The sequence below is a fragment of the Pseudomonas sp. M2 genome, assembly GCF_015751845.1.
GTDB lineage: Bacteria > Pseudomonadota > Gammaproteobacteria > Pseudomonadales > Pseudomonadaceae > Aquipseudomonas > Aquipseudomonas putida_E.
Map to the genome: position 1 here is coordinate 220471 of NZ_JADOUD010000001.1, position 55712 is coordinate 276182.

The 55712-nt window shown below is 63.8% G+C and carries 55 protein-coding genes (1 of these 55 running past the window's edge); 32 read left to right on the forward strand and 23 right to left on the reverse strand.

The window, feature by feature from the left end; translation table 11 throughout:
- Positions 1 to 85: 85 nt before the first annotated feature.
- The gene (gene pbpG / locus IWW33_RS01155; protein ID WP_042111355.1) at positions 86 to 1012 is read left to right on the forward strand and encodes a D-alanyl-D-alanine endopeptidase; all 927 of its coding nucleotides are present in this window, start codon (positions 86 to 88) and stop codon (positions 1010 to 1012) included.
- 59 nt (positions 1013 to 1071) lie between these two features.
- Here pbpG and IWW33_RS01160 read toward each other — a convergent pair whose 3' ends face one another.
- Positions 1072 to 1503, reverse strand: coding sequence for a hypothetical protein (locus IWW33_RS01160; protein ID WP_046785610.1), 432 nt, complete (start codon positions 1501 to 1503; stop codon positions 1072 to 1074).
- A 200-nt stretch (positions 1504 to 1703) separates the two neighbouring features.
- Between IWW33_RS01160 and IWW33_RS01165 the strand changes: the two genes are divergently transcribed.
- From IWW33_RS01165 to IWW33_RS01205, 9 genes are all read left to right on the forward strand, one after another.
- A complete protein-coding gene (locus IWW33_RS01165; RefSeq protein WP_174141402.1) occupies positions 1704 to 3038 on the forward strand; it encodes a SidA/IucD/PvdA family monooxygenase in 1335 nt (444 codons plus the stop codon).
- Between the two features lie 169 nt (positions 3039 to 3207).
- Positions 3208 to 4401: a PepSY domain-containing protein gene (locus IWW33_RS01170; RefSeq protein ID WP_119688747.1), complete on the forward strand. Its 1194-nt coding sequence runs from the start codon at positions 3208 to 3210 to the stop codon at positions 4399 to 4401.
- On the forward strand, positions 4398 to 4937 hold the full coding sequence (locus IWW33_RS01175) for a hypothetical protein (RefSeq protein ID WP_046785613.1): 540 nt from the start codon (positions 4398 to 4400) through the stop codon (positions 4935 to 4937). Before IWW33_RS01170 ends, IWW33_RS01175 begins: the two co-directional genes overlap by 4 nt.
- Positions 4934 to 5254, forward strand: a complete 321-nt coding sequence (locus IWW33_RS01180) for a hypothetical protein (RefSeq protein ID WP_039601114.1) — start codon at positions 4934 to 4936, stop codon at positions 5252 to 5254. Before IWW33_RS01175 ends, IWW33_RS01180 begins: the two co-directional genes overlap by 4 nt.
- 11 nt (positions 5255 to 5265) lie before the next feature.
- Positions 5266 to 5835: a DUF6162 family protein gene (locus IWW33_RS01185; RefSeq protein WP_046785667.1), complete on the forward strand. Its 570-nt coding sequence runs from the start codon at positions 5266 to 5268 to the stop codon at positions 5833 to 5835.
- A gap of 16 nt (positions 5836 to 5851) precedes the next feature.
- Positions 5852 to 6754, forward strand: coding sequence for a metal ABC transporter substrate-binding protein (locus tag IWW33_RS01190; RefSeq protein ID WP_012313979.1), 903 nt, complete (start codon positions 5852 to 5854; stop codon positions 6752 to 6754).
- Positions 6751 to 7497 (forward strand): metal ABC transporter ATP-binding protein, encoded by a 747-nt coding sequence (locus tag IWW33_RS01195; RefSeq protein WP_046785615.1) that lies wholly within the window; start codon positions 6751 to 6753, stop codon positions 7495 to 7497. The genes IWW33_RS01190 and IWW33_RS01195 overlap by 4 nt, the downstream gene beginning before the upstream one ends.
- A complete protein-coding gene (locus IWW33_RS01200; RefSeq protein WP_046785616.1) occupies positions 7497 to 8396 on the forward strand; it encodes a metal ABC transporter permease in 900 nt (299 codons plus the stop codon). The genes IWW33_RS01195 and IWW33_RS01200 overlap by 1 nt, the downstream gene beginning before the upstream one ends.
- Positions 8393 to 9262: a zinc ABC transporter substrate-binding protein gene (locus tag IWW33_RS01205; protein ID WP_174141401.1), complete on the forward strand. Its 870-nt coding sequence runs from the start codon at positions 8393 to 8395 to the stop codon at positions 9260 to 9262. Before IWW33_RS01200 ends, IWW33_RS01205 begins: the two co-directional genes overlap by 4 nt.
- A gap of 58 nt (positions 9263 to 9320) precedes the next feature.
- On the opposite strand, the gene IWW33_RS01210 is transcribed toward IWW33_RS01205, so the two are convergent.
- The 8 genes from IWW33_RS01210 to IWW33_RS01245 all read right to left on the reverse strand — a co-directional run bounded on the left by IWW33_RS01210 (position 9321) and on the right by IWW33_RS01245 (position 15772).
- A complete protein-coding gene (locus IWW33_RS01210; RefSeq protein WP_115275181.1) occupies positions 9321 to 10373 on the reverse strand; it encodes a DUF1615 domain-containing protein in 1053 nt (350 codons plus the stop codon).
- Positions 10374 to 10399: 26 nt separating this feature from the next.
- Complete coding sequence (locus IWW33_RS01215; protein WP_174141400.1) at positions 10400 to 10951, reverse strand: hydrolase; 552 nt, start codon at positions 10949 to 10951, stop codon at positions 10400 to 10402.
- 57 nt (positions 10952 to 11008) lie between these two features.
- Positions 11009 to 11728 carry an alpha/beta fold hydrolase gene (locus IWW33_RS01220; RefSeq protein ID WP_119688744.1) on the reverse strand — a complete coding sequence of 240 codons (720 nt, stop codon included), beginning with the start codon at positions 11726 to 11728 and terminating at the stop codon, positions 11009 to 11011.
- Entirely contained in the window at positions 11725 to 11946 is a 222-nt protein-coding gene (locus IWW33_RS01225) for an MbtH family protein (RefSeq protein WP_012313972.1), read from the reverse strand. Before IWW33_RS01225 ends, IWW33_RS01220 begins: the two co-directional genes overlap by 4 nt.
- 112 nt (positions 11947 to 12058) lie before the next feature.
- The gene (locus IWW33_RS01230) at positions 12059 to 12460 is read right to left on the reverse strand and encodes a hypothetical protein (protein ID WP_046785622.1); all 402 of its coding nucleotides are present in this window, start codon (positions 12458 to 12460) and stop codon (positions 12059 to 12061) included.
- An 84-nt stretch (positions 12461 to 12544) separates the two neighbouring features.
- Positions 12545 to 14080: a DHA2 family efflux MFS transporter permease subunit gene (locus IWW33_RS01235; protein WP_046785623.1), complete on the reverse strand. Its 1536-nt coding sequence runs from the start codon at positions 14078 to 14080 to the stop codon at positions 12545 to 12547.
- Complete coding sequence (locus IWW33_RS01240) at positions 14077 to 15270, reverse strand: HlyD family efflux transporter periplasmic adaptor subunit (RefSeq protein WP_046785624.1); 1194 nt, start codon at positions 15268 to 15270, stop codon at positions 14077 to 14079. Before IWW33_RS01240 ends, IWW33_RS01235 begins: the two co-directional genes overlap by 4 nt.
- Before the next feature lie 28 nt (positions 15271 to 15298).
- Positions 15299 to 15772 (reverse strand): MarR family transcriptional regulator, encoded by a 474-nt coding sequence (locus tag IWW33_RS01245; protein ID WP_039603231.1) that lies wholly within the window; start codon positions 15770 to 15772, stop codon positions 15299 to 15301.
- A gap of 243 nt (positions 15773 to 16015) precedes the next feature.
- On the opposite strand from IWW33_RS01245, the gene IWW33_RS01250 reads away from it, so the two are divergent.
- Positions 16016 to 17026 carry a FecR family protein gene (locus tag IWW33_RS01250; protein ID WP_174141399.1) on the forward strand — a complete coding sequence of 337 codons (1011 nt, stop codon included), beginning with the start codon at positions 16016 to 16018 and terminating at the stop codon, positions 17024 to 17026.
- Positions 17027 to 17030: 4 nt separating this feature from the next.
- Here the strand turns inward: IWW33_RS01250 and IWW33_RS01255 are convergent, their stop codons facing one another.
- A complete protein-coding gene (locus IWW33_RS01255; protein WP_125922854.1) occupies positions 17031 to 18350 on the reverse strand; it encodes a Na+/H+ antiporter NhaC family protein in 1320 nt (439 codons plus the stop codon).
- Between the two features lie 216 nt (positions 18351 to 18566).
- Here IWW33_RS01255 and IWW33_RS01260 point away from each other — a divergent pair, with 216 nt between their 5' ends.
- The 6 genes from IWW33_RS01260 to IWW33_RS01285 all read left to right on the forward strand — a co-directional run bounded on the left by IWW33_RS01260 (position 18567) and on the right by IWW33_RS01285 (position 24199).
- Positions 18567 to 20711: a methyl-accepting chemotaxis protein gene (locus tag IWW33_RS01260; RefSeq protein WP_119688740.1), complete on the forward strand. Its 2145-nt coding sequence runs from the start codon at positions 18567 to 18569 to the stop codon at positions 20709 to 20711.
- Positions 20712 to 20838: 127 nt separating this feature from the next.
- On the forward strand, positions 20839 to 21006 hold the full coding sequence (locus IWW33_RS01265; protein ID WP_158621119.1) for a hypothetical protein: 168 nt from the start codon (positions 20839 to 20841) through the stop codon (positions 21004 to 21006).
- A 6-nt stretch (positions 21007 to 21012) separates the two neighbouring features.
- A complete protein-coding gene (locus tag IWW33_RS01270; RefSeq protein ID WP_196914177.1) occupies positions 21013 to 21402 on the forward strand; it encodes a hypothetical protein in 390 nt (129 codons plus the stop codon).
- A 277-nt stretch (positions 21403 to 21679) separates the two neighbouring features.
- Positions 21680 to 22303: a glutathione S-transferase gene (locus IWW33_RS01275; RefSeq protein ID WP_125924836.1), complete on the forward strand. Its 624-nt coding sequence runs from the start codon at positions 21680 to 21682 to the stop codon at positions 22301 to 22303.
- Between the two features lie 450 nt (positions 22304 to 22753).
- Positions 22754 to 23440, forward strand: coding sequence for a type 1 glutamine amidotransferase domain-containing protein (locus IWW33_RS01280; RefSeq protein ID WP_174141752.1), 687 nt, complete (start codon positions 22754 to 22756; stop codon positions 23438 to 23440).
- A gap of 12 nt (positions 23441 to 23452) precedes the next feature.
- A complete protein-coding gene (locus IWW33_RS01285; RefSeq protein ID WP_115275189.1) occupies positions 23453 to 24199 on the forward strand; it encodes an SDR family NAD(P)-dependent oxidoreductase in 747 nt (248 codons plus the stop codon).
- Positions 24200 to 24303: 104 nt separating this feature from the next.
- On the opposite strand, the gene adhP is transcribed toward IWW33_RS01285, so the two are convergent.
- Positions 24304 to 25314 carry an alcohol dehydrogenase AdhP gene (gene adhP, locus IWW33_RS01290; protein WP_174141750.1) on the reverse strand — a complete coding sequence of 337 codons (1011 nt, stop codon included), beginning with the start codon at positions 25312 to 25314 and terminating at the stop codon, positions 24304 to 24306.
- A 173-nt stretch (positions 25315 to 25487) separates the two neighbouring features.
- Here adhP and IWW33_RS01295 point away from each other — a divergent pair, with 173 nt between their 5' ends.
- Entirely contained in the window at positions 25488 to 26477 is a 990-nt protein-coding gene (locus tag IWW33_RS01295; RefSeq protein ID WP_174141748.1) for a 5'-nucleotidase, read from the forward strand.
- A 9-nt stretch (positions 26478 to 26486) separates the two neighbouring features.
- On the opposite strand, the gene IWW33_RS01300 is transcribed toward IWW33_RS01295, so the two are convergent.
- Positions 26487 to 26744: a hypothetical protein gene (locus IWW33_RS01300; RefSeq protein WP_012313953.1), complete on the reverse strand. Its 258-nt coding sequence runs from the start codon at positions 26742 to 26744 to the stop codon at positions 26487 to 26489.
- 119 nt (positions 26745 to 26863) lie between these two features.
- Here IWW33_RS01300 and IWW33_RS01305 point away from each other — a divergent pair, with 119 nt between their 5' ends.
- The 3 genes from IWW33_RS01305 (at position 26864) to IWW33_RS01320 (ending at position 30893) form a co-directional block, all read left to right on the forward strand.
- Entirely contained in the window at positions 26864 to 27736 is an 873-nt protein-coding gene (locus IWW33_RS01305; RefSeq protein WP_012313952.1) for a WYL domain-containing protein, read from the forward strand.
- Between the two features lie 212 nt (positions 27737 to 27948).
- The gene (locus tag IWW33_RS01310; RefSeq protein ID WP_174141746.1) at positions 27949 to 29613 is read left to right on the forward strand and encodes a cobalamin adenosyltransferase; all 1665 of its coding nucleotides are present in this window, start codon (positions 27949 to 27951) and stop codon (positions 29611 to 29613) included.
- A gap of 275 nt (positions 29614 to 29888) precedes the next feature.
- Positions 29889 to 30893 carry a hypothetical protein gene (locus IWW33_RS01320; protein ID WP_174141744.1) on the forward strand — a complete coding sequence of 335 codons (1005 nt, stop codon included), beginning with the start codon at positions 29889 to 29891 and terminating at the stop codon, positions 30891 to 30893.
- Between the two features lie 189 nt (positions 30894 to 31082).
- Here IWW33_RS01320 and IWW33_RS01325 read toward each other — a convergent pair whose 3' ends face one another.
- From IWW33_RS01325 to IWW33_RS01335, 3 genes are all read right to left on the reverse strand, one after another.
- Positions 31083 to 31244 carry a hypothetical protein gene (locus tag IWW33_RS01325; RefSeq protein WP_174141742.1) on the reverse strand — a complete coding sequence of 54 codons (162 nt, stop codon included), beginning with the start codon at positions 31242 to 31244 and terminating at the stop codon, positions 31083 to 31085.
- 141 nt (positions 31245 to 31385) lie between these two features.
- Complete coding sequence (locus IWW33_RS01330) at positions 31386 to 31871, reverse strand: anti-virulence regulator CigR family protein (RefSeq protein WP_174141740.1); 486 nt, start codon at positions 31869 to 31871, stop codon at positions 31386 to 31388.
- Positions 31872 to 31969: 98 nt separating this feature from the next.
- Positions 31970 to 32884 (reverse strand): LysR family transcriptional regulator, encoded by a 915-nt coding sequence (locus IWW33_RS01335; protein ID WP_125924833.1) that lies wholly within the window; start codon positions 32882 to 32884, stop codon positions 31970 to 31972.
- Positions 32885 to 33069: 185 nt separating this feature from the next.
- Between IWW33_RS01335 and IWW33_RS01340 the strand changes: the two genes are divergently transcribed.
- Both IWW33_RS01340 and IWW33_RS01345 read left to right on the forward strand, forming a co-directional pair.
- Positions 33070 to 34404, forward strand: a complete 1335-nt coding sequence (locus IWW33_RS01340) for a nucleobase:cation symporter-2 family protein (protein ID WP_174141738.1) — start codon at positions 33070 to 33072, stop codon at positions 34402 to 34404.
- 34 nt (positions 34405 to 34438) lie between these two features.
- The gene (locus IWW33_RS01345; RefSeq protein WP_115275193.1) at positions 34439 to 34948 is read left to right on the forward strand and encodes a nucleoside deaminase; all 510 of its coding nucleotides are present in this window, start codon (positions 34439 to 34441) and stop codon (positions 34946 to 34948) included.
- A gap of 79 nt (positions 34949 to 35027) precedes the next feature.
- Here IWW33_RS01345 and mhpT read toward each other — a convergent pair whose 3' ends face one another.
- Positions 35028 to 36233 carry a 3-(3-hydroxy-phenyl)propionate transporter MhpT gene (gene mhpT / locus IWW33_RS01350; protein ID WP_046785637.1) on the reverse strand — a complete coding sequence of 402 codons (1206 nt, stop codon included), beginning with the start codon at positions 36231 to 36233 and terminating at the stop codon, positions 35028 to 35030.
- Between the two features lie 36 nt (positions 36234 to 36269).
- A complete protein-coding gene (locus IWW33_RS01355; RefSeq protein ID WP_174141736.1) occupies positions 36270 to 37661 on the reverse strand; it encodes an alginate export family protein in 1392 nt (463 codons plus the stop codon).
- Between the two features lie 248 nt (positions 37662 to 37909).
- On the opposite strand from IWW33_RS01355, the gene IWW33_RS01360 reads away from it, so the two are divergent.
- Together IWW33_RS01360 and IWW33_RS01365 are read left to right on the forward strand one after the other, a co-directional pair.
- The gene (locus IWW33_RS01360) at positions 37910 to 39580 is read left to right on the forward strand and encodes an arylsulfatase (RefSeq protein WP_174141734.1); all 1671 of its coding nucleotides are present in this window, start codon (positions 37910 to 37912) and stop codon (positions 39578 to 39580) included.
- Positions 39577 to 40587 carry a formylglycine-generating enzyme family protein gene (locus IWW33_RS01365; RefSeq protein ID WP_161872452.1) on the forward strand — a complete coding sequence of 337 codons (1011 nt, stop codon included), beginning with the start codon at positions 39577 to 39579 and terminating at the stop codon, positions 40585 to 40587. Before IWW33_RS01360 ends, IWW33_RS01365 begins: the two co-directional genes overlap by 4 nt.
- Here the strand turns inward: IWW33_RS01365 and IWW33_RS01370 are convergent.
- The 5 genes from IWW33_RS01370 to IWW33_RS01390 all read right to left on the reverse strand — a co-directional run bounded on the left by IWW33_RS01370 (position 40568) and on the right by IWW33_RS01390 (position 47874).
- Complete coding sequence (locus tag IWW33_RS01370; protein ID WP_174141732.1) at positions 40568 to 42307, reverse strand: acyl-CoA dehydrogenase; 1740 nt, start codon at positions 42305 to 42307, stop codon at positions 40568 to 40570. The genes IWW33_RS01365 and IWW33_RS01370 overlap by 20 nt on opposite strands.
- Positions 42308 to 42321: 14 nt before the next feature.
- Positions 42322 to 43563 (reverse strand): thiolase family protein, encoded by a 1242-nt coding sequence (locus tag IWW33_RS01375; protein ID WP_174141730.1) that lies wholly within the window; start codon positions 43561 to 43563, stop codon positions 42322 to 42324.
- Positions 43560 to 45443, reverse strand: a complete 1884-nt coding sequence (locus IWW33_RS01380) for a feruloyl-CoA synthase (RefSeq protein ID WP_119688726.1) — start codon at positions 45441 to 45443, stop codon at positions 43560 to 43562. Before IWW33_RS01380 ends, IWW33_RS01375 begins: the two co-directional genes overlap by 4 nt.
- 76 nt (positions 45444 to 45519) lie before the next feature.
- On the reverse strand, positions 45520 to 46968 hold the full coding sequence (locus tag IWW33_RS01385) for an aldehyde dehydrogenase (protein ID WP_174141728.1): 1449 nt from the start codon (positions 46966 to 46968) through the stop codon (positions 45520 to 45522).
- Between the two features lie 75 nt (positions 46969 to 47043).
- Positions 47044 to 47874, reverse strand: a complete 831-nt coding sequence (locus tag IWW33_RS01390; protein ID WP_039604652.1) for a p-hydroxycinnamoyl CoA hydratase/lyase — start codon at positions 47872 to 47874, stop codon at positions 47044 to 47046.
- Between the two features lie 199 nt (positions 47875 to 48073).
- On the opposite strand from IWW33_RS01390, the gene IWW33_RS01395 reads away from it, so the two are divergent.
- The 3 genes from IWW33_RS01395 to IWW33_RS01405 all read left to right on the forward strand — a co-directional run bounded on the left by IWW33_RS01395 (position 48074) and on the right by IWW33_RS01405 (position 50723).
- Positions 48074 to 48544: a MarR family transcriptional regulator gene (locus tag IWW33_RS01395; RefSeq protein ID WP_046785644.1), complete on the forward strand. Its 471-nt coding sequence runs from the start codon at positions 48074 to 48076 to the stop codon at positions 48542 to 48544.
- 148 nt (positions 48545 to 48692) lie between these two features.
- Positions 48693 to 49760 carry an aromatic ring-hydroxylating dioxygenase subunit alpha gene (locus IWW33_RS01400; protein ID WP_174141726.1) on the forward strand — a complete coding sequence of 356 codons (1068 nt, stop codon included), beginning with the start codon at positions 48693 to 48695 and terminating at the stop codon, positions 49758 to 49760.
- Positions 49761 to 49772: 12 nt separating this feature from the next.
- Entirely contained in the window at positions 49773 to 50723 is a 951-nt protein-coding gene (locus IWW33_RS01405) for a PDR/VanB family oxidoreductase (protein WP_174141725.1), read from the forward strand.
- A gap of 6 nt (positions 50724 to 50729) precedes the next feature.
- On the opposite strand, the gene IWW33_RS01410 is transcribed toward IWW33_RS01405, so the two are convergent.
- The gene (locus IWW33_RS01410) at positions 50730 to 51443 is read right to left on the reverse strand and encodes a GntR family transcriptional regulator (RefSeq protein WP_174141723.1); all 714 of its coding nucleotides are present in this window, start codon (positions 51441 to 51443) and stop codon (positions 50730 to 50732) included.
- Positions 51444 to 51565: 122 nt separating this feature from the next.
- Here IWW33_RS01410 and IWW33_RS01415 point away from each other — a divergent pair, with 122 nt between their 5' ends.
- The 4 genes from IWW33_RS01415 to IWW33_RS01430 all read left to right on the forward strand — a co-directional run.
- A complete protein-coding gene (locus tag IWW33_RS01415; RefSeq protein ID WP_174141721.1) occupies positions 51566 to 52471 on the forward strand; it encodes an AraC family transcriptional regulator in 906 nt (301 codons plus the stop codon).
- 142 nt (positions 52472 to 52613) lie between these two features.
- Positions 52614 to 53924, forward strand: a complete 1311-nt coding sequence (locus tag IWW33_RS01420) for a sugar ABC transporter substrate-binding protein (RefSeq protein ID WP_115275206.1) — start codon at positions 52614 to 52616, stop codon at positions 53922 to 53924.
- Between the two features lie 80 nt (positions 53925 to 54004).
- A complete protein-coding gene (locus tag IWW33_RS01425; RefSeq protein ID WP_046785650.1) occupies positions 54005 to 54928 on the forward strand; it encodes a sugar ABC transporter permease in 924 nt (307 codons plus the stop codon).
- Between the two features lie 10 nt (positions 54929 to 54938).
- Positions 54939 to 55712, forward strand: the 5' portion of a protein-coding gene (locus IWW33_RS01430) for a carbohydrate ABC transporter permease (RefSeq protein WP_012313928.1). The gene runs 60 nt beyond the window's last position; 774 of the gene's 834 nt are visible here — the first part of the coding sequence; the start codon lies at positions 54939 to 54941; its stop codon lies off the right edge, out of view.

A 55712-nucleotide genomic window follows, 5' to 3' on the forward strand; every position in this document is an offset into this window, starting at 1 on the left:
GCTGAGCCATACTCCAGAATGCGAGCGGTTTTTGGGGGAAACCCTTGCACAGCCAACGACATACCAACTTTTAGTGAGCCTGAACGTGAAAACATCCCTGTCCATCCTCAGCCTGCTGCTGTTGCTCACAGGTACCGCGACCCTACCGTCGACCGCTGCTGCACAACCCCCAGCCCAGATTCAACGCGACCCTTCAAAGCTGCATCTGGCTTCCGGCAGCGCCCTGCTGATCGACCTCAATACCAACAAGGAACTGTATTCGAGCCACGCCGACCGCGTGGTACCGATTGCCTCGGTGACCAAACTGATGACCGCGATGGTGGTGCTGGACGCCAAGCTGCCCATGGATGAGATGCTCACCATGACCATCGCCAACAACCCGGACATGAAAGGGGTGTACTCGCGCGTGCGCCTGGGCAGCCAACTCAACCGCCGCGAAACCCTGCTCATTACCCTGATGTCGTCGGAAAACCGCGCCGCCACTTCCCTGGCCAACCACTATCCAGGGGGCTACCCGGCTTTCATCAAGGCAATGAACGCCAAAGCCCGCAGCCTGGGCATGGCGCACACCCGCTATGTCGAGCCGACCGGCCTGTCGACGCAGAACGTCTCCAGCGCCCGCGACCTGGCCAAGCTACTGATGGCGTCGCGCAAATACCCGATGCTCAGCGAGCTGTCGACCACCCGCGAAAAAACCGTGGCCTTCCGCAAACCCAACTACACACTGGGCTTTCGCAATACCGACCACCTGGTCAACAAGAGCAACTGGGACATCAAGCTGACCAAGACCGGCTTCACCAATGAGGCCGGGCATTGCCTGGTGCTGCTGACGCGCATGGACAACCGCCCGGTGGCCATGGTGATCCTCGATGCGTTCGGCAAGTACACCCACTTTGCCGATGCAAGCCGCATGCGCCAGTGGCTGGAGACCGGCACAGCCAAGCCGGCACCGGCAGTGGCGATGCAGTACAAGTCGGACCGGCAGAACAAGAGCCGCCTGGCCGCAGAGTAACGCCTCAAGGGGCTGGCCCGTTTGCGGCGTTATCCGCAGGCGGGCCGGTTCACACAGGCTCAGGCCTGAGTGCTGACGACCGTACCCGCAGTGCTGCCACCCGTCTCCTGCAACGCTTCGAGCAGTTGCGACGTGGCGGTCATGATCTGGCCATTGAGCGTGGTAATGCTCGCCTGCCTGGCACTCACGGCAGCGGTCTTGGCTGTCTCTTCCATTTTCTGCGCCATCAGGTTGGCCAACTGCTTCTGCTCTTCGGCCAACTGCTTTTGCAGCTGCTTGATCATCTCGCGCAATTGCTTGATGTGCGCAGGCTCCGAGCTCTCATCGCTTTGCTGCGCACCTTGCGCACCGCCGCCACCCTGAGCCTTGGGCGTTTCTGCCGACGCGGCCGACGCTCCACTTTTCTGTGCGTCTTCGCTTTTTACCGTTTCAGCACTGCCGGCGGCCTGCGCCGAAACGTTGTTGATGGTGATTGCCGCGATACCTGCCATGTTCCGGTCCCTGCCTTGAAATAGGTCCTTGCGTTGACCTGCCTATCGGCCACGCGGCGCACTTCTTTAGCCCGGCTGCACAAGCTGTGCGCAATGCCCCCAGTAAATTCCCCGGTACATGGCTCGTTCCAACCAATGTACTCACGCAGGCGCCGGAGCCCCGGCGGGCGCACACATTCGACCATTATGGGATCGCAGCCATGAGCCAGTCTTCAAACCCGGAAACCATCAAGGATCTGATCGGCGTGGGCTTTGGCCCTTCCAACCTGGCCTTGGCCATCGCCCTGGAGGAACTCGCCCACACCCAAGGCCGCGCCCTCGACGCGCTGTTCATCGACAAGCAGAAGCAATACCGCTGGCATGGTGAAACGCTGGCGACCCAGAGCGAGCTGCAGATATCCTTCCTCAAGGATCTGGTCTCGCTGCGCAACCCCACCAGCCCCTACAGTTTCGTCAACTACTTGCACCAGAAGCAGCGCCTGGCCGATTTCATCAACCTGGGCACCTTCTACCCCTGCCGCCTGGAGTACAACGATTACCTGCGCTGGGCCGCCGAGCATTTCGCCACTCAAGCCGTCTATGGCGAGCAAGTGCTGCGCATCGAGCCGGAAGTTAAGGCTGGCCGTGTCGAGCATTTGCGCCTGGTCTCTCAAGATGCGCAGGGCCGTGAATACACCCGGCGTACCCGTTCGGTCGTGGTCGGCACGGGCGGTACGCCGAAAATCCCGGAAAAATTCGGCGCCTTCAAGGACGACCCGCGCGTCTTCCACCACTCCCAGTACCTGAGCAGCCTGAGCAGGTTGCCATGCGCCGAGGGCAAACCGATGCGCATCGCGGTAATCGGCTCTGGCCAGAGCGCCGCAGAAGCATTCATCGACCTCAATGACAGCTACCCGTCGGTCAAGGTCGACATGATACTGCGCGGTTCAGCGCTCAAGCCTGCGGACGACAGCCCGTTCGTCAACGAAATCTTCTCGCCGGACTACACCGACCTGGTCTACAACGAGCCGGCCGAGCAGCGCGCCAAGCTGCTGGGTGAATACCACAACACCAACTACTCAGTGGTCGACCTCGACCTGATCGAGCGCATCTACGGCATCCTCTACCGCCAGAAGGTTTCGCATCAGGTGCGCCACAACGTGCTGTGCCGTCGCCAGGTGGAAGCGGTTGTCGCCACCCGCGACGGCATCGAACTCACCCTGCGCGACCTGGCCACCGACCAGCATCAGACCCACCGTTACGATGCTGTCATTCTGGCCACCGGCTACGAGCGCCGCTCGCATCGCGACCTGCTGGCACCGCTGGCCGGTTACCTCAAGGATTTCAACGTCGATCGCAACTACCGGGTACTGTCCAGCCCGGACCTCGAAGCGTCGGTTTACTTGCAAGGTTTCTGCGAGGGCAGCCATGGCCTGAGCGACACCCTGCTGTCGGTACTGCCGTCCCGTGCCGCCGAAATCGGCCAGGCGCTGTACCAGGACCTCGCCCGCCGACACGGCAAAGCGCAACCGCCGGTCGCCCTCACCAGCGCCTGACCCTCTGCGGCCTTCAAGCCGACACGGCGCCCCGCGCCCTGTCGGCTTTTGCTTTTCTGAAACATTTGCTTGCATTTAAATAGGCAGGATTTCCATTCTCATTCGTCTTTATAGATGCAGCCCCTGTGGTTGGGCATATGCTCGACCCTCATTTTCAGAAGACCGACCGATGGCCAAATCAACCAAAAAATCCAAGTCCAAGCTGTGGTTCCTGGTCCATAGCTGGCTCGCCCTGCCGATCTGGTTCTTCGTGCTGATCGTCTGCTTCACCGGCATGCTTGCCGTGGTCAGCCAGGAAATCGTCTGGCTGGCCAACGCCGATGTGCGCGCCAACAAGCCCGACGACAGCGCCGAACGCCTGAGTTTCCAGCAAGTGCTCGACGCCCTGCACAAGGCCGAACCGGATATGGTGGTGCGCACACTGAGGCAGCCGGACGGTTCGCACTTTGCGCTCAACGCCGGGGTTACCCTGCCCGACGGCAGCAGCCCGACGCTGTACGTCAACCCCTACACCGGGGCCATCCAGGGCAAGGTCCCGGACTTCAACTTCGAAGCGTTCACCCGTGCCCTGCACGGCTGGTGGCTGGTGCCCTTCACCAACGGTTTCAGTTGGGGCTGGTACCTGGTCTCGCTGCTGGGCCTGCCGATGCTCGCTTCGCTGGTGACTGGCCTGGTGGTGTACAAGAAGTTCTGGAAAGGCTTCTTCAAGCCCATTCGCACCGGCCACGGCTCGCGCATTTTCTGGGGCGACCTGCATCGCCTGGCCGGGGTCTGGTCGATCTGGTTCATCGCGGTCATTGCCATCACCGGCACCTGGTTCCTGATCCAGGCGATCCTGTTCGATAACCACATCACGATCTCCAGCCAACCGATCACACCTGTGATCGCCCGGGAAGATGTACCGCAAACCGCCGATGGCAGCCCTGCCCCGCGCATCGACCTGGACGAAGCGGCGCGCATCGCCGGCCTGGCCATTCCGGGCCTTGAAATCAACGCCATCTCGCTGCCCGCCACGGCCTACAGCCACATCACCCTGAACGGCCCGGGCTGGTACCCGCTGATGTTCCAGAGTGCCAACATCAACCCCTACACGCGTAACGTCGACAGCCAGTTCCTGATCAGCGACCGCTCCGCCCTGGAGTTCGTCACCGAATCCATGCGCCCACTGCACACCGGCGACTTTGGCGGCCTGCCGGTCAAACTGATCTGGTTCTTCTTCGGCCTGGTCCTGACGCTGATGGTGTTCAGCGGCCTGCTGATCTGGACCAAACGTACCGCCCAGGCGACCGCCGCCGCCCTCAAGCGCAGCGAGCGTGCACCCCGCGCCACCGCCAGCGACACCCCCGTGGAGATCCGCCCATGAGCCAGGCCCAGGCCCTGCCCACCCGCCCACTCAAGCAGTGGTGGCTGAAGTGGCGCTTTCACTTGAACATTCTGCTGATTCTCATCCCGCTGGGCTTCATGCCCAAGTATTTCGCCGACGCCAAGCTGTTTCGCGGTGATGCCGGCTTGGGCGTGAACCAGATCAGCGATATTCAGGTCGGCCCTTACAGCCTGGACTTGGCCGAACTGCGCAGCGAAGCGCCCCGCGCCGACGGCCCGGCGGGCTACTTCAAGCCCTTCAACGCCGCGCTTTGCAAAGCCTGCATCAACGACGTCAAAGCCGTGTACCTGCGCATCGGCAAACCCCGCAGCCTGCGCGCCGCCGGCACCATCTTCTTCGGCGCGCCCTACCGCATGGGTACCAACCTGCCGATCCCTGCGCGCACCAAGCCCGACGCGCAGATCTGGATCACCCTCGAAGGCTGGGACGGCAGCATGCATCAGGCATCGGTCCCGCTGAGCAAGGCTTCGCCAGCCACCGTGGCCTGGCTCGAAAAACAAGGAGGCAAGAAATGAAGCACATGATGCGCAGGCTCGCCCTGCCCCTGCTGGTGCTGGCCGCAGGCCCGGCCCTGGCCCACAACCCGATGTGCGAGTGCGAAGAGCTCGATGGCGGCCAGGTCAAATGCACCGGTGGCTTCTCGGACGGCAGCGGCGCCCCGGGCGTGACCCTGGACGTGATCGGCTATGACGAACAGGTACTGGTCGGCGGCAAGCTGGGCGATGACTCGACGCTTACCTTCAAGCGCCCCGACGGCGAGTTCTACGTGCTGTTCGATGCCGGCCCCGGCCACGTGGTGGAAGTCGACTACGCCGACATCACGCAACCATGAGCGGCCCTACCCTGAGCCGTACCCAGGTGGTGCGCCCCGCCGGCGCCGGGCACGAAACCCTCTACGTGCTGCTGGTCAGCCTGCTGATCGTCATCGTCGCCGCCTGCGTGGTGCTGCTGCGCGGTGAACGCGAAGACGAGCAGGCCATCGCCAGCCACCAGATCGACGCCCGCCGCGACCTGACGCCCGCCGAACAAGGCATCTATACCGACCTTCGCGTCGCATTCGACGAGGTTCAGTTGCTGCGCGAAGAAACCGCCGCCGTACCCAGTGTGGCGTCGTTGGCCGAGGAAGGCTTGCCACCGTTCGTGGTAGATGCCGGCAGCCAGAGCCGTGGCAGCCACCAATGGCAGTGGCTGGAGGCTGGCGCCTATCTGGGTCGCAGCCAGGCCCCGCAGGTCGCCGGCAGCTTTTTGCTGATCGTGCCGCACGAGCACAGCGCCCAGCCTGACGTCTGGCTGCGCCGCGACAGCGCCGCGGTGGTGCCGGACGACCTTGGCCAGGCAGCCCTGATCGCCGCTGGCTGGCAGCAAGTGGCTAGCCATTACGACGCCGGGGTCACCCGCGAACACCGTCACTGAACCCAAGGAATTCCCCATGTTGCGCTCCGCCCTCACCCTGCTCCTGGCCCTCGCGTTACCGGCCCTGGCCCTGGCCGACACCGGCAAGCCCTTGCGCATCGGCATTACCCTGCACCCGTACTACAGCTATGTGAGCAATATCGTCGGCGACAAGGCCGAAGTGGTACCGCTGATTCCCGCAGGCTTCAACCCGCACGCCTACGAGCCACGCGCCGAGGACATCAAGCGTATCGGCAGCCTGGACGTGGTGGTGCTCAACGGCGTCGGCCATGACGATTTCGCCGACCGCATGATCGCTGCCAGTGAAAAGCCCGACATCAAGACCATCGAAGCCAACCAGAACGTGCCGCTGCTGGCGGCCACCGGCATCGCCGCCCGCGGTGCCGGCAAAGTGGTCAACCCGCACACCTTCCTGTCGATCAGCACCACCATTGCCCAGGTCAACAACATCGCCCGTGAACTGGGCAAGCTCGACCCGGACAACGCCAGGTTCTACACCCAGAACGCCCGCGCCTATGCCAAGCGCCTGCGCGGCTTGCGCGCCGAGGCGCTGGCCAAGGTCACCGAGGCACCCGGCGCCAACTTCCGTGTGGCCACCATTCATGCAGCCTACGACTACCTGGTGCGCGATTTCGGCCTGGAGGTCACGGCAGTGGTGGAGCCGGCCCACGGCATCGAACCGAGCCCGGCACAGCTTAAGAAAACCATCGACCAGCTCAAGGCGCTGGACGTCAAGGTGATCTTCTCGGAGATGGACTTCCCGTCGGCCTATGTCGAGACCATCCAGCGTGAGTCCGGTGTGCGCCTGTATCCGCTGACGCACATTTCCTACGGCGAGTACACCAAGGACAAATACGAAGTAGAGATGAAGCGCAACCTCGACACCGTGGTCCGCGCCATTCAGGAGAACCGCGCATGACCGCGGCCGCCAACCTCATGGTGCGCGGCGGGCCCGGCATCGAATTCGCTGGCATAGACCTGACGCTTGGCCGCACGCGCATCCTGGAACAGGTCCAGTTCAGCGTCGCCGCCGGCAGCGTACATGCCATCGTCGGGCCCAACGGCGGCGGTAAAAGCTCGCTGATCAAGACCCTGCTCGGGCAGATGCCACACCAGGGCCAACTGACCCTGCACTGGCCGGGCGAGCAGCAGGTGATCGGTTACGTCCCCCAGGCGCTGGAGTTCGACCGTGGCCTGCCGATGACCGTGGACGACTTCATGGCCGCAATGTGCCAACGCCGCCCAGCCTTTCTCGGCCTTTCGCGCCGCGTGCAACCGGCCATCGACGCAGCGCTGGCGCAGGTCGGCATGCTCGACAAACGCAAGCGGCGCATGGGCGCTTTGTCGGGCGGCGAACGCCAGCGCGTGCTGCTGGCCCAGGGTTTGATCCCCGAGCCGCAGTTGCTGGTGCTCGACGAGCCCATGTCGGCGCTCGATGAAGCCGGCATCCGGGTGTTCGAGCACTTGCTGCAGGGCTGGCGCCAGGCCGGCACCACCGTGCTGTGGATCGAACACGACCTGCAAGCGGTGCTGCGCCTGGCCGACCGGGTCACCGGGCTGAGCCGCCAGGTACTGTTCGACGCCCCACCTGCCCAAGCCCTTACCCCGGAGCGCCTGCTGAGCCTGTTCTCCGTCCACCCGCGCAGCGAGGGCCGCACCTGATGAGCTACGAAGCATTCCGCCAACTGGTCCAGGAATGGGCCGGCGCTGGCTACCTGCCCGAGGCACTGGCCTACGGTTTCGTGATCAACGCACTGCTCGCCGGCCTGATGATCGGCCCGGTACTGGGCGGCCTGGGCACCCTGGTGGTGGTCAAGCGCTTTGCCTTCTTCTCCGAAGCCGTCGGGCATGCCGCCCTGACCGGGGTGGCCATCGGCATCCTGCTCGGCGAACCCTACACCGGGCCGTACGGCAGCCTGTTCGGCTACTGCCTGCTGTTCGGCATCCTGCTCAACTTCCTGCGCAACCGCACCGGGCTGTCGCCTGACACGCTGATCGGGGTGTTCCTTTCGGTGTCGCTGGCTTTGGGCGCGAGCCTACTGCTGATGCTGGCCGGCAAGATCAACGTGCACATCCTCGAGAACGTGCTGTTCGGCTCGGTGCTGACAGTCAGCGCCCAGGACCTGGTGGTGCTGGGCATCGTCGCTGCCCTGGTGCTGGCGCTGGCCCTGCCGCTGTACAACCGCATCATCCTGGCCAGCTTCAACCCGCAACTGGCCGCCGTACGCGGGGTGGCAGTGAAGACCCTGGACTACCTGTTCGTGGTGCTGGTGACGCTGGTAACGGTGGCGTCGGTGAAGGTGATCGGGGCAATCCTGGTCGGTGCGTTGCTGGTGATTCCGGCCGCTGCCGCACGCCTGGTCAGCCAGTCGCTCAAAGGCTTTTTCTTCATCTCGGTTCTGATCGCCACCCTGAGCACGCTGCTGGGCATCCTGATGCCGATCGTCTTTGACCTGCCGGTACCGTCGGGTGCCGCGATCATCCTGGTTGCCGGCATTTGCTTCGCCCTCGCGGCCCTGGCCCGCGCCCTCGTCCCACGCCTGCAAGGAAACCCGGCATGAACCTGAAACAGCTCACCCTGGCGCTGGCCCTCACCGGCCTGCCCTCGTTCGCCCTCGCCACCGAGGTGCTGACCACCCTGCCGGTGACCCACAGCCTGGCTGCGGCCTTGCTCGACGGCACCGCCGTGCAGCTCAAGCGCGCCGCGCCGGCCAACCTGCCGGCCAGCCGCCAGCCTTCGTACTTCAGCAGCCGTGGCGGCGCGAGCCTTGCCAAAGCGGCGCAACAGGCCGATGCGGTGATCGGCCTGCGCTCGATCTGGCGTGACGACCCGCTGTACCCCATGGCCCGGCGCAGCAATATCCGCATCGTCGAAATCGATGCAGCGCGGCCGGTGGACGGTGCCCTGCCGGGCATCGCGGTCAGTGGCGATGACGCCTACAACGCCTACCCCTGGCTGAACCCGACCAACCTTGGGCGCATGGCCGACGTGCTGGCCAACGACCTGGAACGCCTGGCGCCCGCCGACAAGGCGAAGATCCAGGGCAACCTGGCGGGGCTCAAGCGCCAGTTGCTGGAATTGACCGCCAGCAGCCAGACCAAGCTTGCCCAAATCGACAACCTCAGCGTGGTCAGCCTGTCCGAGCGCCTGGGCTACCTGGCCAGCGGCCTGAACCTGGATGTGGTGGAACAGGCACTGCCGGCCGAGGGCAAGTGGGACGACGCCGCGCTCAAGGCACTGGGCGAGAACCTCAAGAACCAGGATGTGGCGCTGGTGCTGGACCATCGGCAGCCGGATGCGGCAGTGGCCGAGGTGATCAAGGCCTCGGGGGCCACGTTGCTCGTGGTGGAAAGTGACCCGCAAGACGCCGTGGCCGGGCTCAAGGCCAGTGTCGATCAGGTGGTCGGGGCGCTGAGCAAAGGGTGATGCAGCCTGTACCTGCCCGATCGCCGGTTTGCCGGCGATCGGGCCAGGGCAGACAGCCCTAGCGTTTCATGCACCGCTGATACCGCTCATCCACCCTCCCCGCAAACCACGCCGTGGTCAGCTTGCGGGTGATTTTCGGGCTTTTCAGTTCGATCCCCGGCAACTTGGCGCGCGGCACCGGCTTGCCTGCGGCTGCGTCAGCCAGGGCGAACACCCCGCTGTACAGCTTGCTGTCCTCGAAGGCCAGGCTGTCACCCAGTTCCAGCTGGCTGCGGATCTGCGGGTTACGCAGCCCCAGCTTCACACCCAGCTTGCGCGCCGCCTGCTCGGTGCTGCCGGGCATGATCGCGCCGGGGGCGATCAGGTCACCATCCAGGGCCAAGGGCACGCCCGTCACCTTGCTCAGGGCCGCCTGAAACGCGGCATTACGGCTGGCGTACCAGCCCGCGTTGAAGTCGGCGAAGCGATAGAGCTGGCGCTCATAGTGCGCGGGGTAACCCAGCAAATGGCCGATACCGAAATACATGCCGCCACGACGGCTGAAGACCTCCTGGCGTATGGTGCCGTCGTAGGTGTAGGGGTAATCCTTGGCATGCTGCTCGGCAAACTCGACGCTAACCTGCATCGGCCCACCGGTGTGCACCGGGTTCAGCCCGCCCAGCAAGGTCCGGCCCAGCGGCAGGCCGGTAATGAATTCGTCGTACAGCGCACTCAGTTGCTTCTCACTGCGCACCGCAAGCAGCCGCTGCTGATACGTCTGGCCATTGCCAGAAGCCGTATTCAGCGCGCCGTCCACCAGCAACCGCGGGATATGCAGGCTCGCCGCGCGGCGGTCGACCTCGGCACGGGCAATGCGCCCAAGGTTGGGGACCTGCGGGTCGGCATTGAAGGTCGATTCCTGCTCGGTCACCGCCAGCACCGCACACAGGTTGCTCTTGCTCGGGGCTATGCGCTGGGCTTCGAACGCCACCTGGATATCCCTGGCCCAGCCCTCGCGGTCCCTGGCCTGGGCTGGCAACAAGCGCACCAGTTGGGCACGCACCTTGGCAGGGTCGGCCTCAGGCTCTTCCTCACGACGCCCGGCGCAGCCCTGCAGCAGCGCCAGGGCCATCAACCCGGCAGCCAGCAGCCGGCCGTTCAGGGCTGCTCCCCGACCAGATAGGTCTTGCTGATGTGGCGAAATTGCGGGTGGCTGGCGTTGCCCATGAGCTCGAACAGCACCATTTCGCGGGTAACTACCTGCGCCCCGGCCTGACGCATCCGCGCAAGCCCTGCAGCCTTGTTGGCCAAGGTACGGCTGTCGCAGGCATCCTCGACCAGGAACACCTGCTTGCCCAGGCCCAGCAGGCCGAGCACGGTCTGCAGCACGCAGACGTGGGTTTCCATGCCGCACACGATTACTTGCTCGCGCGCCAACAGGCTGGCTGGCAGGCACTGGGCCGCAACGCAGGAAAAATGGGTCTTTTCCACGATTTCAGCTGCAGGGGCGGCGGCGAGAAGCTCGGGCAGGGTGTGCCCCAGGCCTTTGGGATATTGCTCGCTGATGACGATCGGCAGTGCGAGATCGGCGCATGCTGCCAGCAGCCAGCGTGCCCGGGCGCGGGTGCCCTCGGCGTCGCTCATCGCGCCAATGAGCTTTTCCTGGATGTCGACGACCAGCAACGTGGCCTGGTTAGGATCGATCAGCATTGTCTGCCTCTTGCCTGGGAAAACGCCTAGCATCCCCAAGGCAAGCGGCAACGTCAATCAGGCGCAAAGCCGATGGGGCTCCAATGCTGCAGCCAGCGCCGTGAGCACACGGTCCTCCTGCTCATGGATGAAGAAGTGGCTGCCCGGAAACATCTGCAAGGTGAATGCACCCTGGGTTTCCTGGCCCCAGGCCCGCAGTTGCTCTTCACTGGCGCGGTCGTCTTGCCCGCCCAGCACATGCAGCGGGCACGCCAAGGCAGGCCTTATGCGGTAGCTGTAACGGCCACAGAGCAGGAAATCCGCCCGCAGGATCGGCAACGTCAGGCTCATCAGCTCGGCATTGGCCAGCACCTCCTCCGGCGTGCCATTGAGTTCCCGCAGTTCATTGCGCAGCTCGTCATCGGTCTTGGGCTCACGCCAGTTCTTGCCGTCATAGTCCTCACGCCGGGTGGGCGCCGCAGTACCGCAAGCGAACAGCGCCACCGGTAGCGGGCACCCCAGCGCCTGCAGCTCGTGGGCCAGCTCGAAGGCCAGCAGCGCCCCCAGGCTATGGCCAAACAGCGCATACGGCGCAGCAGCGGCCTGGCGCTGTTCGGCTGCCAGTTGCCGGGCCAAGGCCTGCATGTCGGTGTGCAGCGGCTCGCCCATGCGCGCGCCGCGCCCGGGCAACTCGACCGGGCGTACCTGCAGCCAGGCTGGCAGCTTGCGCCGCCAACGGCTGTAGACCATGGCGCTGGCCCCGGAATAAGGCAGGCACAGCAGGTTGAGCGCGGTCACTGTGCGGCAGCGTCCGCCATCTTCTGGCGCAGGCTCAGCGGGCGCATATCGGTCCAGACTTCGTCGATGTAGGCCAGGCAGTCCTTTTTCAGCCCGCTCTTGCCCACAGCGCGCCAGCCGTTGGGGATCGCCTTGTAGTCGGGCCAGATGGAATATTGCTCTTCGTGGTTGACCACTACCTGGAACTGGATATCGTCGCGGTCGAAAACGGAAGTCATTGCCTGTCTCCTTGAGTGATGGATGCCGGTACGCGCTTGGCGTAGGGCGGCTCTCTGGTAGACGTAGGAAACATCCGAAAAATTAGCGTTTGGGCATGACAACTTCTGGGCCTCAAGCATCCCTAAGCAAGTCATGGGTATCCAGCAAGCGATAAGCCACCTGCGGATTGCGCTCCAACCCGCGCCGTATAGCCGCCGGAATCGACTGGCGGGTCTTGCGGCATAACCCAGGCTGGTCATCGAGTTCGATGACTATCCCGCGCATGGTACGCACCTCGTTGTAACCGGGCGCGATATGCAGCCGAATGCCCAGGTTCTCGTACAGCCTGGCCTGCAAGCGCTGCAGGTCTTCAAGGTCCTTGAGGTTTTCCAGCCGCTCGATCAGGCGCTTCTCCTCCTGGCGGGTGAGCAGGAGGATGCGCTGGGCCGCAGGCGGCTGCGCGGCCAGGTGCTCGCGGCCGCAGTCACAGGCGCCAGGTGGGCAAGGTTGGCGTAAGGCAAGTGCTGTGCTCATGGGCCAAGCATAGCGCGTCGCGGCGAAAGAGCGTGCGCCAACCGCTTGCGCAAAATTGAGCGCCGCCCCCAAAACCGCGCCTGCTCAATGCCCCGCTGAAGCCGGCCCCGCCTTGGCAGCAAACGGCGGCTTGGCCAACCACACCAGCAGAATCAGACCGGCAAACACCCAGCCCATCAAGGTGAAGTAATCCACCGTCGACATCATGTAGGCCTGCCCGTTGAGTATCTGCTCCAGCTGCGCATAGCTTTGCGGGTTTGCCCCGCCCAGTTGCTCCAGCGTGTGCCGGGTCGCCGGGTCGAACTGGCTGATGTTCTCGCTCAGGTAGGCATGATGCTGGTCCGCCCGGCGGATCCAGATCCACGTGGTCAACGACGCCGCAAAACTGCCGCCCAACGTGCGCAGGAACGTCGCCAGGCCAGACCCGTCGGCGATCTGATGCGGCGGCAGGTCCGACAGCAGAATGCTCAAGGTCGGCATGAAGAACAGCGCCACACCAATCCCCATGAACAGCTGCACCAGGGCAATGTGCTGGAAGTCCACCTCGTTGGTGAAGCCCGCGCGCATGAAGCAGCTGGCACCGATGGCCAGGAACGCCAACCCCGCCAGCACCCGCAAGTCGAAACGCTGCGCGTACTTGCCCACGAACGGCGACATGATCACCGGCAGCAGGCCGATCGGTGCCACTGCCAGGCCTGCCCAGGTGGCGGTGTAGCCCATCTGCGTCTGCAGCCACTGGGGCAGGATCAGGTTGATGCCGAAAAAGCCTGCGTAGCCCCCCACCAGCACAATGGTACCGATGCGGAAATTACGGTGCGCGAACAGCCGCAGGTTGACCACCGGGTGGCGGTCCGTCAGCTCCCAGATGATGAATATCGCCAGGAACACGACCGAAATCAGGCTGCCGATGATGATGAACGACGACTCGAACCAGTCCAGGTCATTGCCCTTGTCGAGCACAACCTGCAATGCGCCCACACCGACAATCAAGGTCAGCAGGCCGATGTAGTCCATGGGCTGGCGGCTGGTCACCACCGGCCGTGCGCGCATCTGCTGACGCACCACTGCGGCCGCGAACAAGCCGATCGGCACGTTGATGAAGAAGATCCACGGCCAGCTGTAACTGTCGGTTATCCACCCGCCCAGGATCGGCCCGGCAATCGGCGCCACCACCGTGACCATCGCCAGCAACGCCAGTGCCATCCCCCGTTTGGCCGGCGGGTAGACGGCAATCAGCAAGGTCTGGGTCATCGGGTAAAGCGGCCCGGCCACCACCCCCTGCAGCACACGAAAGCCCACCAGCTCCGGCATCGACTGCGAGATACCGCAGAGGAAAGACGCCAGTACGAACAGCAGCGTGGCCCAGATGAACAGCTTGACCTCACCGAAGCGCCGGCTGAGCCAACCGGTCAGCGGCAATGCGATGGCATTGCTCACCGCAAACGAGGTGATCACCCAGGTGCCCTGCTCGGAACTCACCCCCAGGTTGCCGGAAATGGTCGGCAAGGCCACGTTAGCGATGGTGGTGTCGAGCACCTGCATGAACGTTGCCAGCGACAGGCCTATGGTGGTCAGCAGCAGGCTCGGCGGGGTGAACTGCGCCGCAGCGTTGTTGCTCATCGTTGCGCCGTCTTGCCAGGGGCGCTGTTGTCGTGGATCAGCCGAGCGATCAGATGGTCAGCTTCGTCCAACTGACGGTCGTACACCTGGGTGGTGTAGCTGGCCTGCTGCGGCGGCTGTTGGGCCAGGGCCGGGCCGCTCTGATCGTGCAAGTCGACCTCGACCACGGTGGACAGGCCGATGCGCAGCGGGTGGGCCTTGAGCTGGTCCGGGCTGAGGTGAATGCGCACCGGTACACGCTGGACGATCTTGATCCAGTTGCCGGTGGCGTTCTGTGCCGGCAGCAAGGCGAACGCGCTGCCGGTGCCGGCGCCCAGGCTGTCGACGGTGCCGCTGTATTTCACGTCGCTGCCGTACAGGTCGGCGCTGATTTCCACGGGTTGGCCGATACGCATGTCGCGCAGCTGGGTTTCCTTGAAGTTGGCGTCGATCCACACCTCGTCCAGCGGGATGACTGCCATGGTCGCGGTGCCCGGCTGCAAACGCTGGCCGAGCTGCACGGTACGTTTGGCGACGTAACCGGTGACTGGCGCCACCAGCGTGGTGCGTGCGTGGTCCAGGTAAGCCTGGCGCAGGTCGGCGGCGGCGGCCATGACCTCGGGGTGCGAAGACACCACCGTGTCGTCCACCAGCGCCGTGCTGGTATTGAGCTGCTGGCGCGCGCTGTTGACGGCGGCCTGGGCCACGGTCAGGTCATCGCGGGCATGGGAGATTTCTTCAGCAGCGATCGCACCGCTGTCAGCCAGCACCTTGCGCCGGTTGTAGTTCTGCCGGGCCTTCTGCAGCTCGGCCTGGCGTGTCTGCAACTGGGCCTTGAGGGAATCGACGTTGCTGTACAGGCCACGCACCTGGCGCACCGTACGGGCCAAATTGGCTTGCGCGGCCTGCAGGGCCACCTCGCTGTCGGCCGGGTCGAACTGCAACAGCACCTGGCCAGCATGCACCAGGTCGCCGTCATCGGCGCCGATGCTGGTGACGGTGCCGGTGACCAGCGGGGTGATCTCCACCACATTGCCGTTGACGTAGGCGTCGTCGGTGCTTTCGTGCCAGCGCCCGATCAGGCTGTACCAGGCCCAGGCGCCAGCGCCGGCAAGCAGCACCACCAGCAACAGGCCAAGCAGCCAGACTTTGCGCTTGCGCGACGGTTCGGGTGCGGCGGAGGGAGTTGAGGTGTCTGCGTTATTGGCCATGACAATACCTTGGAATATGAAACAGGAATCAACGATCGCCGAAGCGGCGGATCGTCAGAGGGTCGCCGGCACCGAGCAGGACCTTGGCCAGCAGGCCTTCAAGGGTCTTGAGTTCGTCAGGCTGCAGCACGCCGACCAGTTCGTTCATCGCCGCCGCGCCGATCTCGGGCAAGCGGTCGGCCAGGCGTTGGCCTTCGGCGGTCAGGGCCAGGCGTACCTGGCGACGGTCGTCGGCGCAGCGGTTGCGCAAGATCAGGCCCTTGTGCTCGAGGCGGTCGAGCATGCGGGTCATCGAGCCGCTGTCCAGGCCCAGGTAGCGGCACAGCTCGGCCGGCGTATCCACCTGGTACTGGGTGACGATGATCAACACTTTGAACTGCGCGGCGGTAACGCCTTCTGATTCGAGGTGCCAGTCGAGAATGCGGTCCTTGAGGATCGCCGCACGGCCCAGCAGCATGCCGATGGCGCAGGACTGGAAGTTTTGCGGGGTGAAATGGGACATCGGCAGCAGCTCGGGCAAGTGTGTAAAAATATTACTGCCTAGGCAGCAAATGTCAAAGCTTTCATTAGGGTGCTATGGGAATAGCCTTGGGACACACGGCAGGTGGGTGCCGGGAAGGGTTCTCAAACGCTGGAAAATCCTGGCGAAACCGATCAAATCACACATAACTGATAGTCATTCGCCATTACCTTGGTTCTCGGGAGGCCCCTCGCAGGGGTAGAATGCGCAAAACCCGGAGCCGCAATGAACCAAGACCGCCTCAATCCCAGCCCAGACGATGCCATCACCGACGCCGCCGCGCAGTGGTGCATGCGCCTGCACGCCGACGATTGCACCCAGGCCGAGCGTGAAACATTCGCACGCTGGTTGGCAGCGGACCCGCGCCACGCTGATGAATACCAGGCGATGCTGGAAATCTGGCAGACCGCCGACCTGCTGCCGCGCAACGCCACGGTCATCGATTTCAACCCACCTGTACGCACTATGGCGCGGCAACGCCGCCACTGGCGGCCCATGGCCTCGGCAGCAGCCATCGCCCTGCTGGTGTTGCCGCTGGCGGGCTGGGTTGGCTGGGAGCAGGGCTGGCTGCCCAACCACTACCAGCACGTTGAAGCAGGCGATCAGGCGCGGACCGTGCAACTGAGCGACGGCAGCACGGTGGAGCTCAACCTCAACACCGAACTGTCCTACTTCAACTACAAGGACCAGCGCCAGGTCACGCTCAAGCGAGGCGAAGCGTTCTTCAAGGTGCAGCATGACAGCACCCACCCCCTCATCGTCCGTGCCGGCCACGGCCAGACCCGGGTCACTGGCACCCAGTTCAACGTGTGGAAGTATCAGGACCAGGTCAAGGTCACCCTGGTACAGGGTTCGGTGCTGGTCAGCAGCGACGGCAGCACCGGCGGCTACCGCCTTGGCCCAGGCATGCAGGCCAGTTATCGCACCGGCGACTTCGAGCCGCAGTTGGCCCAGAGCGAAGACTATGGCAACAGCCTGGCCTGGCGCAGCGGCAAGCTGGTGCTCGACAACCTCAGCCTCGAACAGGCACTGCCAGTGATCAACCGCTACCTCGATGCGCCCCTGCTGCTGGCCGATGCCAGCACCGGCCGCATCCGCATCAGCGGCATCTACAACACCCGTGAAGTCAAGCGCCTGGTGGACAACCTGCCCAAGGTGCTGCCGGTGTACCTGACCCGCAGCAAGGACGGCAGCACCGTCCTCAACCGCATTTCCCCGCCGCCCGACAAGGGCTGATGCGCTAGAGCGTCATCGCCGCCAGCCAGCCAAACGCCATCAGTGGCAGGTTGTAGTGGATGAACGTCGGTACCACGGTGTCCCAGATATGGTGATGCTGGCCATCGACGTTGAGCCCCGAGGTTGGCCCCAGGGTCGAGTCCGATGCCGGCGAGCCTGCATCGCCCAGGGCACCGGCGGTGCCGACGATGCACACCGTGGCCAGCGGGTCGAAGCCCAGCTGCACGCACAGCGGCACGAAGATCGCCGCCAGAATCGGCACCGTCGAGAACGACGAACCGATGCCCATGGTCACCAGCAACCCCACCAACAGCATCAGCAAGGCACCAACGCCCTTGCTGTGGTCGATCCATTGCGCCGAAGTTTGTACCAGGCCGTTGACCTCGCCAGTGGCTTTGAGCACCTCGGCGAACCCCGAAGCTGCGATCATGATGAACCCGATCATGGCCATCATCTTCATGCCTTCGGTGAACAGGCCGTCGGTGTCTTTCCAGCGCACGATGCCCGACAGCGAGAAGATCAGGAAACCGACCATGGCGCCTATGATCATCGAGTCCAGCCACAGCTGGACGATGAACGCCGCAGCGATCGCCAGCCCCGCCACCAGCAGGGTCAGCGGGTTGTACTGCACGCTGGCCTGCTCGACCTGCTCGATGCGCGCCAGGTCATAGTCACGCTTCTTGCGGTAGCTGAAGAACACCGCCAGCAGCAAGCCGGCCAGCATGCCCGCCGCCGGAATGGCCATGGCATGGGTGACGTTGACACCGCTCACGTCCACGCCTGCGCGGGCAACGTTGGCCAGCAGGATCTCGTTGAGGAAGATGTTGCCAAACCCTACCGGCAGGAACATGTACGGCGTGATCAGGCCAAAGGTGATCACGCAGGCGATCAGCCGGCGGTCGATGCGCAGACGGGTCAGCACGTACAGCAGCGGCGGCACCAGCAGCGGGATGAAGGCGATGTGGATGGGCAGGATGTTCTGCGACGACACCGCCACCACCAGCATCAGGCCGATCAGCAGCCACTTGACCTTGCCGCCGCTGGCATGGCCCTGGCGGTCGATCATCGCCAGCGCACGGTCGGCCAGGGCGTGGGCCAGACCGGACTTGGCAATCGCCACGGCAAAGGCGCCGAGCAAGGCGTAGGACAACGCCACCGTGGCGCCACCGCCCAGGCCGCCGTTGAAGGCCTTGAGCGTGCCCTCGATGCCCAGGCCACCGACCAGGCCACCGGCCAGGGCGCCGATGATCAAGGCGATGACCACGTGCACGCGCGACAGGCTGAGTATCAGCATGATGCCTACCGCGGCAATCACTGCATTCATGGTTTGGCTTTCCTCGTAGCTGCAGACAAAAAGCGCGCACTCTGCAGCACTGGCGCACAGATGTCAAAAGCGCCAGGCGGCGGCGTATTACGCGGGCCGGCAAATTTAAATTGAATGTTTGAATAAAGAAAAAACCGGGGCCGCCGATATAGCAGAGGGATTGAGCCCCACCCAAGATCCAAAGCCAAACCCTTACCCTCAAAAAAGGGACGCCCCATGCCTTTGCGACAACTTTCCATCCAGTGGAAGATCACCCTGCTTGCCGGCCTGTGCCTGGCCAGCATCGTCACACTGCTCGTCGGCCTTTCGCTGTACCGCATGGACCACAGCTCGGACCTGGTCAAAGCCAGCAGCGAGAAGATGCTCAGTGAGGCAGCGCAGGCGCGCATCGAGTCGCAAGGCGAGGTCCAGGCCTTGAACATCAGCCGCCAGTTCATGGATGCCTACCAGTACGGCGCCGGGTTCGCCCGCCAGGTGCTGTTCCTGCGTGAACAGGCGGAAAAGCGCTTCCTGGATGCCTACGACCTGCGCGAAGACATGACCCGCCAGGTTCGTGCAGCCCTGCAGGCCAACCCCGACCTGCTGGGCCTGTCACTGGTGTTCGAACCCAATGCCCTGGACGGCAAGGACAGCCTCTTCACCGGCCAAGCCGAGCTTGGCAGCAACGAGACCGGCCGCTTCGCCCTGTACTGGTCGCAGCCGCGCGTGGGCCAGCTGACCGCCATGGCCCTGCCCGAGCACGACATGGCCAACACCGAGATCGGCCCCAGCGGCCAGCCCGCCAACACTTGGTGGGTGTGCCCGCGCAGCAGCGGCAAGGTCTGCGTGGTGGAGCCGTACTTCTACGACATCGACGGCCACCGCGTGCTGATGACCAGCATCGTGTTCCCGCTGGCGGTCAACGGCAAGGTGATCGCCACCTTGTCCATCGACATCAACCTCAACAGCCTGCAGGCCCTGAGCCAGGAAGCCAGCCGCAGCCTGTACGAGGGCCGCACCACGGTCGGCATTCTCAGCCCCGTGGGCCTGCTGGCCGGCTACAGTGCCGATGCCAGCAAGCTGGCCCAGCGTTTCGACCAGGTCGACACCAGCAAAGGCGCCGAACTGGTACGCAAGCTGGCCGAAGGTAAATTGAGCGTCCACCACGACCAGCAACGCCTCAAGGTACTCGCGGCGTTCCAGCCGATCCCTGGCGCCCAGCCATGGGGTGTGCTGCTGGATGTGCCGGAAAACGCCCTGACCGGGCCGGCCGAGGCGCTGAAACAAGAGCTCGACGCCCTGAACACCAGCGGCACCCTGTTGGAGCTGGGCCTTGGCCTGGGCGCTGCGATTGCCGGCCTGCTGCTGGTGTGGCTGATGGCCCGTGGCGTGACCCGGCCGATCCTCGGGGTGGCGGCCATGCTCAAGGACATCGCCAGTGGTGAAGGCGACCTCACCCGCCGCCTGACCTATGACAAACAGGACGAGCTCGGCGAACTGGCCGGCTGGTTCAACCGCTTCCTGGACAAACTGCAGCCGACCATCGCCGAGGTCAAACGCTCGGTGCAGGCGGCCCGCAGCACCGCAGACCAGTCCTCGGCGATTGCCACGCAAACCAGCGCCGGCATGGAACAGCAATACCGCCAGGTCGACCAGGCGGCCACCGCCTCGCACGAAATGAGCGCCACGGCCCAGGATGTCGCCCGCAGCGCCGCACAGGCTGCACAGGCCGCCCGTGAAGCAGACCAGGCGACCCGCGAAGGCCTGGCGGTGATCGACCGCACCACCCGCAGCATCGACACACTGGCAGCAGACATGAGCCATGCGATGGCCGAGGTCGAAGGGCTGGCCCACAACAGCGAGAAGATCGGCTCGGTGCTGGAGGTGATCCGCTCGATCGCCGAGCAGACCAACCTGCTGGCACTCAATGCCGCCATCGAAGCCGCCCGTGCCGGTGAGGCCGGCCGTGGCTTCGCCGTGGTCGCCGATGAAGTGCGCAACCTGGCCCAGCGCACCCAGGAGTCGGTGGAAGAAACCCGCCAGGTCATCGAAGCCCTGCAGGCCGGCACCCGCGAGGTGGTCGGCGCCATGGACAACAGCCACCGCCAGGCCCAGGGCGGTGTGGAGCAGGTCGGCCAGGCCGTCACCGCGCTGCAGCGCATCGGCCAGGCCGTGACCGTGATCACCGACATGAACCTGCAGATCGCCTCCGCCGCCGAAGAACAGAGCGCAGTGGCCGAAGAGATCAACAGCAATGTCGCGACCATCCGCGATGTCACCGAGTCGTTGTCCGGGCAGGCCAACGAGTCGGCGCGGGTCAGCCAGTCGCTCAACAGCCTGGCCAACCAGCAGCAGGGGTTGATGGACCAGTTCCGCGTCTGACGGGTGCTTCTCATCGCTGGCATGGCTACGCAAACATTCCAGCGATGAGGCCTGCAACAGCTGACATGCAGCGGGGTGCCTGTGGCCGGGTTGCCGGCGACAGGATCGGGCTGCATGAGGTGAGTGAATGTCAGGTCCGATCACCTCCATGATCATCCCCGACATCATGATTGACCCCATCATCAGCACCATGCCCTACGCCGTGGGCCTCACCCACACCATGACTGGCTTCGTGATTCGCTTCATGGTTGGCCCCATCATCCGCCCCGTTGCGGCCACTTTCACCGCGACCTGAGCTAGCATGACCGCCGCCATCACCGCTGTGGCCGCTACCGCCGTGGCCTGCGCCACTGCCACCGCTGCCGCCTCCATGCCCCCCACCGCCGTGACCGCCGCCTCCGTGACCTCCCCCACCGCCGTGGCCACCACCACCACCACCACCACCACCACCACCACCACCACCACCACCACCACCATCCTTCGCATACGCATTCGAAGTATTGCCGATAGTGTCAGGCACCAATACCGCCGAAGCCGACAACACAGCCCCGATGGCCAAAGCCAACAAGCATTTCCTGAGCATGATGATCCTCCGCTTGGAGTTGCACAGATTGCTTGCGGCAACCTGTGTCTTGCGGCCCCCCATGGGGCGACCTGCCAAACCAGCGCGACCATCCATCAGCAGCGGTGAACGTGATCCTTCAGGGCCTGCTGGCCTAATGTTGCAGAATGTTTCTCAAGTAGTGAGCGTAGCCGGCTGCCGGGCTTCTTGCCCGCGATCCATCCAAATGCTAAACGCCAGAATGGGCGTAACACCAAGGCTGCAAGGCCTCGGTAACGGCCGTCTCGCCGGGGACCGAATCGGTGCCTAGGTGGGGGTGCATGGCCGCTACTGTCCATTGCGCTTTACGCTTGACCGAAGAAGTGCCGTGGTTGACGATCGGCTCTTCCCGGAAAAGGACTACAGCATGCTACGGATATTGGGCAGGGATTCTTCCATCAATGTGCGCAAGGTCCTCTGGGCCTGCATCGAGTTCGATATTCCCTTCGAGCGCGAAGACTGGGGCGCAGGCTTCCAGCCCACCGACACGCCCGCCTTCCTGGCCCTGAACCCCAACGCCATGGTCCCAGTGATTCAGGACGGCGACTTTACGCTGTGGGAATCCAACACCATCATCCGCTACCTGGCCACGCGTTATGGCGATGCACTGGTGTACCCCACCGAGGCCACGGCCAGGGCCAGGGTGGATCAATGGATCGACTGGCAGGCCTCGGACCTGAACCGCTCGTGGAGCTATGCGTTCATGTCGCTGGTGCGTCACTCACCCGCGCACCAGGATGCCCAGGCGCTGGCCGCCGGCTGCGCGGACTGGTCGCGCCATATGCGAATCCTCGAGCAGCAGCTGGCTGCGACCGGTGCTTATGTGGCCGGTGACAGCTTTACGCTGGCCGATATCCCCATCGGGCTTTCGGTCAATCGCTGGTTCGAAACGCCCTTCGAGCACCCTCACCTGCCGGCGGTGCGGGATTACTACCAACGGTTGAGCGAGCGTGCAGGCTTCCTGGCCCATGGGCGCAACGGGATGGCGTAGGGGTAGCGTCAACCACGAGGGCCAGGCCGGCGTAACGGCTGAAGCTCGACAGGCACCGGCTTCGCCGGTGAGCGCCGGCAAGCCGGCACACACACGAGGTACGGCGCCGGCCATAAGGCATGGCATCCAACCCGTTTCACCACCTTGCGGGGCACTGGCTTATCCAATTTCTACAGCTGACGCCACTCCTGTAGGAGCCGGCTTGCCGGCGATCACCGGCAAAGCCGGTGCCATACACCGCAGCGCCTGCATCACCAGCAAGGGCGATGCTGCATTCTGCCGCAGGATATCGGACATACTTGCTTTGCCAGGCCGTGGTATGGCCGCAGGCTGCGCAAAGCTGACAACACAGGATGCTGCTGCGCAGGGAACGTCTGCCCTGCTGCGCCCTCCCACAGTAATGCAGGGCGAACCGCGCGCTGCCCATTCATGTTTGGAGAACAGGCTCAGATGAAAAAGATCCTGATGGTGCTGACATCCCACGATCAGTTGGGCGACACCGGCAAAAAAACCGGCTTCTGGCTGGAGGAGTTCGCCGCACCTTACTACGTGTTCATCGACACCAACGCAGACGTCACGCTCGCCTCGCCCAAAGGCGGGCAGCCGCCGCTGGACCCCAAGAGCGACGAGGACGATGCGCAAACCGATGCGACCCGGCGTTTTCGCAGTGACACCGAGGGGCAGATGGCATTGGCCGACACAGTACCGCTGAGCGAAATCGACCCTTACGACTTCGACGCCGTGTTTTATCCCGGTGGCCATGGGCCGCTGTGGGACCTGGCCGAGGACAAGGACTCCAAGACGCTGCTCGAAGCCTTCTATGCGTCCAACAAACCGATTGCCGCCGTGTGCCATGCGCCGGGTGTGTTCAAGAACGTCAACGCGCCAGACGGCCATCCTGCGGTCAAGGGCAAGAAAGTGACCGGGTTCGCCAACAGCGAGGAAGACGCGGTCGGGCTGACCGATGTAGTGCCATTTCTGGTCGAGGACATGCTCAAGCGCAATGGCGGTGAGTATTCCAAGGGCCCGGACTGGGCGAGCCATGTGGTCGAGGACGGGCACCTGATCACCGGGCAGAACCCGGCATCGTCCGAGGCGGTGGCCACGGCGCTGCTCAAGCGCCTGGCAAGCGAATAGGGCCGCTGCACCATGACGCTGAACGCACTCATCTGCGGCGCCAGCCAGGGCATCGGCCTGGCGCTTTGTAAACAGCTGCTGGCACGCGATGACATGGCGCGGGTGTGGGCGGTGTCGCGCCAGGCCAGGGGCAGCGAAGCCCTGGCCGCGCTCGCCGCTGCACATGGCGAGCGCCTGGTGCGCATCGATTGCGACGCCCGCAACGAACAGTCCCTTGAAGCACTGGCCCGTGAGGTCGGCCGCACCTGCACGCACCTTGATCTGGTGATAAGCACCTTGGGCATTCTGCAGCGCGACGGTGCCAAGGCGGAAAAGGCCCTTGCCCAACTCGACCTGGCTGGCCTGCAGGCCAGCTTCGCGACCAACGCGTTCGCGCCGGTGCTGCTGCTCAAGCACCTGCTGGCGCTGCTGCGCAATCAGCCCTGCACCTTTGCCGCGCTGTCGGCCAGGGTCGGGTCCATCGGCGACAATCGCCTGGGCGGCTGGTACAGCTACCGCGCCAGCAAGGCCGCGTTGAACCAGTTGCTGCATACGGCAAGCATCGAACTCAAACGCATCAACCCAGCTTCCACGGTGCTGGTGCTGCACCCCGGCACTACCGATACGCAGCTTTCCCAACCGTTTCAGGCCAATGTGCCCGCCGAACAATTGTTTGAACCTGCGTTCGCGGCGCAGTGCATCCTGGAGCAGATTGGCCGGCTTGGGCCGGCGGACAGTGGCAGCTTCTGGGCGTGGGACGGTCAGCCGATCACCTGGTGAGGTCGCCAAGGTTGACGACAGGGACGGGTGCATGGCTCGGGTGTTCTGGCGCTCGATCCAGACAGCGCTGAAAAACCCGCCCCATGCACCTGACCGCGCACCGCTCAATCCGCGAAGTTGATCACCATCCGACCCTTGATCTTACCTTCCAGCATCTCTTCGAAAATGTCGTTGATGTCTTCGATCGGCCGCAGCGTGACCTTCGGCACCACCTTGCCTTGCGCGGCAAATTCAAAGGCTTCAGCCAGGTCCTGGCGGGTACCGACCAGTGACCCGACCACTTCGATGCCATCGAGCACCAACCGCGGAATATCCAGGCTCATGGCCTCCGGCGGCAGCCCGACAGCCACCAGCCGGCCACCGGCACGCAGCGCATCGACTGCAGAGTTGAACGCGCTTTTCGACACCGCCGTCACCACGGCCGCATGCGCGCCACCGGTTTGCGCCTGGATGACTTTGGCTACATCCTCACGGCGCGCATTGACCACCAGGTCGGCGCCCATTTCACGGGCGAACGCCAGTTGCTCATCATTCACATCGATCGCGATGACCCGGGCGTTGAAGACATTCTTCGCATACTGCAGGGCCAGGTTGCCCAGCCCACCGAGGCCGTAAACCGCAATCCACTGCCCGGGGCGGATGTTGGACGATTTCACCGCTTTGTAGGTGGTCACACCGGCGCAGGTGATGCTGCTGGCGGCAGCCGAGTCGAGCCCCTCGGGCACCTTTACCGCGTAGTCGGCCACCACGATGCACGCCTCTGCCATGCCGCCGTCGACGGTATAGCCCGAGTTCTTCACCTCACGGCACAGCGTTTCGTTACCGCTGTTGCAGTACTCGCAGTGCCCACAGCCCTGGAAGAACCACGCCACGCTGGCCCGGTCGCCCGGCTTGAGCGAAGTGACGCCCGGCCCTACCTCCACCACCACGCCAATCCCTTCGTGGCCGAGGATCACACCGGTCTTGTCACCGAAATCGCCATTCTTGACGTGCAGGTCGGTGTGGCACACGCCACAGCACTGCATCTTCAGCAACGCTTCACCGTGCGCAAGCGGGCGCAGGGTTTTTTCCACCACGTCCACACGGCGCCCTTTTGCAACAACTGCAGCTTTCATGAATGCCTCCTTGATTACTTGAGTGAGCTTGAGTTGAAGGGTTCAGCATAGTGGTGGTTTGGCCGCAGGACTTGCTGCAGGTCAGGGTCTGAGACGGTAGGTGCCCGGGTTTGCTAGGATTCGAGCCTAGCCTGCTGACAAGGCGCCCCTGCACCATCACCAGGAAGCCCGCCATGCCCTACCCCATCGAACAGAAACTCGTCGTCGGCGTCGCCTCAAGTGCACTGTTCGACCTGACCGTCTCGGACGATATCTACCAGACAGATGGCGTGGAAGCCTACCGCCTACACCAGGAAGCCAACCTCGACGTGCCCTTCCCCAAAGGTGTGGCATTCCCCTTCATCCGCCGCTTCCTGAGCATCAACAAGGCCTTCCCGGAGCAGTTGCCGGTAGAAGTGGTGCTGCTGTCGCGCAACTCACCCGAAACCGGCCTGCGGGTGTTCCGCTCCATCGCCCATTACGGCCTGGATATCACCCGTGCCGCATTCATGTCCGGCCGCTCGCCCTACGAATACATCCCCGCCTTCAACGCCTCGCTGTTTCTCAGCGCCCACGAAGGCGACGTGCAGCGTGCCATCGACGCCGACTACCCCGCCGGCCTGGTGCTGCCGAGCAAGATCTATGATGACGAGATCGACACCGAATTGCGGGTGGCCTTCGACTTCGATGGGGTGATTGCCGATGACGAAGCGGAGAGCGTGTACAAGCAGCGCCAGGACCTGACCGAGTTTCAGGCCCATGAGCATGCCCACAAGACCATCCCGCATCAGCCGGGGCCGTTGGCAGACCTGTATCGCAAGCTGTCGCTGATTCGCCAGCTTGAAGACCGCAAGTTGTCGCTCGACCCTGAATACAAGCGCATTCTGCGTATTGCCATTGTCACGGCGCGCAATGCACCGTCCCATGAGCGCGTGGTGACGACGCTTAAGAACTGGGGTGTTTCACCGGATGAATCGTTCTTCCTGGGCGGAATGGCAAAAGACCGCGTGCTGTCGATTCTCAAGCCGCACATGTTCTTCGATGATCAGCGCACTCACCTGACTTCGGCTGCGGGGAATCTGCCGATGGTGCATGTGCCGTTCGGGGTAGCAAACAGGGCGTTGGGTGCCAGAGTTGTCGAGCACCCAGTGAGCCTTGCCGAACTCGACAACACGACAGACTAAAGGCCAGATCTACTTGCCTTCAGGGACCAGCGCTTGCAGCAGGGTCACCTTGCGCTGCAACTGGTCGACATGCGCCTTGTGCGCACGCAGTGCCGAGCGCAGCTCATTGTTTTCCGATTGTTGAATCCGCGCCCAACGCAGGGTGGTGCGGCAGTTGACGAGGGTTTCCCACACTTCCTGCAGTTTCAGGTATTGGGCCAACAACAGCACCGCAATCACCAGCATCATCAGAAGCGCCGCTGCCCAAATCATATCCGTCGTAGCCATTGTTCAATCCTTTTGCCAGGTCAGTTTGTTTCGAGGACAGCCAAAGGATATGTAGTGATTTTTTACACGTATAGATTGTAGACTTATACAGGTAAACAATTCGCACACATGGACGGGCCATGAAACGTACTCAGCAAATAGACCAGGTCCGCTGGGACCTGGCACTTCGCTATCGCCTGATCGAAACCGTGGCCTGGTGGGAGGGCCGCCTGACCACGGGCCACTTGATGCAGAGCTTTGGCATCAGCCGCCAGCAGGCCTCCAAGGACATCAATACCTACATCAGCGAGCATGCGCCTAAAAACCTTACATATGACAAGCAACTGAAGGGTTATGTACCCGGCAAGCAGTTCAAGCCGCTGTTCATCGATGACAGTGCCAATGCCTATCTGCAATTGCTGAATCAGACCCACTCGCGGGCGCCCCACGTGGAGGGGTTGGCGTTGGCGTATGCCCATACCAAGGTGCTGGAAGTTCCCGACAGGACAATTCGCCCGGACGTGTTGCGCCCTCTGCTCAAGGCCTGCCGTAACAGTGAAGTGCTCTCTATCGAATACGTGTCGCTGGCCAACCCGGTACCGGAGACACGGCTGATTTCGCCCCACACCCTGGTCTACACCGGCATGCGCTGGCACGTGCGCGCGTATTGCGAGAAGAATCGCAAGTACCGGGATTTTGTGCTGAGCAGGTTCAGGGGCGTACCAGAGTTCGAGCGCATGAGCGAGAACCTGATCGATGACGATGAGGAATGGAACACGATGATCGATGTGGTCATCGAGCCAGACTCGCGCCTCAAACCCGCACAGAAGGCGATCATCGAAATTGACCTGGGTATGCAAGCCGGTGAGCTGGTGATCCCGACACGCTGCGCACTGGTGGGCTATGTGCTGCAGCGCTATCAGATCGACCCGAAAAAGCTTGAGCCCAAGGCATCGGCGCAGCAGATCGTGGTGAAAAACCTGGAGGCGTTGAAGCCTTGGCTGTACGAATGAATGAACAACGGGCTCGGTAGCCCGTTCTCTTGATCGGGGCAAGGCGGTGCCAGCGGGGTAACCACCGCCTGAGGTCACGTTCCTTCGGCCATGCTATCAAAGTACTGGCGCCGTGCCTTGAAGCAAAGATGGCACTTCGCTATATTCCGTTCCGGTTCAGGTATATCTGCCAATCGCCGCAAGACGCCCTACTCGTGCAAGGAGCATGTTCGATGACCCAACTCGCCCTGGACCCTTTGGCCCAAGCCGTCCACCAAGCCACCCCCGATGTCGGCGCAGCGCTTGTGCACCAGTATGAGCAAGTCGTCATCAAGAGCCTGCTCACTTCATTTGGTCTGGACTTCCTGTTGGCCAACGATCGGCGTGGTGGCCATGTAGATACCCTGCATACCGTGCGCGACGAGTCCGTTGGATATGCATCTGCAGCGAACGAGGCTGCTTATGCGGCGCGCGGCGACTATGACAGCGCGGCTTACCACTCCACCGACACTTACATACAAGTAGGCCGAGAGTACAAAGCTGGCAAGCAATCCGGCACGCTGCAGGATGCCTATACGGGCAAGACGTTCGCGCCGAACGCCGATGTACATCGCGACCACACCATCTCGGCGAAAAAGATCCACGACGACCCTGCCCGGGTTCTGGCGAACCGTGATGGTGTAGAACTGGCCAACCAGCGCAGTAACCTCAACGCCACCGATGGGTCTGTCAATACATCGAAAAAGGACAAGAGCGCTGACGAGTTCATTCGCTATCTCGACCAGAATGAAGCGCAACGCAAGGCTGAAATCAGCGACCTTCAATCGAAACAGCGCAGTGTCGGGCTCACCGATAAAGAACGCAAAACGTTAAACAAGCTGGAAAAACTCGACGCCGTCGACCCGGGCAAACTGCGTGAAAAAGACCGGATCGCCCGTGAAGCCTACGAACGCGAACTGGCCAACAGTTATTACACCAGCACTGCATTCCTGGCCGACACTGCCAGTGCCAGCCTCAACCAAGGGGTTCGTATGGGCGCCCGGGAAACGCTCGGCCTGGTCCTGCTTGAAGCGTGGAATGCCCTACGCCAGGAACTGCCGCACATTCTGCAGAGCATGAAAGGCAACTTCGACCTCGGCCTCTTCCTGCAGCACCTGGGTAATGCCTGCAAGGCCGCGTTTGAAGGGGTACAGGCCCGGCGCGGTGAACTGCTGACACGCTTCAAGGACGGCCTGCTGGCCGGCGTGCTGTCGTCAGTGATGACCACCTTGATCAATATCTTCTTCACCACGGCCAAAAACGTTGCCAAGATCCTGCGTGAATCCTGGGCAGCCATCCTTGAAGCGGTGCGCACGCTGGTATTCAACCCTCAGCGGCTGCCTTTCGGTGAGTTGCTGCGCGCAGTCTCGAAGATCGTTGCAACCGGCGTGTCGGTGTGTACCGGGGTGCTGGTGCAAGAAGCCATCGCCAAAGTGCCTGGCATGCAGGTGCCAGTGCTGGGAGAGATACTTTCCACCTTCGTCGGTGCGCTGGCCAGCGGCTTGCTGAACATCTCCTTGCTGTACTTCATCGACCACTCGCCGCTGGTGAACCGAATTGTCGAGTTTGCCAACGGCCTCAAGTCGACACTGGACCACACGCTGGACTACTACAAGCTGGTCAACCAGCGCCTGGAAGCCTACACCGCCGAACTCGCGGGTATTGATTTCAAGCAGTTGCAAGCCGAGCTGGACACGTTGCAGAAGGTCAATGCCAGCCTGGTGCTGGCGCAAACCCATGCTGACCTCAATGACGCACTGTTCAGTGCAATGGCCACTTGCGAAATCGACATGCCCTACCAAGATCGCAAGGGTCTGGACGACTTCATGAACGACAAAGACGCTGTGCTGGTGTTTTAAACGCCAATGTCGCGGTTCAACTGCGATGCCTGTGGGCTGTGCTGCCAGAACCTGGCAGGGCAGCCGCTGTACAGCGACCTGGACGACGGGACAGGGGTTTGCCGCCACTACGACAAAACCAGCAGCCGCTGCGGCATTTATGAGCAACGACCGCTCAAGTGCCGGATCGACGACAGCTACGACCATATTTACGCAAGCCACATGAGCCGAGCGCACTTCCATGAGCTCAATCAGGCTGCCTGTGAAACTCTCAAAAGCAAAAGGACACGTTAGAGATGCCATTACCGTTTCTGTTGATCGGTGCAGCTGTAGTCGCGGGCGGAGCCGGGATCGCCGGCGGCGTGAAAGGCGCCAAGAAAATTTCCGAAGCCAAGGGCATCGTGGCCGACGCGCAGGAACGCTATGACCGCGCCCGCGAACAACTTGATGGTGACCAGAAGAACACCGAGCAATCGCTTGAGGCTCTGGGCGCACTCAAGCTTGACATCAGCCGTAGCTTTGGACGTTTTGCATCCGCCTACGAGAAAATCAAGAACAAGCCGCAATTCAAAGAATTTCACGGCGAGGACATCCGCTTCGACAAGCACGATCTGGATCAGATCAAGGAAATCTCCATTTCGGCAATCGACCTTCTCGGCAGCTCGGCACTGACTGCAAGCGCTGGCGCACTCGCAGGCTTTGCAGCCTACGGTGGCACCATGGCACTGGGTGTGGCGTCGACCGGCACGGCGATCAGCTCGCTGTCTGGTGTGGCAGCCTACAACGCTACGCTCGCAGCCCTGGGCGGCGGCGCGCTTTCTGCGGGTGGCGGCGGCATGGCGCTGGGCTCGATGGTACTGGGCGGCGCAGTGGCGGGGCCGGTGATTGCCGTGGGTGGTTTGCTGCTCAATGCCAAGGGCAACTCGAGCCTCGAAAAGGCTGAAGAGATCCGCCAGGAAGTGAACAAGACTGTCGACCTGATCAAGGAATCGACTGTTTACCTGAAGAAGCTCAAGCTCATCAGCGACAAAGTCATTGGTGAACTGACCATTACATTCAGCCTGTACGTGAAACACGTCACCAGCCTGGAGCAGTTGGTCCAGCGCACCACAGACTACAACGCATTCAGCCAGGATGAAAAAGACCTGCTGTCCAACAATATCATGCTGGTCAAACTGCTGAGCCAACTGGTGCAGAGTGCACTGGCCGGCAAGAGAAACGGTAAGGACGTGGTCCTGCAGGACAGCGTCCACAAAGAGCTGGAGCATGCTCGGGAAGTTCGCGGCAAGCTTGCCGCCTGATTCCCCAAAAATGCAGGCATTGATCAGGCGGTTTATCAGCGCCTGGTCAGCATTTGAAATCAAGGTTCCTCCCGCCAGCCCGGTGCTCGAAGCTGGCGGGAAAATCAATTCGGCAGCATTGCCCTGTGGCACTAAGCGGTAGAAATGAGCTGCCCCGTGGCGTGTTTCAACCACCTGAACGCAGCGGTACTACCGCGGCCCGCCACCGTGACCACCCATACCAAACCCGCCATGGCCACCGCCATGCCCGCCACCGCCACCGCCACCTGGCGGCATGAACATCCAGCAACCCGACAAGGTGGATACCAGTGCGGCAACAAGCGCTGCGCGGACTACGTGTTTCAACTTCATTGACAAAAACTCCAAAAGGCAAGATCTGCCGCCTGCCTGTCACCAGGTGCAGCAGCGTGCGGATTCTAGATGCGCAGCTGACCGGCCTGTGGGAGCTTTTCCATAACTTTACATTTGAAGACACGCAGCTACGCAACGGGCTCAATCGAACGCCCCGTTCACCACCTCGTAGATAATCCCCGTCGCGACAGCTACCAGGATCAGATCAACGCCGGCCTGCATCCACTCGTATCCGTCGTAATGAGGCAACTGCCCAAGCAGCCGGCCATCGAGCTTCTTGGCGATACCAGGCGGCAGTGGCTTGCCGCGCGCCAGGTTTTTCTGGATGCCCGGCGGCAATGCGGGGCCCGGGCTCCAATAGCTGCGGTGGCCACCCAGAATGCCCAGCACATCCCCCCGGTCGATCGACGGCCCGCCATGCCAGTCATCGCTACCCGAGCCACCCTTTTTGCCGCCAGCGTTGCCTTGCCCTTGGGCATGCGGGGCCTGCCCCTTGCCTTGCCCATGCCCCTTATCGTTGCCATTACCGTTGCCTTTGCCGTTACCCGGGTCGGCGAGCGCAGCGCCCGACGCCGCGAGCAATGCCACTGACGTTACAGCGGCAATCAGAGCTTTCAACTTGGTCATGAGAGCATCCTTTGCGGTGAAGTGGTTTGTTGAAATGTAGACGACATTGCAATCATCGATAGCAGGCCAGCGCGCCTGGGAAGCTCAGCACATGGCGCCTACAACGTGGTAGGCATGCCGCGCCGGTCCAGCTCGAACACCTTGGTGCGCTGCAGGCAATCGCGCAACCACAGGGCAGCCCTGCCCGGCCGGCGCTGCTGATGCCACAGCAGGTCGACGCCGACCAGCCAGTCGGTGTGCGGATAGGCCTGCAGCTGCAACTCGATCAGCTCACCGGCACCCAGCTCCCGCTGCACCAGCTGCCGTGGCAGGGTCGCCCAACCCAGGCCACCGCGCACCATTTCCACCAGCGCCAGGTAGCTCTCGGCCTGCCAGAGCTGCGCGGTACGCAGGTATTCGCTGCTGGGCAGCTTTTGCGCGTGGGCGAAGAAGGCCAGACGGCGGTGGGCGTGCAGGTCGGCGAAGGTGCAGGTTTGCAGTTGCGCCAGCGGGTGGGTGGCGTGGCAGACATGAGCCATGATCAGTTTGCCCAGCTGCTGGAAGGCCAATGCAGGCGGGTAGCCCGGCTGGGAAAAAGCGATGCCAAGGTCTGCCTCACCCTTAAGCACCATTTCGCTGACATCGCCGTGCACCGGGTGGCGAATCAGCAAGTCGACGAAGGGGAACGCCTGATCGAACGCTTTGAACACCGGGATCAGTGACCCATACGGCACCTCGATGGCGAGCGTGAGCGCAGGCTCGGCCTGCTGCGCCAGGTTGTCGGCGCTGCCCTCCAGGGCATAGCAACGCTCAAGGATGCCCTCGGCCCGCAGCAGCAGTTTATGCCCGGCGGCGGTCAATGCCGGAATGCGGCTGCTGCGGTCGAACAACTCCACGCCCAGGTCGGTTTCCAGGTTGCTGATTGCAGCGCTGACGGTGGACTGGGTACGCCCCAGGCGCCGCGCCGCTGCCGAAAACGAGCCCGCCTGTACTGCGGCGACGAACACCTGCAATTGCTCCAGCGAAAAGCGCATCCCAACCCCCTGCCCTGCCACATGATCCATCGATGCTAACGATGGTTATTCATTTGTTCCATCGTTCATTTCGCCGGATCATCGGCCTCGACCACGCTTGCAGCTGCCCTGTTCAAACCTGCGCTGCGTGTCACTCCAGGCGCCGAAAACAACGAAAAGAGCCGCACCTTCAGGAGATTCACGCCATGAGCCCAAGCAAGGTCCACGCTGTAGACGAAGTATTACCGCTGCGGCAACTGTTCACCTTTGGCCTGCAGCACGTGCTGGTGATGTATGCCGGCGCGGTCGCGGTGCCACTCATCCTCGGCAGCGCACTGGGCCTGACCCAGGCGCAGGTCGTGACGCTGATCAACGCCAACCTGTTCACCTCGGGCATCGCCACACTGATCCAGACCCTCGGGTTCTGGCGCTTCGGGGCACGCCTGCCGTTGATCCAGGGCTGCTCGTTCATCGCGCTGGCACCGATGATCATGATCGGCAAGCAGTACGGCCTGCAGGAGGTGTTTGGCGCCGTGATTGCCGCCGGCGCCATCACCATTGGCCTCGCGCCACTGTTCAGCCGGCTGCTGCGCTTTTTCCCGCCGGTGGTGATCGGCAGCCTGATCACCATCATTGGTATCTCGCTGATGCCCGCAGCGGCCATCTGGCTGGGTGGCGGCGACCCGGGTGCACCGGACTTCGGCAACCCCGCCAACCTGCTGCTGGGCATGGCGACGGTCGCCATCACGCTGCTGGTGTATGCGCGCTTTTCGGGCTTTATCGGCAACCTCAGCGTGCTGATCGGCCTGCTGTGCGGCAGCCTGCTGGCCGCAGCCTTTGGCATGACCCACTTCGGCAAGGTCAGCGAAGCCGCCTGGTTCGAGCTGAGCCCACCCATGGCCTTCGGTGCGCCGCAGTTCTCCACCACGCCAATCCTCATCATGGTGCTGGCGATGCTGGTGATCATGGCCGAGACCACGGGCAACTGCCTGGCCATCGGCAAACTGGTCGGCAAGCCCACAGATACCAGCACACTAGGCAACGCTTTCCGGGCAGACGGCCTGTCGACGATGCTCGGCGGGCTGTTCAACAGTTTCCCGTACAACGCCTTCACCCAGAACACCGGGCTGATCGCGCTTTCCAACGTCAAGAGCCGCTTCGTGGTCGCCGCTGCCGGCGCAATCATGGTGCTGATGGGGCTGTTTCCTAAACTGGGCGCGCTGATCGCCGCCGTGCCCACGCCGGTGCTGGGCGGGTGCGCCATCGTCATGTTCGGCATGACCACGGTGGCCGGTATCCAGGCGCTTTCACGCGTGCCTTTCGAAGGTACCCGCAACGGCATCATCGTCGCCGTTTCGATCAGCGTCGGCGTGTTGCCAATGTCGTTCCCGGCGCTTTTCCATCACCTGAGCGGCCCGCTCAAGCTGGTGCTGGAGAGCGGCATTTTCCTCGGCGCGATCACGGCGATCACGCTCAACCTGCTGCTCAATGACGACAAGACCACAGACCCGGACCGCGCCGATGCCAGCGTGGCCAAGTGAGCCCTTTTACCCCTGCCTATCCCCAGGAGCATCCATGACCACTCCCTACACGCCAGTTGCCACCGACCTGTCCGCCCTCGACCTGGACCTGCTACGCCAGTCGATGCGCCTGGCAGAGCAGTCCAAAGCACGCGGTCGCCACCCCTTCGCGGCCATCGTCGCCGATGCCGAAGGCCGGGTGATCGCCAGCGCCGGCAACAACTCCATGCCGCCCGAAGGCGACCCCACCCAACACGCCGAACTGGTCGCTGCGGCCCTGGCAGCCAAGGCCCTGCCGCCCGAAGCACTGGCCAACTGCACGCTCTACACCAGCGCCGAACCCTGCTGCATGTGCGCCGGTGCCGTGTACTGGACCGGTATTGGCCGGGTGGTGTATGCGCTGTCGGAACATACGCTGCTCGGGCTGACCGGGGACCACCCGGAAAATCCGACGTTTTCCTTGCCGTGCCGTGAGGTGTTCGCCCGTGGTCAGCGTGATGTGATCGTGCACGGCCCGCTGTTGGAGGACGAAGCAGCGGCTGCGCACAAGGGGTTCTGGAAATGAGCATGGCCGCACACTGAGCCCAAGAAGTGCCAGGCAGGGTCACCGAACTGCCTGGCACCTTGAACCGCCTGCAGGCAGCTTACTGCGGTTGGCGGTTACGTTTGGCCAGCAATGCCCGTGCGGCCACAGCAGCCACCACCAGGCCTGGTGAAGCCGCCAGTAGCACCCCGCCTACGCCCGTCCCTGCGGCCAGGATCTGCCCCGCCGCCAACGGCCCGGCCATCGAACCCAAGCGCCCGATGGCAACCGAAGCGCCCACCCCAGTGGCCCGCACCTGGGTCGAATACAGGGTCGGCGCCAGTGCGTACAGCACCAGTTGGCCGCCGATGGCGCAGTAGCCGGCAATGAACCCGGCCACCAGCATGAAGGCAAAGCTCGTCGACAGGCCCAACCCCGCCAGCGCCGCCAGCATGCCGATGTACGCAATGAACACTGCGCGGCGGGCGTGGCCCTTGTCCATCATCCGCCCGGTCAGGAACGAGCCCGCCGCACCGCCGAGGTTGAACAGGATCTGCACCGTGCCTGCCTGTGGGCGGCTGAAACCTTGCCCGATCAACAACGACGGCAACCAGTTGAGCAGCATGTACAACACGGTCAGGGTAAAGAAGCACGCCACCCACAGCAGCAGGGTGCGGCTTGCATGCCCCGGCCCGAACAGCTGGGCCAGCATGCCTTGGCCGGCAACCTTCTCACCGGTTTGAGCACGAAACGCCTGGGACTCTTTCAGCCATACCACCAGCACCAGGGCGATGACGATCGGTGCGATACCACCCACGTAGAACACCACACGCCAGTCTTCGCCCAACGGCGCCATGCCGATGATCGAAGCGATGGCGCCGCCCAGGGGCACGCCACAATACGTGATGCTCACGGCGGTGCTGCGCAGCCGCTCGGGCGCCGCTTCACTGGCCAGGGCGATCAGGATGGGCAACGCGGCGCCCAGGCCCAGGCCCGTCATCAGTCGAGCGACCAGCAGCGAGGCGTAGCTGTCGGCCAGGGCGGTACCGAGCGAAAAGCCGCCGAACAACAGCACCGCCACGATGAGGATGTTCTTGCGGCCCAGCCGGTCGGCAAGCCAACCGCCGATGAATGCACCGGGCAGCAACCCCAGCAGCCCTGCACTGAACACCCAGCCAAGCATCGCCGGCGTCAGCGCGAACGCCTTGGCCATGTGCGGTGCGGCGATGCCGGTAGCCTGAAGGTCGAGGCCTTCGAGCAATGCCACGAGAAAACACAGGCCGATGGTAAGCACCGGCTTGCTTGAAGAAGGGGATGAATCACGCATGGGTAAGCCCTTTTGTTGTTATGCGTTGGGTTAGGATCAAAGCCTGAACGTGGCACGTAACGAGATGAACGAAGAATCTTCCCCTCCGGCGTCCTTGATGGCGGAACTGACGTCGTAGTACTTCAGGTCGACGTCCAGGGTCAGGTTGGGTGTTGCCAGCCAACGGGTGTTGGCACGGTAGATGGTGCCCACATGGCGCCCGGTGCCACGGGTATTGGCCAACATACTCATGCCGGGCATGTACACACCGTCTTCTGCACGCTGCTTCCACACTTCGAAGACGCCCGGTTCGAAGCGCAAGGTACGCCAAGGTGAAAAGCCGAACGTCGGCCCCACCACGATGATGTTGCTCAAGGTGGTCAGGCTGGCCTCACCATAAACGCCGTTGCGCGGGAACAGCGGGTCGAAGGTGTTGACCTTGCCATCGCCCAGCTCGCGGTCACCGCTGGCGGCGTCGATGCGCATGCCCAGCCGGGGCTGCCAGGCGTGCGCGAAGGTGTAGCCGGTATCGCTGGACAGCGCCCAGGCACGAATCGAGGCATTGCCCAGGTGCCCGGTCTGCCCGGCCAGGTTCCAGCTCCAGTCCAGCGCCTGCTGGCGGCCAAACACCCGCGTGCCAAAGGTATAGCGTTGCTCGTCGCCCGCTTCACCGGCCAGGCTGCGGTCATCGGTTTCAAGGCCGAAGGCGAACAGGTCGATGTTCCAGGCCGCCGTCAGCGGCAAGGTGCCATACAGGCCATAGAACTTGACTGCATTGTTGCTGCCATCGTCCCAGCTGTCCTCGCCGGTCTTGAGCGGCCGAAACGCGAAGGCGTCGAGCTTGCGGCCGTCCTTGAGGTTGAGGCTGGCGCGCACGCCGTCGAAGCTCAGGCGGATGTTGGGCGAGTCCCGGTAGGTGACCCAAGCCTGGTCGCCAAGCCCCATCTCCTGGCGGCCGATGCGGGTGGTGTAACGCCCCTGGGCAAAATCATGGTTGAAATCGACGAAGGCCTGGCGCACTTCATTGCGGCTTTCATCATTTGGGGAGTACAGGTCCTTGTCGAACGCCCGGGTGTTCTCCACCTGGACGAAGGTGCGCACAGCATCATCGAACAGATGCAGGTCGGCGTGCGCCTGCAAGCGCTGCATCAAATAGGAGTCGTCGTTCAACCCGCGCAAGCCGAAAAAAGGCTTGTTGAATACATCGGCCCGGTAACGGGCTTCGGCCCCCAGCTGCAGCCAGGCCGACTCGGACAAGCGATGGTAGCGCACCCCATCGAACGGGTCGCTGGCCTTGGCCGGGGTATCCAGGAACCGATAGTCCTCGACCCAGCGAGGCGCGCCGGGCCGGCCTGGCCGGCTCTGTTCAAGTGGACTGGCCGCCTGCACGCATTGGCCTATCGAAAGCAGTACAACGGGCACCCACCACCGGTTCAACGGCCTGGTCATCAGAATTTCCCTTTACTTGTTTTTATGAAATTGGATAACTCTGTTAACGATTATTTTTGTTAACCATCTTGCCGTCAATAGGGCGAGTGAAACTACCTGATATCAGGCAGATCCAGCGTTCGTTTATCGAACGTTTTTTTCACAGGCGCCTGCGCAGCCGTAGAAATGGCCGTTACCATGGACGTTGCGGGCTCTCTACCTTGCGGGCACGCCGCCACGACTCTAATCAAAACAAAAAGAGCATCCTCATGAACTGCCTCAAACCTCTTGCTGCTCTCGGCTTGCTCATGCTCGGCGCAAGCCAGGCCCTGGCCTCGCCAACCGTTAAACAACCAAACATTCTGCTGATTGTTGCTGACGACCTCGGTTTCTCGGACCTGTCGGCACTGGGCAGCGAAATCCAGACGCCCAACCTGGACAAACTGCTGAACGACGGCCGCCTGATGCTGGACTTCCATGCCGCGCCAAGCTGCTCCCCTACCCGCGCCATGCTGATGTCTGGCAACGACCCGCACCTGGCCGGGCTGGGCATGATGGCCGAAGCACGCAAACGCTTGCCGGCCGGCGCTCAGGTGCGCGCCGGTTACGAAGGGGTCCTGGGCAGCAATGTCGCCACCCTGGCAGAACTGCTGCACGATGCTGGCTATCGCACCTACATCTCCGGCAAATGGCACCTGGGCATGCAGCCCGCGCAGCAGCCCCAGAACCGTGGTTTCGACCAGGCCTACGTGCTGCTCGAAGGGGGCGCTGCGCATTTCAAGCAGGCCAACATGGCGCTGCAGCCCAACTACAGCTCGACCTTCCGCCACAATGGCGAGCCCATCGAACTGCCCGACGACTTTTACTCCACGACCTGGTTCACCGACCGCCTCATCGCCGCCATCGACGACGGCAAGGCCAGCAACAAACCCTTCTTTGCCTTTGCCGCCTACACCGCGCCGCACTGGCCCTTGCAGGCGCCGGATGAATACCTGGCGCAATACCGCGGCCGCTACGACCAAGGCTATGAGGTAATTGCCCGCGAGCGCCTGGCGCGTCAGCGCAAGGCCGGGCTGGTGCCAGCGGACTTCCCGCTGGAGCCGCAACTGGAGGGCGTACCGGGCTGGGCATCGCTGACAAAACAGCAGCAACAGCAATCAGCGCGCACCATGGAGGTCTACGCGGCCATGGTGGCGGCCCTGGATGCCGAGGTCGGGCGCCTGGTCGACCACCTGCGCAAAACCGGTGAACTGGACAACACGCTGGTGCTGTTCATGTCCGACAACGGGCCGGAAAATGCCACCCGCGTCGACCCCAACTGGATCAAGGAAAACTTCGATACCCGCCTGGCCAACTACGGGCGGCGTGATTCGTTCCTGATGATCGGCTCGGCCTGGGCCCAGGTCAGCGCCCTGCCCAGCCGCCGCTACAAGATGACCACCTACCAGGGCGGCATCCGCGTGCCCGCCTTCGTTTACCACCCGGCCACCATCAAGGCCGGGCGCAGCGATGAACTGGCCAGTGTCAGGGACATCATGCCGACGCTGCTGCAACTGGCCGGCGCGCCGATGCCCGGCATCAACTACCGCGACCGCGCCATCGTTCCGCCGCAGGGCACCTCGGCGCTGGACTACCTGCAAGGCAAGGACACCCGGATCCACGCCCATGACGAGGCCCTGGGCTGGGAAATCAACGGCAGCGCCTCGTTGCGCAAAGGGCCGATGAAACTGCTGTGGGATGCCACCGATGGCACCCCGGCCTGGCACCTGTACGACCTGAGCAACGACCCTGGCGAGCACCATGACATCGCAGCCGCACACCCCCAGCAGGTGAGCGACCTGCTGCGCGACTGGAAGGCCTATGCCCAACGCAGCAATATCGCCATCGACGCTGACGGGCGCCCGGCAAGCCCCGCCATGCCCCTGGCCAGCAAGCCATGATTGCGCGGGTAGCCGGTTGCGCGTTGGTCGCCGCCGGCTTACTCGCCGTGGCCTACGGCGCCTGGCCACAAGCCCCGGCGCCGGTACTGCTGTGCGAGGGCTACAGCGGCTTGCCCGCCAGGCACGATGGCATGGTGCACGTGCCGGGCGGCGCGTTCACCTTCGGTTCCGACCGTTTCTACGATGAAGAAGGCCCGCCACACGCGGCAAAGGTGTCGGGCTTCTGGGTCGACCGGCACCCGGTCACCAACGCCCAGTTCGCCCGGTTCGTGGCAGTTACCGGTTACCTTACACAGGCTGAACGGGGCATCAGCGCCGAGGTGGACCCCACCCTGCCCGACACGCTGCGCGTGCCGGGCGCAATGGTGTTCCAGCAGGGGCCGAAGGTGCTCAACCCGGGCTGGCAGTTTGTGCCAGGGGCCAGCTGGCGACACCCGCAGGGCCCTGGCAGTGACCTGGCAGGGCTTGAAAACCACCCGGTGGTGCAAGTGACACTGGAAGATGCACAAGCCTACGCGCGCTGGGCTGGCCGTGCCCTGCCCAGCGAAGCGCAACTGGAATACGCCATGCGTGGCGGGCTGGAAGATGCCGACTTCAGTTGGGGCAAGACTGAGCTGCCCAAGGGCAAGCTGATGGCCAACACCTGGCAGGGCCAGTTCCCCTACAACAACACGGCCGCTGACGGCTTCACCGGTACCTCACCGGTGGGCTGCTTCCCGGCCAACCGGTTCGGCGTGTTCGATGCGGGGGGCAATGTCTGGGAGCTGACCCGCACCGGTTATCGCCCGGGCCACGATGCGCAACGCGACGCGGCCTTGGACCCGCCCGGCCCCGCCTTGAGCGAAAGCTACGACCCCGCCGAGCCGGGCATACCGGTGGCGGTGATCAAAGGCGGCTCGCACCTGTGCTCGGCAGACCTGTGCATGCGTTACCGGCCCTCGGCGCGCCAGCCTCAGCCGGCCTTTATCGCGACCTCGCACGTGGGGTTCAGAACGGTTCGCCAATGAACGGCAATGGGCAGGCGGCCGCCTCGACGGCTGCCACCTGCCGGTCGAAGTCTGGCAGCAGATAGTTGAAAAAGAAGGTGGCGCTTTCGTGCTTCTCGCGCCGTAGCGACGCATCGGCCGGCAACGCCTCGAGGCAGCGAACGGTGCGGGCCCAGGCAAAGGCCTGCAGTGCCGTGGCGCACAACTGCAGGAACGCCCCGGCCGCGCGGTAGGGGTATTCCGGGCCGTGCGCAGCACTACGCTCGACCTCGGCAACCACCCCTTGCAACCGGTCGCAGACCATACCGAGCGCCTCGGCAGCGCCGCCCTGGCCGGCCCCGGCCTCGGCACGCAGCTCGCCCAGCAGCAGCGCAAAGCCTTCACCACTATCGCCCAGCACTTTGCGCAACAACAGGTCGTTGGCCTGAATTTCGTTGGTGCCTTCGTAGATCATCGCAATCCGGCTGTCGCGCAGCACCTGCTCGATGGGGAATTCGCAGGTGTAGCCATAGCCGCCAAACACCTGCAGCGCTTTGCTCGACAGGCTGAAACCATAGTCGGTGAACGCCGCCTTGATGATCGGCGTCAGCAACGCCGCCAGTGTCGACGCTTTGGCACGCTGGGCAGGGTCACTAGAGGCGTCGGCCACATCCAGCCAGTGCGCCGTCCAGTATCCCAGGCTGCGCATGCCTTCGGTGCGCACCCGCAACTCCAGTAGCGTAAGGCGCATGGCGGGGTGCAGGTGGATGGGGTCGGCAGCGGCGCCCGGCGAATGCCCGGGGGCGCGCATCTGGCGACGCTCCAGTGCGTAGTCACGGGCCAGTTGCCAAGCCGCTTCGGCGTGCCCCAACCCTTGCAGGCCGACGTGCAACCTGGCGGAATTCATCATCACGAACATGGCCGCCAGGCCACCGTGCGCCTGCCCCACCAGCCAGCCCTTGGCCCCCTCGAAGCGCAGCGCACAGGTGGCGCTGCCGCGAATGCCCAGTTTGTGCTCAAGGCCATCGCACTGCACCCCGTTGCCCACACCGCCCTCCAACCCGTTGGGCACCAGCAGCAATGACAGCCCACGGCTGCCTGCCGGTGCATCGGGCAAACGCGCCAGCACCAGGTGCAGGATGTCGCGGGTCAGGTCGTGGTCGCCCCCGGAAATGAACAGCTTGTTGCCGGTGACCGCGTAGCTGCCGTCGCCCAGCGGTTCGGCACGACAGCGCAGCAAGGCAAGGTCACTGCCGGCCTGCGGCTCGGTCAGGCACATGGTGGGCAGGCTTGCGCCGCTGACAATGCCGGGCAGGTAACGCGCCTGCAATTGGTCGCTGCCATGGGCCTTAAGGCACAGGTAGGCGCCATGGGCGATGCCGGTGTACATGGCCCAGCCATGGTTGCTGGCAAAGAGCATCTCCTGAACCGCCGCATCCAGCACCAACGGCAAGCCCTGGCCGCCGAACCGGGGCTCGCAGGCCAGCGCCGGCCAGCCGCCGTCCACGTAAGCCCGATAGGCCGCCGCAAAGCCGTCCGGTGTGCGCACCCTGCCCTGCTCCAGGTGGCAGCCCTGGCGGTCGCCCAGTGCATTCAACGGCGCCAGTGCCTGTTCGCTGAAGCGGGCGGCCTCCTGCAGCACCTGCAGGGCCAGTTCGAGATCGACGTCGGCGTAGGCCGGCAACTGCTGCCAGGCCTGCTCGGCCCTCAGCCAATGCTCCAGCACGAATTGCATGTCCTGCAGGGGAGCCTTCCAAGCCATGGGAGTCCTCGGATTCAAGCCGCGAAGTGGGGGTTTTCGATCAGCACCGCCATGCCTTGGCCGCCGCCGATGCAGGCCGCAGCGATGCCATAACGCAGGTTGCCCTGGCGCAACTGACGGGCCAGGGTGTGCACCAGGCGCAGGCCGGTGGCAGCCAAGGGGTGGCCCAGGGCGATGGCACCGCCATGCACGTTGAGTTTTTCCACATCCAGTTGCAGCGCTTGGGCCACTGCCAGTACCTGGGCGGCTTGCGCTTCGTTGATTTCGAAGCGGTCGATCTGCTCCAGGCGCAGGCCACTGCGTTCGAGCAGCAAGGCAATGGCCGGGGCCGGCCCAATGCCCATGGTGCTGGGGGGCACGCCCACGGCCGTGGCCATCAGCAAGCGTGCCAACGGTGGCTGGGTGCACGCGGAAAAACGCGTCACCAACGCCGCCGCCGCGCCATCGACCACTGCACAACTGTTGCCGGCGGTTTGCACGCCACCGGCGTGCACCGCACGCAGGCGGGCCAGCGCTGTGGCATCGGTCGGCCGCGGGTGGCTGTCGTGGCTGACGTGGGCCACGCCGCGTGGCAGTTCGATGCCACGTGGCAGGCAGCCTTCGGCGCTGAAAGCCTCTGCCGTGACCTCGACGATTTCCTCGTCGAACCAGCCCTGCTGCTGGGCTTGCAGCGCACGCTGATGGCTGCGCAGCGCCCAGGCATCCACCGCCTCTCGGCTCAGGCCATGCGCGCGGGCCAGGTTTTCTGCGGTACCGATCATGTCCACCCCGGCAGCCGGGTCGTACAACGCCTCCCAGAGAAAATCCTTGAACCCTACCGGCGCGCCAAGGCGAAAGCCGCCACGGTGTTCATACGCCGCGATCGGGTTGCGCGACATCGACTCGGCGCCAACGCACAGCACCTGCTGCACACCACTGCGCAACTGCTCCCCGGCCTGGCGCAGCAGCTCGAGGCCGGTGCCGCAGATGCGCTGCACTGCCAGCGCGGGCACGGCTTGCGGCACCCCGCAGTACAGCCCGACATGGCGCGGCAGCAGGTACGCATCGAAACTGGCCTGGGCCATGCTGCCGGCCAGCACGCTGTCCACCGCCTGCGGGCTGATGCCGGCGCGCGCCAGCACCGCCCGCCCGGCCTTGATGCCCAGGTCGATCGGTGAAACCGCGGCGAGCGCACCGCCGAGGTCGACCCACGGCGTGCGCACCATCTGCACGATGGCCACATCGTCGAACACAGTGCACAGCCCGGCGCTGCTCACGGGCGCGCCTGCGCGGGCAGCACGGTTGGGTCTTCGCCACGGTACAGCGCCTCTACCTTGTCAGCCCGGCGCTGCAACACCGCACGCTGGTTGATCGAGCCTTTGTCGGTGATCTCCCCGGCGTCGATCGATGGCGGCTCTACCAGCAGTGACAACCATTCGATCCGGCTGGCGTTGCCCTGGGCGTCACGGTTCAGGCGCTCCAGCCAAGCGGCGAACCAGCTGCGCACCGCGCCGCTGCCGAGCACTTCGGCATCGCTGGCCGCAGCCGGTAGCCCGGCCAGTTGCCGGCATTCGGGCAGACGCGGGAACACCAGGATGCCCAGGCATTCGCGGTCCGGCGCAGCCACCACGATGTCCTGCACATAGGGTGAGCCTTCGAGCACCGCACGGTTACGCAGCGGCCCGACACTGACGAACACCCCCGACGACAACTTGAAGTCTTCGGCAATACGCCCATCGAACATCAGGCCCTGTTCGGGCTGCTGCGCATCGGCGAGCTTCAAGGCATCGCCCGAGCAGTAAAAGCCCTCGTCATCGAACGCCTCGGCCGTTTGCTGCGGCGAACGCCAGTAGCCGGGCATGATGTGCGGGCCGCGAAAGCGCGCCTCCAGCTTGCCGTCCAGCGGCACCAGCTTCACTTCGCACCCCGGTGCCGGCAAGCCCACGTAGCCTGCCAGAGACAATGGCCCGGTGGTGAACGTGCAGGATGGCGCCGCTTCGGTCATGCCAAGGCCAGCCATCATGCGGATACGCTCGCCACAGTGCTGCTCGGCAATGCGGTCCAGGCGGTCCCACACGCTTTGTGAAAGCCCGGCTGCGGCGAAGAAGAACAGCTTCATGCGGGCAAAGAACACTTCACGCAACTGTGCGTCCTGCTCCAGCGCCTTGACCAGTTCTTCCCAGCCCTTGGGCACGGTCAGGTAGGCGGTGGGGGAAATCTCGCGCAGGTTGCGCAAGGTTTCGCCGAAGCCTTGCGGGGTGGGCTTGCCGGCGTCCAGGTAGAAGCTGCCGCCGTTGTACAGCACGATGCCCAGGTTGTGGCTGCCGCCGAAGGTGTGGTTCCACGGCAGCCAGTCCACCAGCACCGGCGGCTCTTCAGCGAACACCGGGAAGGTCTGCAACAGCATCTGCTGGTTGGCGCACAGCATGCGTTGGGTGGTGACGACCGCCTTGGGCAGCTTGGTGGAGCCGGAGGTGAAGAGGAACTTGGCGATGGTGTCGGGCCCGGTAGCGGCAAACGCCGCATCGGCTGGCGCAAGGTCGCCCGGCTGCAGCAGGCTGTCGAAGCTCAGGTGCCGGCGGCCGGCGGCCTGGCCGCGCACGCTCACCACCGCCACCGATGGGTCCAGCACGGCGTCGAAGGCACGCTGGAACGGCTGGGTGTCGGTGGCGAACACCAACCCCGGCGTCAGTACCTCGCACACATGCCGCAGCTTGGCAAAGTCCTGGGACAGTAGCGCGTAGGCCGGCGACACCGGGCAATACGGGATGCCGGCGTACATGGCGCCCAAGGCGATCTGCAGGTGCTCGATATCGTTGCCGGAAAAAAGCGCCAGCGGCCGCTCGGCGCTCAGGCCAAAGCCCAGCAGGTTGGCGGCGATGGTACGTACCTGCACGAGCATCTGCGCGTAGGTGATTGTGCGCCAGGCACCGTCGGGCTGACGCGCGGCAATGAAGGTGGTGTCCGGGCGCTGTGCGGCCCAGTGCAGCAGCCGGTCAAGCAGGCGCGCCGGCAGCGGCGCCAGGGGCTCGACGGCCTGCATGCGCAGGATGCCGTCGGCCTCGCTGAACTGCACCTGGGGATGCCCGATGGACACCTGCCGGTAGCGCGGGCTTTGACCAGGGGCGGTCGCCCCTGTGCGGGCTTGGTTATTCACGCAGGTTGCTCCTTGTTATTGTTGTACAGCCTGCCGCCGCCCGGCGGTGCGGGCGGCGGCCGATGGTGCGCGTTGCCTAGATGGGGTAATGCCTGGGGCCATGCTGGAGGGTGACCCAGCGCAGCTGGGTGAATTGATCGATGGCGGTGCGGCTGCCGAAGCTGCCGTAGCCGCTGGCCTTGACCCCACCGAAGGGCATCTGCGCCTCGTCATGCACGGTCGGGCCGTTGATGTGGCAGATACCCGACTCCACACGCTGGGCCAAGGCCAGCGCACGGCTGGTGTCGCGGCTGAAGATGGCCGACGACAAACCGAACTCGGAGTCGTTGGCCAGCGTCAGCAAGGCTTCATCGCCCTCGGCGCGCAGCACCACTGCCACCGGCCCGAAGGACTCTTCGTGGTACAGGCGCATGCTTGCGTCGACGTTGTCCAACAGGGTGGGCTGCAAAATGCTGCCGTCCAGCTGGCCGCCGCATACCAGGCGTGCGCCCTTGGCCACGGCATCGTCGATCAGCGCCTTGATGCGCTCGCCGGCCGCACCGCTGACCAGCGAACCGAGCACCGACGTGCTCACCTGCGGGTCACCTGCGCGCAGCCCGCCGACCTTGGCCGCCAGCTTGTCGACGAAGGTGTCGGCGATGCGGTTGTCGACCACCAGGCGCTCGGTGGACATGCAGATCTGGCCCTGGTTGAAGTAGGCCCCAAACGCTGCAGCTTCGACGGCGGCGTCCAGGTCGGCGTCATCGAGCACCAACAGCGGCGCCTTGCCGCCCAGTTCGAGCAAGGCAGGTTTCAGGTGCCGTGCAGCCAGCTCGCCGACAATGCGCCCCACCTGGGTGGAGCCGGTGAAATTGACGCGGCGCACCGCAGGGTTGGCGATCAGCCGCTCGACGATGGCGGGCGCATCGGCCGGGTCATTGCTGATCACATTGACCACGCCATCGCCCAAGCCTGCATCGTGGAGCACCTGGCCGATCAGCCTGTGCACCGCCGGGCTGACCTCGGAGGCCTTGAGCACTACGGTGTTGCCACAGGCCAGCGGCATGGCGATGGCCCGCGTGGCGAGGATCACCGGGGCGTTCCACGGCGCGATGCCCAGCACCACACCGCACGGGGCGCGCAGGGCCATGGCGAAGCTGCCGGGCACATCCGAGGGGATGACCTCACCGGTAATCTGCGTGGTCATGGCCGCAGCTTCGCGCAGCATGTTGGCGGCCAGCTTCACGTTGAAGCCATACCAGTTGGCCATGGCCCCGGTTTCGCCGGCCGCGGCGATGAACTCGGCAGCCCGCGCCTGCAGCAGGTCGGCGCCGGCCAGCAAGCGGCTGCGCCGCTCACCGGGCGCCAGCGCGGCCCAGGCCGGGAACGCTGCGCTGGCGGCGGCCACCGCGGCATCGGCATCGGCCAGCGTGGCGGCAGCGGCTTGCGACACCACCTCACCGGTGACCGGGTTGCAACGCTGGAAGGTTCGTCCATCGCTGGCGGGGCGCGACTGCCCGCCAATCAGCAAAGGCACCTGCAACATGCTCATCCCTCTTGTTGTGGTTGTAGAGAAATATCCGCAGGCTGTGGCCAGTGGCGGCACAGCCCGCCCCGGCCCTCAGCGTTTGTAAGCCTGCAGGCCCGGCTTGATGGACTTGTCGTCGAGGAACTGCTTCATGCCCTGCTCGCGACCGCCCTCGGTGTCCAGCAGGCGGGACTGGTCGAGTTTGGCGTAGAGGTAGTCTTCGTTCTGCTCCCAGGTCAGTTCGCGGCAACGCTTGAAGCCGTTCTTGGCTGCACGCAGCACCACTGGGTTCTTCTCCAGCAGGTTCAGCGCCAGCTCGCGGGTCGTCTCGCGCAGCTGGGCCAGCGGTACGCTCTCGTTGACCAGGCCCATCTCGGCGGCTTTGGTACCGCCGAAGGTCTTGCCGGTCATGATGTAGTACAGCGACTGGCGATGGCCAACGGTATCGGCCATCGCCTTGCTGACCAGGTTGCCGGGCGGGATGCCCCAGTTGATTTCCGACAGGCCGAAGGTGGCCTCGTCGGCGCAGATGGCCAGGTCGCAGGCCACCAGTGGGCTGAAACCGCCGCCGAAGCACCAGCCGTTGACCATGGCGATGGTCGGCTTGGCGTACATGCGCAGCAGCTTCCATTGCCATTGCGAGGCTTCACGGCGGATTTTTTCCTGAAGGATTTCGGGGCCGGCGTCGACCTCGCGGAAGTATTCCTTGAGGTCCATGCCTGCAGTCCACGACTCACCGGCCCCGGTCAGCACCAGCACGCCGGCGTCGGCGTCCTGCTCCAGGGTTTCCAGCACGTCGACCATTTCCCGGTTCAGGGTGGGGCTCATGGCATTGCGTTTTTCCGGGCGGTTGAGGGTTACCCAGGCGATGCCCGACTCCAGTTCGACCTTCACGGTGGTCCAGCGGCCTTCGTATTTGCTCATGGTTCTGCACTCTTGTTGTTCGAGGTGGTGACCATCAAACTAATCCGGCAAATTAGTTATGTCAATTAACTATTATGAAAATTATCTTTGCCTTCCAGCCGGTTGAGAAGCTTTTTAGCCTGAGCTTCACTAGCCGGATTGAGCCAGCGCAGGCAAACTGGGTAACTTTCTTACTCATGACACAGGAGCATGCAATCCGATGGCAAGGTCTGCCCGAACCGACGACACCGCTTCCCTGCCCACGCCCCCTGGCGACACGGTCCTTGAGGACCTGCTCGGTTACGCGTTGCGCCGCGCCCAGCTGAAGCTGTTCCAGCACCTGATCAGCCGGCTGGCGGCCTACGACCTGCGCCCGGCGCAGTTCTCTGCGCTGGCGATCATCGAGCAGAACCCGGGCCTGATGCAGGCGGACCTGGCGCGCGCCTTGGCGATCGAGCCGCCGCAGGTGGTGCCGCTGCTGAACAAACTGGAAGAGCGTGCGCTGGCCGTGCGAGTGCGGTGCAAGCCGGACAAGCGCTCTTACGGGATTTTCTTGAGCAAGTCGGGCGAAGCGATGCTCAAGGAGCTCAAACAGATCGCCAGCGACAGCGATCGGGAGGCTACTGGCAGCCTTGAAGAAGCCGAGCGCACAGAACTGCTGCGGCTGCTGACGAAAATTTACAAGGAATAGGGCCATTCATCCCCAATCCGCCAAATGGATCCATTAAGAGTACGATAATCGCACAGCCTCCAATTTTTGTTGGGATTAACCATTGACCAGCCTTTCAGCTCAGGCCTTAATGGATCCATTAAACAACAACAACAATTGGAGGTCCTTCATGTACCCGAAAAACACCTGGTACGTCGCCTGCACCCCTGACGAAATCGCCGAGAAACCCTTGGGCCGGCAGATTTGCGGGGAAAAGATCGTGTTTTACCGCGCCAACGAAAACCGCGTCGCCGCCGTAGAAGACTTTTGCCCGCACCGCGGCGCGCCCTTGTCGCTGGGCTTTGTCGAAAACGGCAACCTGGTGTGCGGCTACCACGGGCTGGTCATGGGCTGTGATGGCAAAGCCGTCGCCATGCCTGGCCAACGGGTGCGGGGCTTCCCCTGCAACAAGGCCTTCGCCGTGGTCGAGCGCCATGGCTTCATCTGGGTCTGGCCCGGTGACCAAACCCAGGCTGACCCGGCCCTGATCCCGCACCTGCCGTGGGCGGCCAGCGACGAATGGGCCTATGGCGGCGGGTTGTTCCACATCGGTTGCGATTACCGCCTGATGATCGACAACCTCATGGACCTCACCCATGAAACCTATGTGCACGCCTCCAGCATCGGCCAGAAGGAAATCGACGAGGCGCCCCCCGCCACCACGGTGAGCGGCGACGAAGTGGTCACCGCCCGGCACATGGAAAACATCATGCCGCCGCCCTTCTGGCGCATGGCCCTGCGCGGCAACGGCCTGGCCGATGACGTGCCGGTGGACCGCTGGCAGATCTGCCGCTTCACCCCGCCCAGCCATGTACTGATCGAGGTGGGCGTGGCCCATGCAGGCCACGGCGGCTACCACGCCCCGGCCGAGCACAAGGCCTCGAGCATCGTGGTCGATTTCATCACCCCCGAGAGCGACACCTCGATCTGGTACTTCTGGGGCATGGCGCGCAATTTTGCCGCCCACGATCAGGCCCTGACCGCGAGCATCCGCGAAGGCCAGGGCAAGATTTTCAGCGAAGACCTGGAAATGCTCGAACGCCAGCAGCAGAACCTGCTCGCCTACCCCGAGCGCAACCTGCTCAAGCTCAACATCGACGCCGGCGGCGTACAGGCGCGCAAGGTGCTGGAGCGGCTGATCGCCAAAGAGCACGCGCCCAAACCGCACGTGATCGCCACCCACACCACCCCCGCCTGAGGAGCCCGCGCCATGATCGATGCCGTAGTGGTATCCCGCAACGACGAAGCCCAGGGCATCTGCAGCTTCGAGCTGGCGGCCGCCGATGGCAGCCCACTGCCGCCCTTCAGCGCCGGCGCGCACATCGATGTGCACCTGCCGGACGGGCTGGTGCGCCAGTATTCCCTGTGCAACCACCCAGCAGAACGCCACCGCTACCTGATCGGCGTGCTCAACGACCCCGCCTCACGCGGCGGTTCGCGCAGCCTTCACCAGCAGGTGCAGGCTGGCCACCGCCTGCGCATCAGCGCCCCACGCAACCTGTTCCCGCTGGCCCAGGGCGCCCGGCGCAGCCTGTTGTTCGCCGGTGGCATCGGCATCACGCCCCTGCTGTGCATGGCGGAGCAACTGGCCTGCAACGGCGACGATTTCGAATTGCACTACTGTGCACGCTCCAGCGACCGCGCAGCCTTTGTCGAGCGCCTGCGCGCCGCACCCTTCGCTGACCGCCTGTTCGTACATTTTGACGAGCAGCCGGAGACCGCCCTGGACATCGCCCAAGTGCTGGGCAGCCCGCAGGGCGATGTGCACCTTTACGTGTGCGGGCCTGGCGGCTTCATGCAGCACGTGCTGGACACTGCCAAGCAGCTGGGGTGGCAGCAGGCCAACCTGCACCGCGAGTACTTCGCCGCAGCGCCGGTTGCAAACAGCGACGGCGGCAGCTTCTCGGTGCAGGTAGGCAGCACCGGCCAAGTGTTCGAGGTGCCGGCCGACCAGAGCGTGGTGCAGGTGCTGGAACGCCACGGCATCGAGATCGCCGTCTCCTGTGAACAGGGTATTTGCGGCACCTGCCTGACGCGTGTGCTGCAGGGCACGCCAGAGCACCGCGACCTGTTCCTCACCGAGCAGGAACAGGCCCTGAACGACCAGTTCACGCCGTGCTGTTCGCGGGCGAAGACGCCCCTGCTGGTACTGGACCTGTAAAACGCCTCAGGACGAGGGCAGGATCACCTTCATGCCCTCGTCCGCCGTGGCCGCGCCAAAGGTTTCGGCATAGCGCAACGTGGCATTGGCATGTTCGCGCATGATCGCCTCGGCGCGGGCACCCTGGCCGTGGGTGAGCGCATCGAACACCGCATGGTGCTGCATGTGCGCGAAGTTGAAGCGCCGGAATTCACGGGCAAGGTCGTGACGGTCCACCGCCAGCGCAGTGACCGAAGCGAACGGCAAGTGGTCGTTGCGCGCCAGGGCATCGGCGATGGCCGGGTTGTGGCTGGCCTCGACGATCACCTGGTGAAAGCGCATGTTCAGGTCGTGATAGGCGTGCAAGTCTTCTTCGGTCACATACCCCTTGTCGAACAACAGGTCGCCTTCGACCAGGCAGCGCTGCAGCGCCTCGCGCGCCGCGGGCAGCAGGCCGCGCTCAGCGGCCTGGCGGGCAGCCAGGCCTTCGAGCACACCGCGCACCTCCACCGCGCCGGCAATGTCGTCGGCGCTGACCGAACGCACCTGGAAGCCACGGCCGCCGCAACGCACCAGCAAGCCCTCCTGCTCCAGGGTACGAAACGCCATGCGTACGGGCATGCGTGAGACGCCGAACCGTTCGGCGGTAGGCACTTCCATCAGCCGCGCGCCAGCCGCCAGTTCGCCCGAGGCGATCATCTTGCGCAACGCGATCAGCACCATTTGACCGGGCTTGCTCATCCAGGGAGGTTCCAGAGACAGAAGCGCCAATCATAGCGCAAGCGCGGGCGCGCTTGGCGGCCTGTGACACCTGCCCTGTTCAGGCTACGATGGTACTTCGTCCTTCGGAGCCCAGCAGCGCCATGCCCAGAACGAGCAAAGTCACCGACCCGTCCTACGAGTTGATGGACGATCACGAGGGCGACTCTCTGATCTACCGCCAGCATGGCTTTCCCAGCCCGCTGGTGCGCTGGCATTTCCACAAGGAATACGAACTGCACCTGATCGTGGCCAGCGCCGGCAAAGTGTTCATCGGCGACTACATCGGCAGCTTCGCGCCGAACACGCTTTTCCTCACAGGGCCCAACCTGCCGCACAACTGGATCAGCCAGGCCGGCCCCGGGGAGGTATTCAGCCAGCGCGACATGCTGGTCAATTTCACGGACGAGGTTCTGCACAGCGGCAGCCGGGCATTTTCTGAACTGCACCAGCTCAGCCCGTTGCTGGCCCGCGCACACTACGGCATCGAGTTCCGTGACCCCACGCTGATCGCCGAGAGCCGCCAATTGTTGCAACGCATCGCGCACAGCCGCGGCATGACCCGCCTTGGATACTTTTTTATCCTCATGGAACAGCTGGCCGGCTGCGAGGACTACCAGTTGTTGTCCACAGTCACCTCCTCGCATTTGGCTGACGAGCACAACGTCGAGCGCATCAACCGGGCGGTGAACTACATCTTCCAGCACTACGCCCAGGACTTGACCCAGAACGAAGTGGCCGAGCACCTGGGCATGACCCCCACCTACTTCTCACGCTTCTTCAAACAGGCGGCCGGGCGCGGTTTTGTCGAGTTCGTCAACCGCCTGCGGGTCAGCAAGGCCTGCGAACTGCTGGCCAAAAGCGACCTGCCGGTGACCGGGGTGTGCTTCGAATCAGGCTTCAGCAACCTGTCCAATTTCAACCGGCGCTTTCAACAGCTCAAAGGCATGACCCCCTCCGACTATCGCAGCCTGGTGATCCAGCGGCTGACCGAGCAGAACCATCACTGAGCGCAACAACTGCAAAAAAGTATCAGCCAGCGTGCAGCCCAAGCTTTGTGGGCTGCGCCACGCGGGGGTGTAATCAGCGCCAGCGACACAAAAATAATAATGTCTTCCGTGCCGTCAGCCGGCCCGGTAAGGGAGTTCATAGATGAACGACGCGATCAAGGCCTGCCTGGCCGCTGCCTGCCTCAGCCTGCCGCTAATGGCCCAGGGCGCCGAAACGCTGACCATCGCCACGGTCAACAACAACGACATGATCCGCATGCAGCGCCTGGCCAAGGTGTTCGAAGAGCAGCACCCGGACATCAGGCTCAAGTGGGTCGTGCTTGAAGAGAACGTGCTGCGCCAGCGCCTGACTACCGACATCGCCACCCAGGGCGGGCAGTTCGACGTACTGACCATCGGCATGTACGAAGCCGCACTGTGGGGCGCCAAAGGCTGGCTGGAGCCGATGAAGGACCTGCCGGCCGATTACAACCTCGACGACGTGTTCCCGTCTGTGCGCAATGGCTTGTCGGCCAACGGCACGCTGTACGCCCTGCCCTTCTACGCCGAGGCCTCGATCACCTACTACCGCAAGGACCTGTTCCAGAACGCTGGGCTGAGCATGCCCGAGCAACCGACCTGGACCCAGCTGGGTGAATTTGCCGCCAAACTCCACCACCCCGACCAGGGCCAGTACGGCATCTGCCTGCGCGGCAAGGCCGGCTGGGGCGAGAACATGGCGCTGATCGGCACCGTGGCCAATGCCTTTGGCGCACGCTGGTTCAACGAACAGTGGCAGCCGGAATTCACCGGCAGCGCGTGGAAGAACGCGCTGAACTTCTACGTCGACACCTTGAAGCAGTACGGCCCGCCAGGCGCGTCGAGCAACGGCTTCAACGAAAACCTGGCACTGTTCAACAGCGGCAAGTGCGCGATGTGGGTCGATGCCAGCGTTGCCGGCTCGTTCGTCACCGACAAGACCCAGAGCAAGGTCGCCGACCAGGTCGGCTTCACCTTTGCGCCAAAAGAGGTCACCGACAAGGGCGCCTCGTGGCTGTATTCCTGGGCGCTGGCCATCCCCAGCAGCTCCAAGGCCAAGGACGCGGCGAAGGCCTTCAGCACCTGGGCCACATCCGAAGCCTACGGCAAGCTGGTGGCCGACAAGGAAGGCGTGGCCAACGTGCCACCAGGCACCCGCGCCTCTACCTACAGCGACGCCTACCTGGCCGCAGCGCCGTTCGCCAAGGTGACGCTGGAGTCGCTCAAGCGCGTTGACCCCAACCACCCCACGCTCAAGCCCGTGCCGTACGTGGGTATTCAGTTGGTGACCATTCCCGAGTTCCAGGCCATTGGGACGCAGGTCGGCAAGCTGTTCTCCGCCGCCCTGACCGGGCAGATGAAGGTCGACCAGGTGCTTGCCGCCGCCCAGCAGTCCACCGAACGCGAGATGAAGCGCGCCGGTTATCCCAAGTAGCCCACCCGTGGCCTGAGCCGCGCCAACGCCTGGCGCGGTGACGGCTGCCGTCCGCCCTTTTCGCTGCACACGGAGTCGCCATGGACACTTCGGCCCTCGATACCCCGACCCTCGCCACCGCACGCCCCGGCAAACGCCGCGTCGGGCCGGGCTGGTTCCTGGTCAGCCCTTCGGTGGCGCTGCTGCTGTTGTGGATGGTCGTACCCTTGGGCATGACCCTGTATTTTTCGCTGATCCGCTACAACCTGCTGTACCCGGGCGAAAATGCGTACGTAGGCCTGGAGAACTTCGCGTACTTCGTCACCGACCCAGGCTTCATGCCCGGCGCCCTGAACACCCTGACCCTGGTCGGCAGCGTGCTGGCGATCAGCGTGGTGTTCGGCGTGCTCATCGCGGCGCTGCTGGAGGCCGGCGAGTTCTGGGGGCGCGGCGTGGTGCGGGTGCTGCTGATTTCACCGTTCTTCATCATGCCCACGGTCAGCGCGCTGCTGTGGAAGAACCTGATATTGCACCCGGTGTCGGGCATCCTCGCGGCCGTGTGGAGGCTGTTCGGCGCGCAGCCGGTGGACTGGCTGGCGCACTACCCGCTGCTCTCGATCATCCTGATCGTCTCCTGGCAGTGGCTGCCGTTCGCCATCCTGATCCTGATGACCGCCATGCAGTCGCAGGACCTGGAACAGAAAGAAGCCGCGCGCCTGGATGGCGCCGGGCCGCTGGCGATCTTCTGGCACCTGACCCTGCCGCACCTGGCCCGCCCGATTGCCGTGGTGGTGATGATCGAGACCATCTTCCTGCTGTCGGTGTTCGCCGAAATCTTCACCACCACCAGCGGCGGCCCGGGCTATGCGTCCACCAACCTCGCCTACCTGATCTACAACCAGGCGCTGCTGCAGTTCGACGTCGGCATGGCCTCGGCCGGCGGCCTGATCGCCGTGCTGATCGCCAACATCGCCGCCATCGTGCTGATACGGATGATCGGCAAGAACCTGACCGAGCGCCGCTGAGGAGCCCGCCATGCTGCCACTCAAGCAAACCCGCCGCCTGCGCGACGCATTGATCGGCCTGCTGTGCTGGGGCATCGCCCTGGTGATCTTCTTCCCGATCTTCTGGATGCTGCTGACCAGCTTCAAGACCGAGCTCGACGCCTTCGCCACACCGCCACAGTTCATCTTCGCGCCAACGCTGGAAAACTACCTGCACATCAACGAGCGCAGCGACTACTTCGCCTACGCCTGGAATTCGGTGCTGATCGCCTTCTCGGCGACCGCGCTGTGCATGCTTGTCGCAGTGCCGGCGGCCTACTCCATGGCCTTTTTCGAAACCCGCCATACCAAGCGCACGCTGCTGTGGATGCTGTCGACCAAGATGTTGCCACCGGTGGGCGTGCTGATGCCGATCTACCTGCTGGCCAAACAGTTCGGCCTGCTCGACTCGCGCCTGGCGCTGATCATCGTCTACACCCTGATCAACCTGCCGATCGTGGTGTGGATGGTGTACACCTACTTCAAGGACATCCCGGTGGACATCCTTGAAGCCGCGCGCCTGGACGGTGCCGGCACCTGGCAGGAAATCGTCCGCGTGTTGCTGCCGATCGCTCGCGGCGGGCTGGCCTCGACCGTGCTGCTGTCGTTGATCCTGTGCTGGAACGAGGCGTTCTGGTCGCTCAACCTGACCTCTTCGGCTGCCGCCCCACTGACCGCGCTGGTGGCTTCCTACTCAAGCCCGGAGGGGCTGTTCTGGGCCAAGCTCTCGGCCGTCTCGACCCTGGCCTGCGCGCCCATCCTGATT

Excerpts from the sequence above, each read along its gene's own strand:
- IWW33_RS01160 (WP_046785610.1), bottom strand. The coding sequence starts at position 1,503 with ATGGCAGGTATCGCGGCAATCACCATCAACAACGTTTCGGCGCAGGCC.
- IWW33_RS01165 (WP_174141402.1), top strand. The coding sequence starts at position 1,704 with ATGAGCCAGTCTTCAAACCCGGAAACCATCAAGGATCTGATCGGCGTG.
- IWW33_RS01170 (WP_119688747.1), top strand. The coding sequence starts at position 3,208 with ATGGCCAAATCAACCAAAAAATCCAAGTCCAAGCTGTGGTTCCTGGTC.
- IWW33_RS01175 (WP_046785613.1), top strand. The coding sequence starts at position 4,398 with ATGAGCCAGGCCCAGGCCCTGCCCACCCGCCCACTCAAGCAGTGGTGG.
- IWW33_RS01180 (WP_039601114.1), top strand. The coding sequence starts at position 4,934 with ATGAAGCACATGATGCGCAGGCTCGCCCTGCCCCTGCTGGTGCTGGCC.
- IWW33_RS01190 (WP_012313979.1), top strand. The coding sequence starts at position 5,852 with ATGTTGCGCTCCGCCCTCACCCTGCTCCTGGCCCTCGCGTTACCGGCC.
- IWW33_RS01195 (WP_046785615.1), top strand. The coding sequence starts at position 6,751 with ATGACCGCGGCCGCCAACCTCATGGTGCGCGGCGGGCCCGGCATCGAA.
- IWW33_RS01200 (WP_046785616.1), top strand. The coding sequence starts at position 7,497 with ATGAGCTACGAAGCATTCCGCCAACTGGTCCAGGAATGGGCCGGCGCT.
- IWW33_RS01205 (WP_174141401.1), top strand. The coding sequence starts at position 8,393 with ATGAACCTGAAACAGCTCACCCTGGCGCTGGCCCTCACCGGCCTGCCC.
- IWW33_RS01210 (WP_115275181.1), bottom strand. The coding sequence starts at position 10,373 with ATGGCCCTGGCGCTGCTGCAGGGCTGCGCCGGGCGTCGTGAGGAAGAG.
- IWW33_RS01215 (WP_174141400.1), bottom strand. The coding sequence starts at position 10,951 with ATGCTGATCGATCCTAACCAGGCCACGTTGCTGGTCGTCGACATCCAG.
- IWW33_RS01225 (WP_012313972.1), bottom strand. The coding sequence starts at position 11,946 with ATGACTTCCGTTTTCGACCGCGACGATATCCAGTTCCAGGTAGTGGTC.
- IWW33_RS01230 (WP_046785622.1), bottom strand. The coding sequence starts at position 12,460 with ATGAGCACAGCACTTGCCTTACGCCAACCTTGCCCACCTGGCGCCTGT.
- IWW33_RS01235 (WP_046785623.1), bottom strand. The coding sequence starts at position 14,080 with ATGAGCAACAACGCTGCGGCGCAGTTCACCCCGCCGAGCCTGCTGCTG.
- IWW33_RS01240 (WP_046785624.1), bottom strand. The coding sequence starts at position 15,270 with ATGGCCAATAACGCAGACACCTCAACTCCCTCCGCCGCACCCGAACCG.
- IWW33_RS01245 (WP_039603231.1), bottom strand. The coding sequence starts at position 15,772 with ATGTCCCATTTCACCCCGCAAAACTTCCAGTCCTGCGCCATCGGCATG.
- IWW33_RS01250 (WP_174141399.1), top strand. The coding sequence starts at position 16,016 with ATGAACCAAGACCGCCTCAATCCCAGCCCAGACGATGCCATCACCGAC.
- IWW33_RS01255 (WP_125922854.1), bottom strand. The coding sequence starts at position 18,350 with ATGAATGCAGTGATTGCCGCGGTAGGCATCATGCTGATACTCAGCCTG.
- IWW33_RS01260 (WP_119688740.1), top strand. The coding sequence starts at position 18,567 with ATGCCTTTGCGACAACTTTCCATCCAGTGGAAGATCACCCTGCTTGCC.
- IWW33_RS01265 (WP_158621119.1), top strand. The coding sequence starts at position 20,839 with ATGTCAGGTCCGATCACCTCCATGATCATCCCCGACATCATGATTGAC.
- IWW33_RS01270 (WP_196914177.1), top strand. The coding sequence starts at position 21,013 with ATGACCGCCGCCATCACCGCTGTGGCCGCTACCGCCGTGGCCTGCGCC.
- IWW33_RS01275 (WP_125924836.1), top strand. The coding sequence starts at position 21,680 with ATGCTACGGATATTGGGCAGGGATTCTTCCATCAATGTGCGCAAGGTC.
- IWW33_RS01280 (WP_174141752.1), top strand. The coding sequence starts at position 22,754 with ATGAAAAAGATCCTGATGGTGCTGACATCCCACGATCAGTTGGGCGAC.
- IWW33_RS01285 (WP_115275189.1), top strand. The coding sequence starts at position 23,453 with ATGACGCTGAACGCACTCATCTGCGGCGCCAGCCAGGGCATCGGCCTG.
- adhP (WP_174141750.1), bottom strand. The coding sequence starts at position 25,314 with ATGAAAGCTGCAGTTGTTGCAAAAGGGCGCCGTGTGGACGTGGTGGAA.
- IWW33_RS01295 (WP_174141748.1), top strand. The coding sequence starts at position 25,488 with ATGCCCTACCCCATCGAACAGAAACTCGTCGTCGGCGTCGCCTCAAGT.
- IWW33_RS01300 (WP_012313953.1), bottom strand. The coding sequence starts at position 26,744 with ATGGCTACGACGGATATGATTTGGGCAGCGGCGCTTCTGATGATGCTG.
- IWW33_RS01305 (WP_012313952.1), top strand. The coding sequence starts at position 26,864 with ATGAAACGTACTCAGCAAATAGACCAGGTCCGCTGGGACCTGGCACTT.
- IWW33_RS01310 (WP_174141746.1), top strand. The coding sequence starts at position 27,949 with ATGACCCAACTCGCCCTGGACCCTTTGGCCCAAGCCGTCCACCAAGCC.
- IWW33_RS01320 (WP_174141744.1), top strand. The coding sequence starts at position 29,889 with ATGCCATTACCGTTTCTGTTGATCGGTGCAGCTGTAGTCGCGGGCGGA.
- IWW33_RS01325 (WP_174141742.1), bottom strand. The coding sequence starts at position 31,244 with ATGAAGTTGAAACACGTAGTCCGCGCAGCGCTTGTTGCCGCACTGGTA.
- IWW33_RS01330 (WP_174141740.1), bottom strand. The coding sequence starts at position 31,871 with ATGACCAAGTTGAAAGCTCTGATTGCCGCTGTAACGTCAGTGGCATTG.
- IWW33_RS01335 (WP_125924833.1), bottom strand. The coding sequence starts at position 32,884 with ATGCGCTTTTCGCTGGAGCAATTGCAGGTGTTCGTCGCCGCAGTACAG.
- IWW33_RS01340 (WP_174141738.1), top strand. The coding sequence starts at position 33,070 with ATGAGCCCAAGCAAGGTCCACGCTGTAGACGAAGTATTACCGCTGCGG.
- IWW33_RS01345 (WP_115275193.1), top strand. The coding sequence starts at position 34,439 with ATGACCACTCCCTACACGCCAGTTGCCACCGACCTGTCCGCCCTCGAC.
- mhpT (WP_046785637.1), bottom strand. The coding sequence starts at position 36,233 with ATGCGTGATTCATCCCCTTCTTCAAGCAAGCCGGTGCTTACCATCGGC.
- IWW33_RS01355 (WP_174141736.1), bottom strand. The coding sequence starts at position 37,661 with ATGACCAGGCCGTTGAACCGGTGGTGGGTGCCCGTTGTACTGCTTTCG.
- IWW33_RS01360 (WP_174141734.1), top strand. The coding sequence starts at position 37,910 with ATGAACTGCCTCAAACCTCTTGCTGCTCTCGGCTTGCTCATGCTCGGC.
- IWW33_RS01365 (WP_161872452.1), top strand. The coding sequence starts at position 39,577 with ATGATTGCGCGGGTAGCCGGTTGCGCGTTGGTCGCCGCCGGCTTACTC.
- IWW33_RS01370 (WP_174141732.1), bottom strand. The coding sequence starts at position 42,307 with ATGGCTTGGAAGGCTCCCCTGCAGGACATGCAATTCGTGCTGGAGCAT.
- IWW33_RS01385 (WP_174141728.1), bottom strand. The coding sequence starts at position 46,968 with ATGTTGCAGGTGCCTTTGCTGATTGGCGGGCAGTCGCGCCCCGCCAGC.
- IWW33_RS01390 (WP_039604652.1), bottom strand. The coding sequence starts at position 47,874 with ATGAGCAAATACGAAGGCCGCTGGACCACCGTGAAGGTCGAACTGGAG.
- IWW33_RS01395 (WP_046785644.1), top strand. The coding sequence starts at position 48,074 with ATGGCAAGGTCTGCCCGAACCGACGACACCGCTTCCCTGCCCACGCCC.
- IWW33_RS01400 (WP_174141726.1), top strand. The coding sequence starts at position 48,693 with ATGTACCCGAAAAACACCTGGTACGTCGCCTGCACCCCTGACGAAATC.
- IWW33_RS01405 (WP_174141725.1), top strand. The coding sequence starts at position 49,773 with ATGATCGATGCCGTAGTGGTATCCCGCAACGACGAAGCCCAGGGCATC.
- IWW33_RS01410 (WP_174141723.1), bottom strand. The coding sequence starts at position 51,443 with ATGAGCAAGCCCGGTCAAATGGTGCTGATCGCGTTGCGCAAGATGATC.
- IWW33_RS01415 (WP_174141721.1), top strand. The coding sequence starts at position 51,566 with ATGCCCAGAACGAGCAAAGTCACCGACCCGTCCTACGAGTTGATGGAC.
- IWW33_RS01420 (WP_115275206.1), top strand. The coding sequence starts at position 52,614 with ATGAACGACGCGATCAAGGCCTGCCTGGCCGCTGCCTGCCTCAGCCTG.
- IWW33_RS01425 (WP_046785650.1), top strand. The coding sequence starts at position 54,005 with ATGGACACTTCGGCCCTCGATACCCCGACCCTCGCCACCGCACGCCCC.